Source organism: Armatimonadota bacterium, assembly GCA_025059775.1.
Taxonomy (GTDB): domain Bacteria; phylum Sysuimicrobiota; class Sysuimicrobiia; order Sysuimicrobiales; family Sysuimicrobiaceae; genus Sysuimicrobium.
In genome coordinates this window covers 56,730-112,408 of sequence record JANXCW010000007.1, presented here as the reverse complement: position 1 = coordinate 112,408, position 55,679 = coordinate 56,730, and the positions used below count along the sequence as shown (strand labels likewise).

The following is a 55,679-nucleotide window of genomic DNA, read 5'->3' as shown; positions in this document are numbered from 1 at the left end:
GGTTGTTGCTGGCCTTCGAGTTCCCGGTGACGGTGAAAGCGGTGAACGAACTGGAGCTGCCCGCCTACCGGGGGAGCTTCCAGTTCCGGTTCGCGAAGCCGGAGAGGGAGGGGGGACGATGAGGGTGTGGTTTCCCTTGGCCGGCCTGCTGCTGGGGGTGCTCCTGGGGCTGGTGCTCCGGGTGGAGATCCCCCTGGGATTCGTGAAGTACACGGCCATCGCGGTCCTGGCGGCCCTGGACACCCTCCTGGGCGGGTTCCGGGCGCAGCTGGAGGGGCGGTTTGATCTGGTGGTGTTCACGAGCGGGTTCCTGGTCAACGCCCTTGTGGCTGCCCTCCTGGCGGCCATCGGAGACCTGCTGGGCGTGGATATCTACCTGGGAGCCGTGATCGTGTTCAGTATGCGGATCCTGCAGAATGTGAGCCTGATCCGGCGGGACCTGCTGCGGCCCTTCGTGCGGGAAGGATCGCCCTGGGTCTCCGAGGGCCCGCAGTGGGTTCCCCAGGATCCGACACAACGAGGTGAATCGGGATAGGGGGTGACCACCATGGTTCGTGTGGGGATCAATGGGTTCGGGCGGATCGGGCGCCAGGCCCTGAAAGCCATGCTCCAGCGGGCGGGTGATGTGCTGGAGGTGGTGGCCATCAACGACCTCGTGGACGCGGAGATGAATGCCTATCTCTTCAAATACGATTCCAACTACGGGGTCTACCCCGGTACCGTCGCCGTCCGCGACGGGAACCTGGTGATCGATGGCCGGGAGATCCGGGTGTTCCGGGAACGAGAACCTGGTGCTATCCCCTGGCGGGAGGTGGGGGTGGAGCTGGTACTGGAGAGCACCGGGCTGTTTACGGACGCGAAGAAGGCGGCCGCCCATCTGGAGGCGGGAGCCAAGCGGGTGATCATCTCCGCACCCGCCAAGAACGAGGACATCACCATCGTGCTCGGCGTGAACGAGGACCGATACGATCCTGCCCGGCATCGCATTGTCTCCAATGCCTCCTGTACCACGAACGGGCTCGCGCCCGTGGCCCGGGTGCTGCATGAGGAGTTCGGCATCGAGAAAGGGATTCTCACCACCGTGCACGCCTACACCAACACCCAGCGCCTTTTGGACGTGGCTGCCCGGGAGATGCGGGACGCCCGGGCCGCGGCCCTGAACATCGTGCCCAGCGAGACGGGCGCAGCCCGTGCCGTGGGGCTCGTGATTCCCGAACTGCAGGGGAAGTTTACGGGGATGGCCTTCCGCGTCCCCACGAGCACCGTCTCCGTCATCGACTTCACCGTCCTGCTGCGGCGGGATGTGAGCCGGGAGGAGATCAACGCGGTCATGAAGCGCTGGAGCGAGGAACGCATGCCGGAGATCCTCGGCTATACAGAAGAGCTGCTGGTCAGCAGCGACCTCAAGGGCGACTCCCGGTCCTCCATCTTCAGCGCCCCGGACACCCTGGTGGTGGGCGGAAACCTCGCGAAGGTGGTCTCCTGGTACGACAACGAGTGGGGGTATGCCTGCCGGTGCGCGGATCTGGCGAAGCTCATGGCCCAGCGGGGGATCTAGTGCGGAAGAAGACGGTTCGGGACATCGAGGTTCGGGGCAAACGGGTGCTGGTGCGGGTGGACTTCAATGTGCCCCTGGACGAGGGAGGACGGATCACGGACGACCGCCGCATCCGGGAGGTTCTCCCTACCCTCCACTACCTCCTAGACCAGGATGCCATCGTCGTCCTGGCCTCCCATCTGGGCCGCCCCGGTGGAAGGGTGGTCCCCTCCTTGCGCATGCGGCCCGTGGGGGAGCGCCTCAGGGAACTGCTGGGCCGGGAGGTGCGGGTGCTGGAGGATTGTGTGGGCCCCGAGGTGGAGGCGGCGGTTCAGAACGCGCCTCCAGGCAGTGTGCTTCTCCTGGAGAACCTTCGGTTCCACCCCGGAGAGGAAGCAAACGATCCGGAATTCGCCCGTTCCCTCGCGCGCCTTGCGGAGGTATTCGTACTCGACGCCTTCGGCACCGCACACCGTTCCCACGCCTCCACGGTGGGCGTGGCCCGCTACCTCCCGGCCGTAGCCGGGTTCCTGCTGGAGAAGGAACTCCGGTACCTCGGTCAGGTCCTGGAGCGTCCGGAGCATCCGTTCGTGGCCGTTCTGGGCGGGAAGAAGGTCTCGGACAAGATCGGGGTCGTCCGGAACCTGCTTGCCCGGGCGGACGCCCTCCTCATCGGGGGAGCCATGGCCTACACCTTCCTGCGGGCCCAGGGATACGCCACAGGGGCCTCCTTTGTGGAGGAGGAGAAGCTGGACCTCGCCCGGAAGGTGCTGGAGGAGGTGCGCCGTACCTCTGTGGAGTTCCTGCTTCCCACGGATGTGGTGGTGGCAGACCGGCTTTCGGAGGACGCGCGGACAGAGGTGGTCCCTGCGCGGGGAATTCCCGAAGGGTGGATCGGGGTGGACATCGGACCGAGCACAGCCGAAAGGTATGCGGAGGTGATCCGGCAGAGCCGTACCGTGGTGTGGAACGGACCCATGGGGGTGTTCGAGATTCCCCCCTTCGCCGCGGGCACCCGGGCGGTGGCGGAGGCGGTGGCCGCATGCCCGGGGACCACCGTCGTAGGCGGTGGCGATACCGCGGCTGCCCTGGAACGCTTCGGACTCGCGGACCGGGTGGACCACGTGAGCACGGGCGGCGGGGCCTCCCTGGAATTCCTGGAAGGGAGAGAGCTCCCGGGCGTCGCCGTCCTCCTAGATCCATGAGCCGCACACCATTGGTGGCCGCCAACTGGAAGATGTACAAGACACGGGGGGAGGCGGCCGAGTTCCTGCAGGCCGCGCTCCCGGCCCTGGCGGTGGTGGAAGGGGTGGAGGTAGTCCTCTGCCCGCCGTTCACCGCCCTGGAGACCGTGAGGCGCCTGCTCGCGGGGACCTCCGTGCGGCTGGGGGCCCAGAACATGCACTGGGAGCGGCAGGGTGCCTTCACGGGCGAGATCTCTCCCCTCATGCTCGTGGAGCTCGGGTGTACCTATGTGATCGTGGGGCACTCCGAGAGACGACGGTGGTTTGGGGAGACGGACGAACGGGTGCGGCGGAAGGTACGGGCGGCCTTCGATGTCGGCCTTATACCCATCGTGTGCGTGGGGGAGACCCTGGAGGAGCGGCAGGCAGGCCAGACGGAGTCCCGGGTGCTGGAGCAGGTCACGGAGGCCGTGGCGGACCTCTCCCCGGAGGAGGTGGGGAGGCTGGTGCTGGCCTACGAGCCCGTCTGGGCCATCGGCACCGGGCATGCGGCTACCGGAGAGGAGGCGAACCGGGTCATCGGGCTGATCCGTGGATATCTTGAGCGCCGTTTCGGGGAAGCCGCCTGGCGGACCCGGATCCAGTACGGGGGCAGCGTGCGGGCGAGCAACGCCGCGGAATTCCTGGATCAGCCGGAGATCGACGGAGCCCTCGTGGGCGGTGCGAGCCTGGATCCCACGGAGTTCGTGGGGATCGTGCGGATGGCCTCCTCCGCCCGCTCCGGGCAGGGGATTCTCTAGGGCGGGCAAACCTGTTAGGATGGCGGACGGAGGTCCAAGGGCATGCACACCGTGATCCTGATCCTGCACTTCCTCCTGGCGGCCCTAGCCGTGGGGCTCGTGCTCCTGCAGGGACCGAAGGGCGAGGGCCTGGGGGCCATCGGGGGATCCGCCCGCCTGTTCCACGGCCCCAGGCCGCGGGAGACCTTCTTCACCCGCACCACGGCCATCGTCTCCGTCCTGTTCGCCCTGAGCTCCGTCTACCTTGCCTTCGTCCGGTAGGCTATAATGGGAAACGGTGCGGTTCTCCTTCATCGGGTCCGCGTGCCCGGATGGCGGAACTGGCAGACGCGCACGTTTGAGGGGCGTGTGGGGAAACCCGTGGGGGTTCGAATCCCCCTCCGGGCACCATGGTTTCCCTAAAGTACAATGGAGGCGTGAGCCGATCTCGCGAGGGGGGATGGGAATGAGTGCACTCGCGGAGCTGAAGTGCACTGCCTGCCGGGGAGATGAGCCTCCCCTCACGGACGAGGAGATCGCACAGCTCCAGCCCCAGGTCCCCGACTGGCAGGTGGTGGAGCAGGGAGGAGTGAAGCGGCTGGAGCGAACCTTCCGGTTCCGGAACTTCCAGGAGGCCTTGGCGTTCGCGAACCGCGTGGGGGAGCTCGCGGAGGAGCAAGGTCATCACCCTGCCCTCCTGGTGGAGTGGGGGAAGGTCACCGTCAGCTGGTGGACCCATAAGATCCGGGGGCTGCACCGCAACGACTTCATCATGGCCGCGAAGACGGACGCCGCGTACCGGGAGGTGAGGGCCTGAGGCCCAGGGCCCACCGTCCTCCTGGCGCCCACCCAGCCATCTGGAGGCCATTGCCCCGGTCATCCAGGGAACGATCCGGGCTGTGGGAACCCACGCGGATTCCTGGGTGGAACGCCCTCCGGATAGACCCATTCGATCTGTAGGATAGCGGTGTTTGATTTTTCGAGACCGCGGCCCCCGTGCTACGCTGAGTCTGGCGCGGGGTGCAGGAAACGTGCGGTACTCGCCGCGGAAGCAGAGGAAGGGTGTGGAGGGATCATGAGCGGGCAGATGAACCGGGTGAAGATCCTGGTGGGTGGGGTTCAGCTGCGGGACGGCGTGTCCACGGTTACGGAGATCCTCGGCCGTATCTTCACCCGCGCGGGGCTGTTTGCGGTGGCCATGGAGCGGGGGTACGCCTCCACCATCTACGGGGCCCACCAGTACGACCCCATGCTGGTTGCGGAGGAGCCTCCTCTCTCGTACGGAGATCCGGTCTACGACATCTTGGTAGCCCTGGACTACGACAGCAACCCGGACGCGCCTGAGCAGCCGAACCGGGACACGGTATTGCGGCACGGCGCGCACCTGCGGGACGGAGGGATCCTCCTGTACGATTCCTCCACGGGAGAGATCCCCACGGAATCCCTTCAGGCGCGCGGGGTGAGGATCTTTCCTGTCCCTGCCCGCAAGATCGCCCTGACGGAGCTGAAGCGGGAGATCGTAAAGAACATCGTCATGACGGGTGCCCTGTTCCGCCTGCTGGGCTTCGATGGGGATTTTGCCTATCTGCGGCAGCTCATCGAGGAGCGGTTCGGACGAAAGGGACGGGAGGTGGTAGAGCTCAACCTGCGGGCCGCCCAACGTGGTGGGGAGGCGGTGGAGCGGGTGCTGGCGGATCGGAACTACACCCTGGATGTCCGGCTGGAGCCAAGACCCCGCAGACACCGGGCGGTGTACATCTCCGGCAACGACTGCCTGGGGATCGGCGCCATCCAGGGAGGCGTGCGGTTCTACGCGGGGTACCCCATCACACCCGCGAGCGGCATCCTGGAGTTCATGGAGCGGTGGCTGCCCCGCTATGGGGGCCGTACCTTGCAGGGCCAGAACGAGCGAGAATCCATCCGCGCGGCCATTGGCGCCTCCCTGGCGGGGGTACGTGCCATGGTGGGGAGCTCCGGGCCCGGCATCTCCCTGAAGGTGGAGGAATTCGGGGTGATCGGTGCCACGGAGACGCCCGTGATCATCGTGGACGCACAGCGGGCAGGACCATCCACGGGCATGCCCACCCGGCCCGAGCAGGGAGATCTCAACCTGGTGATCGGGGGTACCCATGGGGACATCCCGCGCATCGTGCTCGCCCCCTCCACGGTGGAGGAGTGCTATACCCTCATGCTGGAGGCTACGGAACTCGCGGACAAATACCAATGCCCGGTCTTTTTCCTTACGGATCTAAACCTTTCGGAGGGCCGGAAGACGGTTCCGGAAGATCTGTTCGCCCGGCGCCCCTCCATCCGGCGGCACGGGGTGCTGCGGGAGCAGGAGGCGCGCGAGAGGCCCTACCGGCGATATGCGGTGACGCCCTCCGGGATCTCACCCCGGGTCCTTCCTGGCACTCCGGGGGCCGTCTTCAAGTCCTCGGGGGTGGAGCACGATGAGTTCGGGTTCGTCACCATTGACCCGCGCAAGCGCGCGGCGCAGATGGACAAGCGCATGCGGAAACTGGAGACCTACCTGCGGGAGGAAGCAAAGCCTCCCTACGTCTTCGGAGAGATCCGTGGAAATCCCGTGATGGTAGGGTGGGGCCACACGCGGCCCGTGCTCCAAGAGGCCCGGGAGATCCTGCTCCGGCGTGGGATCACCGTCGCCCTGGTACACTTCACCTACGTCTATCCCCTGCCGAAGCACCTGGTGGAACCCCTGTTCGCGGACGCGGGGCCCGTGGTGGTGGTGGAGCAGAACTACAGCGGGCAGTTCGCGGATCTGTTGCAGCGGGAGCTCCTGATCCGGACGCGGCGGGTGCTGAAGTACAACGGACTCCCCCTCTATCCCACGGAGGTGGCGGACGGGGTGCAGAGGGCGCTCCAGCAGGAGGGTGCGGTGGTGCGGATTGGGAGCGAGGTGCCCGTGAAGGTGGAGGTGGGCTGGGATGAAGCCGAAGGGAATTAAGCTCTGGGAGGAGAACGCGGTTCCCAAGCACCGCATTCAGTGGTGCCCGGGATGTGGGGACTTCGGGGTGCTGGCGGCCCTCAAGCAGGCCCTGGTGGAGCTGGAGATCATGCCGCACGAATTGGTGCTCGTGGGCGGGATCGGCTGCAGCGGAAACATCCGCAACTACCTCAACGGCAATGCCTTCCACGGAACCCACGGAGGGCCCCTCGCCTACGCGCTCGGCATGAAGATGGCGAACCCGGACCTCAAGGTGATCTGCCTTGCGGGGGACGGGGATACCTTCGCCATCGGCGTGGAGAACTTCGTGCACACCTGTCGCCGGGATCCGGACATGGTGCTTCTGGTGATGAACAACGGGGTGTACGGTCTCACCAAAGGCCAGGACTCCCCTACCGCGGGGCTGGGCCAGACCGTGGAGGTGTGGAGCGAGGAGCACCCGCCCATGGTAGATCCCGTGCTCCTGGCCCTGGCCAGCGAGGCCACCTTCGTGGCGCAGTCCTTCAGCGGGGACGTGAAACACACGGCTCGGATGATCGTGGAGGCCTTTCAGCATCCAGGGTTCGCCTTCATCAACGACTTCTCCCCCTGCGTTACGTACAACAAGTTCAACACCTACGAGTGGTTCCGGGAGCACGTGGAGTACGTTCCCGAAGACCACGACCCTTCCGATAAGGACGCAGCCTGGCGGCTCGTGCGGGACTTCGCCCGCCGTGGCAAGCTCCCGCTGGGCGTCATCTACCGGAACCCGCGGCCGCGCACGGAGGCCCGCCGCCTCCCCGTCTGGGAGGAGGAACTCCGGGACGTGGATGTGGAGCCGATCCTGGCGACCTTCCGGTAGCTAAGCTCCTAGCGCCCGCGCCGCCCGGTCGTAGTCCTCTGGCTTCACCCAGAGGATCATACCGTAGCGGCCCTGGCCTCCGGAGACCGCGGCCGTGGCGGTCACGTTCACTCCGGCCTCCGCCAGCTTCCGCAGGTGTTCCGCGGCAGCCCCTACCCGGTCGTCCCCCTGGATGAGGAAAGCCTGTTTCGGGGCGCTCAGCTGCAGCCCCGCGGCCGCCGCGGCCCGGCGGAGGGCCTCGGGATCCTCCGCCACCAGGTCGAGCTGGGAATTCCCGTTCCCCAGGGGGAAGCCGAGAACCGCCCGCAGGTTGACCCCTGCCTGCTGCAGAGCTCCCAGTATCCTCACCCCCTCCCCGGGCCGGTCGGGGATCACCACGTACTGGTACTCCACCCGCTGGACGATATCGGCCATGATCCACCTCCCCATGCGTCTTCCGTGCCCTCTACTAGCGTTCCGCAGAATTTCCCCGAACACAACCCCCAGGGCCCGGGGAACGGTGCGGCTTGACAGGGAAGCCGCGGGTGCCTATGCTGGGCGCCACGAGGGGGCGAGGAGGGAGCGGGAGTAGGCGCGGCCGGAGGGTCTGAGCGAGCCGGAGGTGGTGCGAGCCGGTGCCCGGGCCGCGTGGAACATGGCTCCGGAGCCGCGGGGCGAACGCGGCGGTTGTCGCCAGTAGTCCACGCCGGGCCGGCCCGTGAGCGCCGGGAAAGCGCCGCCGGTAGTGTGCTTCGACCGGCGGAAGTGGGGTGGTACCGCGGAAGGGCCCTTCCGTCCGCACGGGCGGAGGGGCTTGCTTTTTGAGGAGGTGACGGGAGCATGCCGGAACGGTTCTACATCACCACCGCCATTGACTATGTCAACGCGAGCCCGCACATCGGACACGCGTACGAGAAGATCCTGGCGGATGTGCTCGCCCGCTACCATCGGCTCATGGGCGAGGAGGTCTACTTCCTGACGGGAACGGACGAGCACGGCCAGAAGATCGCCACCGCGGCCGCGGAGGCGGGGAGGGCCGTGCAGGAGTTCGTGGATGAGAACGCGGCCCAGTTCCGGGCCCTCTGTGCGGCCCTCAACCTCTCCAACGACGACTTCATCCGCACCACGGACCGCGCGCGCCACTGGCCCGCGGTCCACGAGCTCTGGCGCCGGGTGGCCGCCCGGGGAGATCTCTACAGGAAGCACTACCGGGCCCTGTACTGTGTGCAGTGCGAGGCCTTCGTGACCCTGAGCGAGCTGGAAGATGGCCGTTGTCCCCGGCACCTCATCGAGCCACAGGTGATCGAGGAGGAGAACTACTTCTTCCGGCTCTCCCGTTACCGGGCGGAGCTGCGCCGCCTGTTTGTGGAGCGGCCGGACTTCGTCCTCCCTCCTTCCCGGGCCGCGGAGGTGCAGAACCTCATCGAAAGCTTGGAGGACATCTCCGTCTCCCGGCCCGTGGAGAAGCTGCGGTGGGGGATTCCCGTGCCGGATGATCCCGGTCATGTGATCTACGTGTGGTTCGATGCCCTCACGAACTACCTGAGCGCCATCGGGTTCGCCCGGGACGAAGAGCACTTTCGGATGTGGTGGCCCGCCCACCACCTCATCGGCAAGGACATCAACCGGTTCCACTCCCTCCTGTGGCCCGCCATGCTGCTCAGTGCAGGCGTGGAACCGCCGCGGCAGGTTCTGGTGCATGGGTTCCTCACCGTGGAGGGGCAAAAGATCAGCAAGACCTTAGGCAACGTCATCGACCCCCTGGCGGTGGCCCGCGATCTGGCGGCCCAGAGCGGGGCAGAGGTGGACGTGTGCGTGGATGCGCTGCGCTACTTCCTCCTCCGGGAGATCCCCTTCGGGGAGGACGGGGACTTCAGCCGCGCGCAGCTGGTGCACCGGTTCAACGCGGATCTCGCGAACGACTACGGGAACCTCCTCAACCGTACCCTGCCTCTCGTGGAACGCTACTGCGAGGGGGCGGTGCCGGAAGCCGGGCCGGAGGAGGGAACGGACGCGGTCCTGCGGCAGACCGCGCAGGGCCTGGTGGATACCGTCCTCGCGCACGTACGTCGATACGATTTCCCGCGGGTCCTGGGTGCGATCTGGCAGCTGTTGGGCGCCGCCAACCGGTACCTGGACCAGGAGGCACCCTGGACCTTGTACCGGGCAGGCCGGAGAGAGCGGGTGGCCGCGGTTCTGCGGAACGCCCTGGAGGCCCTGCGGGTGGCCACCGTACTCCTGGAGCCCGTCATGCCCTCCGCCACCCTGAAGGTGTGGTCGCAGCTGGGGTATCCCGAGTTCGAGCAGCGGGCCCGGGAGATCCGGGCGCGGGGAGAGCCGTATCGGGGAACCGGGTTGCGCCTGGAGGATGCCCGGAATTGGTGGTGGCTGCGGCCCGGCACCCGGGTACGGCTAGGCCCTCCCGTCTTTCCCCGCATCGAGGTCCGTCTCCAGACTCCTGCCCCCTCGGAGGAACCGAGGATGGCGGAGGTGGTTTCCATCGAGGAGTTCCGGAAGCTGGACCTGCGGGTGGCCAAAGTGTTGGAGGCTGAGCGGGTACCCGGCACGGACAAGCTGATCCGGGCCAAGGTGGACCTGGGGGGGGAAGTCCGCACCATCGTTACGGGGCTGCTGCCGCACTACACGCCCGAGGACCTGGTGGGGAAGACCATCGTGGTGGTGGCGAACCTGGAGCCGCGCCGGGTGCGGGGCGTGGACTCGCAGGGAATGTTGCTCGCCGCGGAGTGGAAAGGGCAGCTTGCGTTGGTGACCCTTGACCGGGACGTTCCACCAGGAGCCCGGGTGACGTGATCGACGCCCACCTCCACCTGGACGATCCCCGGTTCGATCCGGATCGGGATGCGGTGGTGGAGCGGGCGATCGAGGCCGGGGTGCGGGCTCTGATCACCATGGGAGTGGATCTGGAGAGCAGCCGCCGGGCCGTGGCCCTCTCGGAGCGTTACCCCGTGGTATACGCGGCGGTGGGAATCCACCCCAACCACGCGCATCGTGCCATGCCCGAGGATTTCGATGCCATCAGGGAGCTGGCGCACCATCCCCGGGTGGTGGCCATCGGCGAGTGCGGCCTCGACTACTACCGGGATTGGTGTCCCCGGGAGGTTCAGCAGGAGAACTTGCGCCGCCACGTGCGTTTGGCAAACGCACTCGCAAAACCCCTGGTGATCCACAACCGCGAGGCCCACGCGGACGTGCTGCGCATCCTGGAGGAGGAAGGCGCGGTGCGGGTGGTGATGCACATGTTCACGGGGCCCGTAGGGCACGCTCAGGAGTGCGCCCGGAGAGGATACTGGATGGGGGTGGGTGGGGTGGCCACGTATCCGAACGCCCACGGAGTCCGGGAGTCGGTGCGCCACATTCCCGACGAGCGGCTTCTGGTGGAGACGGATGCTCCTTACCTCACCCCGCACCCGGATCGCGGCAGGCGCAACGAGCCCGCCTACCTCCCCCGCATCGTGGAAGCCCTCGCGGCGATCCGAGGACAGAGAACGGGAGTGCTGGCATCCCTCGTAGACCACAACGCACGGGTATGCTTCGACCTGTAGCCGCCATCCTGGGCCTCCTGCTCCTCGCGGCTCCCGCGGCCCCACGGTCCACGGAGGATCGGTCGGAAGTGGAGCAGGGGCGCCAGGCCGCCCAGCAGGTGGAACGCGCCCTGCGGGTGGTCACGGATCCTGCGGTGGCGGACCGGGTGGAGCGGATCGGAAAGGCCGTGGCGGCTCAGACGGAACGGCCGCAGCTACCTTGGACCTTCCGGGTGGTGGAGCACCGGTTCCCCAACGCGGTGGCCCTGCCGGGCGGCTTCGTGTACGTTACGAGCGCCATGCTGCAACGGGTGCGCACGGATCACGAACTGGCGGGGTTGCTGGCCCATGAAGCCGCCCACGTGGCCCGGCGCCACCACCGCCGCATGGCCCAGGAGGCGTTGCGCACCAATCTTCTCGTGATGCTGGTGGCGGTGCTGGTGCGGGATCCCAGGATCGCCACGGGCGCGCAGCTGGTGGGCGGCGGGATCCTCAGCGCCTTCTCCCGGGAGCTGGAGCGGGAGGCGGACCTGTCCGCGGTGGGTTATGTGCAGCGCACCTCGTGGCATCCCGTGGGCGTGCTCACCCTGCTGGAGCGGCTCGCCTGGGAGGAGCAGCTCTCCGTGACCCCGGATCCCGGGGCCTTCCGCACGCACCCCGTCTGGGCAGAACGCATCCGGGCGGTGGAGGAGGAGCTCGTGCGTCGGGGGATTCCCCTCCACCGCCGGATCTCCATGGGGTTTCTACGGGTGGAGGCGGGGGAGGGGGGGTCTGTGGGGGAGGTGCGGGTGAACGGAGAAGTGGTGATGCGGCTTGCGGGCGGGAGGGAGCGGGCCGAGGCGGTGGCCGCCCAGCTGGACCGCATCTTCAACGAGGACCCCTCGCCCCTGGAGGTGGAGGCAGTAGGCGTCCTGAACGAGTGGACGGTTCGCATCGCGGGCCAGCTCGTGGTGGTCATCACGGATCAGGATGAGCGCCTTTTGGGCCGGACCCGGCGGGATCTCGCGCAGGAGTATGCCGCGGCTCTACGACGGGTGATCACGGAGGACCGGCGGCGCCGGGCTCTAGGAGGTTGAGGACTTCCTCAGGCCCCGTTGCAACCGGAGCCTTCCCTAACGTATGATAAGATTTAGACGCGCCCGTAGCTCAGAGGACAGAGCGTTGGCCTCCGGAGCCAAAGGTCGCAGGTTCGAATCCTGCCGGGCGCGCCAGGGCCTGTCCCAGTGTTCCTGAACCTGGGAGATCCATGCGGGGATTGTGGGCTTTGCTGCTTGCCTTACTCCTTGGAATTCCCTCGTTCTTTGCCGTGAAGGCCCGGGCCCAGGGCAGCGTGGAGTCCTGCGCGGCGCTAGCGGGAAGCCGATCCGGAGAGCGTCTGCTGGCGGCGCACGTGGTGGAGCGGGGCCGGTTCCGGATTCCTGAGCACATGCGGCCGTACCTGCCGGGCCAAGTGGATCCCGCGGTGTTCCAGGGGGCTCCTGCGTTCTGCCGGGTGGTGGGCATCTTCCCCCCGCGGGTGTACTTCGAGGTCTGGCTCCCGCTCGCCGGATGGAACGGCCGGGTGCTGGTGGTGGGGAATGGGGGGTTGGCAGGGCAGATCAGCGGGTATCCCCAGATGGCCCTGGCCCTCCGTCAGGGCTACGCGGTGGCGGCCACGGATACCGGCCACCGGGGGCTTTCGGTAGATGGATCGTGGGCCCTGGGGCGGCGGGACCTGGTCGCGGACTATGCCCACCGGGCCGTTCACCTGACCGCCCAGGCGGCGAAACGCTTGACCCGGGCCTTTTACGGACGGGGACCCAGGCACAGCTACTTCCTGGGGTGCTCCACCGGGGGGCGCCAAGGGCTCATGGAGGCGCAGCGGTACCCCTGGGACTTCGACGGGATCGTGGCGGGAGCCCCTGCCATCTCCTTCACGGCCTTTCACGTGGCGCAGTTGTGGGCCATCCGCTCCGCCCTGGCCACCCCGGAGAGCTACCTCTCCCCTCGGGAGCTCGCCGCCGTGACCCGCTGGATCCTGGAAAGGTGGGATGCTGCGGACGGTGTCCGGGACGGCCTTCTCGGGAACCCTCTGGACGTCGAGGTGGACTACCAGGCCTTAGCCCGGGATCTGTCCCTCCGGCCCCAACAGGTGGAGGTCCTCCGCCGGATCCACACCGGCCCCGTGGATCGCCGCGGTCAGCCGCTTCACCCCGGCTTCGCCCCGGGGAGCGAGTACGCGTGGGGGCTTCTGTTCGGGGATCCGAATCGCCCGTTCCCCATCGGTCAGGAAGTCTTCCGGTACATGGTCTACGGGAACCCGGATTGGAGCTGGCGGGACCTGGATCCGGAGCGGGATCTGCTTGCCGCGCAGCTCCGGATTGGGACCCTTCTCGACACCCGGGATCCGGACCTCCGTCCGTACGCGGAGCGAGGCGGCAAGATCATCCTGTGGCACGGATGGAACGATCCAGGAATTCCCCCCGGCGGTACTCTGCGCTACTACGAGGAGGTCCTCCAGGTGATGGGGCCGGAACAGGGGAACGGGTTCCTGCGCCTCTTTTTGCTTCCGGGTGTGGAGCACTGCAGGGGAGGACCCGGGGCGGATGAGGTGGACTGGCTGGGGGCCATCGTGGACTGGGTCGAGCGGGGAGTTCCGCCGGAGCGGGCGGCCGTGGCCGTCCAGCGGGAAGGTGGGAGGGTGGCCTTTCAAAGGCCCCTCTGTCCCTATCCCACCGTTGCCCGGTACGAGGGTGGAGCACCCCAGGAGGCGTCCAGTTTCCGGTGCATCCGGTAATGCCCGCCGCCTCGTGGTGGATCGGGTAGCTGACATCTGTCAGGCCCCTCTGGTACCTTGGTTGATCGGAACCAAACCCCGTGGAGGTCGGAAAATGGCGGAGGTAACCATCACCCCTCGGGACAACGGCCCGTACCTGGTGCGGGGGCCGGTCCGGTTGGTGGACGCGGAGGGGCGTGAATGGAACCTCGACCGCGAGGTCATCGCCCTGTGCCGGTGTGGTGGCAGCAGTAACAAGCCCTTCTGCGACGGCACCCACGCCCGGGTCGGGTTTCAGTCCCAGGTCCGGGCGCCCGCTCCCTGAGGGTGCACACGTACCTTATCGGGGACGCAGCCGCAGCCAGGCCACCGCGCCGGCCGCCGCCATCCAGGTGGCGGCCACAAGAAACACCGGCCGCGGGCCGAGACGTTCCAGGAGTGCCCCGGCAAGCAGGGGAGCGAGGATACCGCGTACGCCGATGAGAGAGGTGTAGGCTCCCGCATAGTGCACCACCCGGTGTGGGGGAGCTAGATCCATCACCGCAGTCATCCAGGCGAGCTCCACTGCTGCGATGAGGAGCCCGTCTACGGCCGCAGGCACGAGCGCCACCCACGCGGAGGGCGCGAGGGCGTAGAGCAGCGGGGTGAGGGGGGAGAGCATCAGCGCCCGGCGCAGGGTTATAAGCCCGCCGGACCGATCGATGATCCTCTCCCACAGAAAGAAGCCCACCATAGAGGCCGCGTTGGAGGCGGCCGCCAGCACTCCCACCTGGGTGTGGCTGGCCCGGAGGACATCCACGAGCAACAGGGGAAGCGCGGGCGCCGCGGTCCACCCGCCGACCCCGAAGGCGAAGGTGGCCACGAGCACCCACCGAAACCGCCCGTCCTCCCACGCGGCACGCCACACCTCCCGCAGGGAGGGGCGTGCGGGGCGAGCAACAAGACGGGGAGGCCGGATGCGACTGTGGGCCAGGGCTCCTGCCATGCCGAACAGGGCCGCCATCGGGAAGACCCAGCCGGGTCCGAGCCCTTCGAGGAAATGCCCCGCGAGGAGGGAGCCCAGGATGGAGGCGCAGCTGAGCCCGGTGCGGACCAGGCCCAGCAGGGTGCCCCGGTGCTCCGGTGGGAAGAGGAGCTGCACCGCGGCCATGTAGGCGGGGGTGGTGATGCCGTTCACCGCGTGGTAGACGAGCACAAGGATCACGAAGGCGACGGGATGTACGAGGGCGGGGGTGAGCAGGAAGAGGCCCCGGGCCAGCAGGCCCGGCCACACGAGATACGGAACGGGATTGCGGCCCGTGACCACCACGCTCCAGTAGGCGGTGAGCAGCAACCCTACCGCGGGACCAGCTACCACCAGGGAAACCAGGAGCGGGGAAGCGCCCATCCGCCGGGCGGTGACCCCGAGGAAGGGTACCACCATCCCGCTGAAGAAGCCGAACAGCAAAGCCCCAGTGAGGTCCCACAGGAACGCCAGACGGGCCCGTGGCCGCAGTGAAGGGACCCCGCGCACAGACCGTAGTATAGCGCAGGACAAGGTAGGAGAAGTGCGGCCACGGGGCGAATGCCTTTTCCAGAACGCCGCACGGAGGTGGCGCGGTGGATGTCCTGCTGTGGGTGCTCATCGCCCTGCTCCTCTACCTGGTGTTCTTCCAGGGCTCGGGCTAGTGTCAGGAACCACCGGGAGGGTGGACGTCGCTTTCCTCGGGTACATCCGGATGGGGGTGGCAGAAATGGGACGAGGCGAAAGGTGGACTGGAAAGGTGTTGCGGGTTGCGGTGGGATTGCTCCTGATCGGTTGGTTGCTGACTCCCGCGGGGGGAACCGCACCGGCCCGGGAATGGAACCAGATCCTCCAGGCCGCGAGGCGGGAGGGCCGTCTGGTGGTGTACGATGCCTTCGGAGGCGCGGTTCCCACCGTACAGTACGCCGCGGAGCGGTTCGAGGCCACGCACGGGGTGAAGGTCGAGGTGGCCGTCATGCGGGCCAGCGAGTCCATCGAGCGCATCCGGGTGGAGCAGCGGGCCGGCCGCGCCATCGCGGATCTCGTGACCGCGGGGTCCGGGACCACCCGCCCCATGCTGGACGAGGGAGTCCTGCGCCCCTTCGAGGAACTTCCCAGCGCTCCCCGGATCGCGCCGCAGGTCCGGTTGAAGGTTCAGGAGTGGGATCTGCAGCGCTACCTCCTACCGTTCCTGATCCAGCTGTACGGGATCCTGATCAACACGAACCTGGTGCGGCCTGAAGAGGAACCGAAGAGCTGGAGCGATCTTGCGGATCCCCGATGGCGGGGCAGGCTCATCATGGACGACCCCAGGGCTCCAGGGGGCGGCCAGGTCCTGTTCCAGGTGACCTACCGGGCGCTGGGACGGAGATTCCAGGAGGATCTCGCGGCCCAGCGACCCTTCCTCACACGGGGAATCGCGGATGCGGCCAGCCGGGTGGCCCGGGGGGAATTCGCGGCGATGGCTCCCTTCGCCCTGGGGCTGTATCCGCGGGTTCGCGGGGGCCCCGTGAAGCTCATTATCCCCCGGGAAGGAGCTCCCTACGTCCCCCTGGGCGTCTCCCTGCCCCGGCGCAGCGACCATCCGAATGCGGCGGTGGCCTTCAGCGAGTTCCTGCTCTCCCGGGAGGTACAGGTCCGGCTGATGCAGGATTTCATCCTGCCGGTGCTGCGTGGGTATGACCAGCAGGCGCCGGAGGACGTCCGGCCCTTCCTGCGCGTCCGACTCTGGGACACCGTGGTGGATCCCCGGGTGGAGCCCGAGTATCTCCGGAGGGCGAGCGAAATCTATCGGTAGTGGAGGGATCTGGGCATGCAGCGGATACTTCTCGCCGCGATTCTGATCCTCGCGGTGGTCTGGTCTAGCCAGGGGGTGGCAGGGGGGCCGGGAGCTCGTGGGCCCAGGTGGTGGCCGCGGCCCGGAGGGAGAGGACCCTGGTCCTGTACGACGGCCACGGGGGCGCTCTTCCCACCATCCCGTTCGCCGCGGAGCTGTTTCAGCGAATGTACGGCATCCGCGTGGAGCTGAGCGTGATGCGAGCCAGCGAGGCCCAGGAACGGGTGCGGATCGAGCAACGGGCGGGCCGCCCGCTCGCGGATCTCGTCACCGTAGGCCCGAGCCAGGCCTGGCAGATGAAGAAGCTCCAGCAGACCGTGCAACCCCTTGGGGAGCTCCCCAGCGGGAGACGGGTGGCCGCGCAGATCCGGTTGAAGCTACAGGAGTGGGAGATCGACGACGTCATGCTGGTGGAAGCCGTGCAGCTCTACGGCATCCTGATCAACACCCGGCTGGTCCCGTCCGGAGAGGAGCCCCGGAGCTGGATGGATCTCCTGGATTCCAGGTGGAGGGGCAGGATGATTGCGGACGACCCCAGGGCCTTCGGGGGAGGGTCCGTGTTCTTCGCGGCCACCTACAAGCGCCTCGGGCGGGGATACCACGAGCAACTGGCGGCACAGCGCCCCTTCCTCACCAGGGCCATCGCGGAAGCCGCGAACCGGGTAGCCCGGGGCGAGTTCGCCCTGATGTACCCCTTTGCCCTGGGATTGCATCCCAGGGTCCGGGATCTCCCCAACGTGAAGGTGGTGATCCCCCGGGAAGGCGCGCCCTACGTGCTGCAGGGGGTCTCGATACCCAAGGAGGTCCGGCACCCCAACGCTGCCCGGTTGTTTGCGGAGCTGCTTCTCTCGGATGCCGTCCAGCGGAACCTCTACGAGAATTTCGTCCTCCCCGCCGTGGCTGGCTTCATCCGCCAGGCGCCGTCTGAACAGCGAACCCTCCTGGGGGTCCCCTTGTGGGAGACATCGGATCCCCCGAGGGGGGAGGAACTCCTTCGGCTTGCCTCGGAGATCTACCGGTAAGGCCCGATCCGCAGAGGAGGCGATCCAGGCCATGACCCCTTCCGTACAGACCCGCGTGAGGCGCCGGGAGCCCGGAACCAACTGGCGGCTGGAGGGGGAGGTCTGCGTGGTGGGGTCCGGGATCGCGGGGATCTCCGCGGCCCTGGAGGCCGCCCGACTGGGCCGGGAGGTGGTCCTCGTGGAGGGGGCTCCCTTCATCGGGGGCCAGGCAGTAGGAGCACCCATCGGCACCATCGCGGGGCTGTTTTCCTGCGGTCAGCATCCGCACCAGCTGACCCATCTCGTGGCAGACGAGCTCCTGGCTGCCCTGGAACGGGAGAACGCCGTGTACCGTCGCTACTCGAAGCTGGCCCGCACCGTCGTCCTCGTATACGACGAGGTGGTGCTAGGGCGCTGGATCGAGCGGGAGGTGCAGCGGCGCGGAATTCGGGCGGTGACGGGAGCGCTTCTACGGGAGGTGCGGCGGGAGGGGACGAGGATCCGATCCCTCTTTTTCCTCACCCGGTTCGGAGAGCTCGAGGTGACGGCTCCCATGTACATCGACGCCTCGGGGGACGCCGCGGTGGCTTGGTTCGCGGGGCTTCCCTGCCGGGAACCAGACCGTCCCATTTACGGGTCGCAGATGGCGATCCTGGAAGGCGTGCAGGATGAGGTGCTCCTGCCCGAAGCCGCTTTCTTCGCCCGGCTTCAGTCCGTCCTGCAGGAGAAGGGCGATCGGTACGGGTTGGAGCGCAGGGACGGGCTCGTCTTCCTGTTCCCCGGGCGGGGCATGGCCATCGTGAACATGACCCACGTGCAGACTCCCCTGGATCCGGAGGCCTTCACCCGCGGGAGCCTGGAAGGGAAAGATCAGGTGGATCGGGCAATCCGGTTGCTCCGGGAGGAGTTCCCGGAGGCGTTCGGGAAGGCACGGGTGCGGGTGTACGGGCAGCTGGGAATTCGACAGACCCGGTGGATCGTGGGGCGATACCAGCTGTCCGCGGAGGATGTCCGGACGGGCAGAAGGTTCGAGGATGCGATTGCCCGCACCGCATGGCCCATCGAGCTCCACGATCGCGTGGAGGGATATTCCTGGGAGCCTTTCGAGGAGGGCCACGTCCACTACGTGCCTCTGCGGAGCCTGATCCCGGAGGGGGTGGAGAACCTCCTGGCGGTGGGACGGTGCATCGACGCGGACCCTCTCGCCCTGTCCAGCGTGCGCGTGATGGGTCCCTGCATCGCCATGGGGGCTGCGGCTGCCCACGTCACGGACCTCTGCCTGAGAAGCGCCGTCCCCGTCCCCGGGGTGAGCCTGGCCGCTCTCCGCGAGCGGCTCCGGGCAAACCTGGAAGATCCCCCCCCTCCTAACTCCAGATGCCTTGACAGTTGCTTCAGAGTTCCCCTGAAATAAAGCAAACTGAAAAAAGTAAACGGGCCTCCCGAAAGGGCAAACCCGCAGCAATGCGGGGGCGCAAAGCTGACGGGGCCGTGGATTCGGTTGGCCGGGCTGCCGAAGGAGGCACGGAGGAGGCCGGGGTTTTTGAGATAGACCCCGGCATCTGTTTTTGCTTTGCCTTCTCCGCCCCACCGGCTTCCCTAGGTCCCCAGCGGGCTTCCGAGAAAGGAGGAGTAGTATGCGTCCTCTGCAGGTCCTGTGCGTTGTCCTCGTGGTGGGGCTTCTGGGGGCTCAGGGTTTTACTCCTGTGTACTCCCAGAGCACCATTCAGTTCCAGGATGTCACGGACCAGGTTTTCCCCTATCCGATCCGTCCCCTCTACGGGCAGAGTCATGGACAGTCCTGGGGATTCATCGCGGTCGGTGACTACGACGGGGATGGGTGGGACGACCTCTACATCAACGAGATGAGCATGGTGCACACCGCAGAGCATCAGAATGTCCACGGACGTCCCCAGTCCGGGTATCTGCTCCGGAACGCCCAGGGGCGGTTCGTGGATGAGACTACGAAGCTCCCGATCGTCGACGAGGACACGGAGCACCGGCACGTGGCGGTCTGGTGCGATTTTGATCGGGACGGAGATGAGGACCTGCTTCTGGGAACCGGGATGGACGACGAATATCCCCTCGGCCACCCGGAACGGATGGTGGGGAATCTGGACGTGTGGCTCCGGAACGACGGGGCATATTTCACCGACGTGAGCCGACAGGTCACGGTTGAGGGATATGACACCCGGCACAGCAAGGTGTTTCACGGGTACACCTGCGCGGACGTGGACGGAAACGGGTGGCCGGATATTCTGGTGCTGAACAAGTACGCTCCTGAAGTGTACGGGGAGAGCGGTGGTACTCCGATATTCCGCCTGTATTTGAATCAGGGTGGTCTCCGTTATCGTGAAGCTGCAGCCGAGCGTGGATTCAAGGACGTGGAGTACAGGACCAGCAATATTGATCCCTGGGGGATCGGTTGCGTGGATTTCGATGGCGTTCGTGGGGTAGACTGTGCTTCGGCTGGAGGGAATTTGGGTCGTTGGATTCTCAATAAAGGGGGCGGGTTCTTCGAGGTGAACACGGGCGTATATCGGCCCATGATGGATCGCAACGCCTACAGCAACGACGCGGTGTGGGGAGACTTCAACGGGGACGGCAGGGTGGATTTTGCGGACGCGGGCCTGACCCGAGTGATCCGGGGCGGCGCGAACAACGGATCCACCACCCTCAACGATGGAATTCGGGACCTCGCCAGGATAGACGTCGGCCAGAGGCTGCGGTGGCGGTCGGTGGCGGTGGCGGATTTTGACAACGACGGGGATTCGGACCTGTTCGTGACCGTGGAGGGGAGCGGTCCGAAGACTCCGGATGGATTCCCCACGAAGGCCCCGGACCAGCTCTTCCGTACCGACCGTTCTGAGACCGGGGTCACGTTCACCGAGATCGCCAGGAGTGCCGGGGTAGATGGCGGCGTGTGCGTGGGAAAGCGGGCCGATCGGAGGCCTGCGGACCATTGTGCGGGAGGAGGTGGGGCGGCCGTCGTGGACTTCGACCGGGACGGCAGGATGGACCTCGTGGTGAGTTATACGCCGTGGTTCAAGCCTGCTGGAGGGGTGGAACAGGTCCGGCTGTACCGTAACGTAACTCCGAACCCCGGGAACTGGATCGGTATCCTGGTGCAGGGGCAGCTTGCCCTGGGTGCCAGGGTTACCGTACAGGCCTGCGGAATCACTCACTACCGCGAGGTACGGGCTGACACCCACCACCTGGCCCAGAACACCCGGGCGATCCACGTGGGGCTAGGAAGCTGCCAGGACCGGCCTTACGTGACCATCCAGTGGAGTGACGGGATGGCGCATCGGGGTTGGTTGAACGGGAACCGGTACCACCTGGTGCGGCAGTAGCGTGGGTGTCTGCATCGCAGGGGAGGAGCAGGAAATCCAGCTCAGAGCGTCAAAACCATCCGAACCACGGCATCCTGCTTGCGGGAGGGAGGGGATGGATACGTCGGTGCCCACCGGGAGCCTGCAGGCGCTCCTGGATCGTGTGCCGAACGTGGTGGAGCATCTCTATCGGAATCCCAAGGGGGCGCTGCGGGCCATCTTCCAGTTGTTCCCGCCCACGGTCCTCCCCCCGGAGTTCACCAACTGGCGGGACGAACAGCGGGCCCGGCGGGAGTCCGCAGCGTTGCTGGATCAGTCGTTCCACATGAGCAACCTGTATCTGAGGGGACCGGACGCCCTGCGGCTGCTGGAGAGCCTGGCCATCAACAGCTTCCGGAACTTCGGCCCGGGGCGTGCGAAGCAGTTCGTGGTGTGCTCCCCAGAAGGGTACGTAATCGGGGACAACATCCTCTACGGACTGGAGGAGGACGCCTTCGTCCTGGTCGGTTCCGAGGTGGTCCAGAACTGGGTGACGTACCACGCGGAGACCGGCAGATACAAGGTTCACACGGAGCGGGACCCCGCATGGTTTGCGAACCCCACCGGACGGCGGACCGCATCCCGATTCCAGGTGGAGGGCCCGAAGGCCTTTGCCCTGCTGGAGAAAGCCACGGGAGGGCCCCTGCCGGACGTGCGGTTCTTCCACTGGACGTGGCTTCGCATCGGAGGGCGAAAAGTCCGGGCGTTGCGGCACAGCATGGCCGGAGTCCCGGGGATGGAGCTCTCGGGCCCCTGGGAGGACCGGGAGGTGGTGCGGGCGGCCCTCGTGGAGGCCGGCAGGGAGTTCGGCCTCCGAGGGGTGGGTTCCCTCGCGTACCTCTCCAGCGGCGGATTGGAGTCGGGATGGGTCCCGAACCCGCTCCCCGCCATCTACACCAGCCCTGACCTGCGCGCCTACCGGGAATGGCTTCCCGCCTCGGGGCAGGAGGCCATGGGATCCCTCGGAGGGAGCTTCTATTCCTCCCGCATCGAGGATTACTACCTCACCCCCTGGGAACTGGGATTCGAGCACATCCTCAAGTTCGATCACGACTTCGTGGGACGGCGGGCCCTGGCGGAGCGGGTGCAGGACCGGCACCGGAGGAAAGTGACCCTCGTCTGGCACCCGGAGGACACCGCCCGGGCCTTTGGCTCTCTCCTGCAGCCGGGGCCGATGGCGAAGTACATGGAGATCCCCTGGTTGCACTACGCCACCTGGCAATACGACAGGGTCCTGGGCCCGAGAGGGGAGCTGGTGGGGATCGCCCTGTATGCTGGCTACACGTCCAACGAGCGCGCCGTGGTGGCCCTGGCGGTGGTGGAGGAAGGTCATAGCCAGCCCGGAACGGAGGTGGTGGTGGTGTGGGGGGAGGACGGGGGAGGCAGCCGCAGCGGCCCATGGGTGGAGCCGCACGTGCCCGTGGAGATCCGGGCCACGGTGGCACCGGTCCCCATCAGCCAGGCCGCCCGGGAGTACCGAGCCGCCATGCGCTCCGGACGCGGACGGGACGGATAGGACCCCTTTACGGCCCCTCCCGCCCGATGCTAAAATGGGCCGTCGGCGAGAGCGCCCCAGGAGTTCGGTTCCCGGAAGGAGGTGTGAGGTTGGCCACGGTTCGCGTGGGGAAGGATGAGTCCCTGGACAGCGCCCTCAAGCGGTTCCGCCGGGAGGTGCAGCGGTCGGGCATTCTGGTGGAGGCCAAGCGGCATGAGCACTACGAGAAGCCCAGTGACCGGCGTCGCCGCAAGCTTGCCAAGCGGGCCCGCAAACAGAAGGCGAAGTCCCGGTAGCTCCCTTTCCCGATCGGACAGCTTCCGGGCTCCGAACTTGTTCGGGGCCCGGTTTTTTTGGCCATGACGCTTCTGGAGCGGCTGGGAGAGGATCTCAAACAGGCCCTGAAGGCCAGGGACGCCGTCCGGGTCTCCACCCTGAGACTTGCCCGGGCCGCGCTCCACAACGCGGAGATCCAGCAGGGCCGCTCCCTCACGGAGGAGGAGGCCCAGGAGATCCTGCGGCTCGAGGCCCGGCGCCGGAGAGAGGCCATCGAAGCCTTCCGCCGGGCCGGACGGGAGGAGCTGGCCCATCGGGAGGAGCTGGAGCTCGCGGTGCTCCTGGAGTACCTCCCAACGCTCCTTTCCGAAGAGGAGCTCCGGAAGATCGTGCACGAGACGATCCGGAAGCTCGGAGCCACCACGGAGCGGGACGCGGGCCGGGTGGTGGGGGCGGTGATGCGGGAGATCCGGGGCAGGGCCGAGGGGCGGGACGTGGAGCGGCTGGTGCGGGAGGCCCTGGCTTCCGGGCCGTAGCCGAGGATGGCCAGGAAGCGCTCCCGGCGATCGACCCCTCAAGCGCGGACCTGGAAGCGGGCGATGAGTGCGGGCGGTGTGGTGTTCCGTTCGAGCCCCTCCGGGCCTGAAGTTCTGTTGCTGCTCCACCGCAACGGCAGGTGGATGCTCCCCAAGGGGACCGTGGAGGCAGGGGAGACGGAGGAGGAGGTTGCCCGCCGGGAGGTGGGGGAGGAGGCGGGAGTGCACAACCTCCGGCTGGTGGCGGACCTCGGCGAGGAGCGCTACCGGTTCTACTGGCCTCCGGAGAAGACCTTCTACGACAAGACCGTGCGCTACTATCTCCTGGAGTGGCTGGGAGGGGAGGAGCCTCGTCCGCAGGCGGAGGAGGGGTTTGTGGAGGCCCGGTGGGTACCGTTGGACGAGGCGGTGCGATGGGTGCGGTACCGGGAGACGCGCGAGATCCTGCTTCGAGCCCGGGAGATCCTGAGAGCACGGGAGGAGGCGGGGACGTGAGGGAACCTGCCACCGGAATCATGCACTTCGTGGAGGATACCTTCCGGAAGTACGCGGAGCACGTGAACCCGGGGCTCGTGAAGCTCTGGCGGTTTGCGGGGATCGAGACCGTGGAGTGGGAGGCCGAGGGCGCGGTGGTGCGGGACGTTCACGGTCGGGAATACCTGGACTTCTCCGGCGGTCCCGCGGTCTTCGTCCTGGGCCACCGACATCCGCGGGTAATCCAGGCGGTCATCGAGCAGATCCAGCGTATGCCCATGTCCGTACGGGCCCTGCCCCGGCGGCCGGAGGCGGAACTGGCGGCGCTGCTGGCCGAGATCACGCCCGGTGATCTCCGCTACGCCTTCTTCTGCAACAGCGGGGCCGAGGCGGTAGAAGGAGCCATCAAGCTCGCCCGCGTTGCCACCGGCAAACCGGGGATCCTGGCCACGGAGGGAGCATTCCACGGAAAGACCCTGGGAGCCCTCTCGGCCACGGGCCGGGAGAAGTACCGCAAGCCCTTTGAGCCCCTCGTGCCGGGATTCCGGCACATCCCCTTCGGGGATCCCGGAGCCCTGGAGGAGGCCATCGACGCAGACACCGCGGCCTTCCTGGTGGAGCCCATCCAGGCGGAGGGTGGGGTACGGATCCCCCCGGAGGATTACCTGGCCCGGGTCCGGGAGATCTGCGATCGCAAGGGCATCCTTCTCATCGTGGACGAGGTGCAGACGGGCATGGGGCGGACGGGCCGGATGTTCGCGTGCGAGCACGCGAGGATCACCCCGGACATCCTCACCCTAGCCAAGGGGCTCGGCGGCGGCGTGATGCCCATCGGGGCCTTCGTGGCCCGCCCGCACCTGTGGACAGCCTTCGTCTCCGACCCCTATCTGCATTCCTCCACCTTCGGCGGGAACCCCGCAGCGTGCGCGGCCGCCATCGCCACCATCCGGGTCCTCCTGGAGGAGCGGCTGTGGGAGCGGGCCGTGACCCTCGGCGCGTTCCTGCTCGACGGCCTGCGTTCCTTGGCTGCCCGTTATCCGGACCTCGTGCGGGAGGTGCGTGGGAAGGGCCTGTTGATCGGCCTGGAGTTCACGGATCCGGAAGTGGCGCTGCTGTGCGCCGCGGAGGCCCTGCAGCGCGGGGTGATCTTCTACTTCGCCCTGAACCGGCCCGAGGTGATCCGCATCGCCCCGCCTCTTGTGATCACCCGGGAGCAGATCGCACTCGCTCTAAAGCGTCTGGACATGGCCCTTGGGGCTGTGCGGGAGATGCTGGAGAGCCTCCACGCTGGAGGGACGCAACCCTGAGCTCAACAGCCGGTGAAGGGAGTTCTTTCCCGTGGAGACCATGATCTGGAGGGGGGTACGCAGGCCCTGCCGGTAGCGTCGCCAGTGTACCAGGAGGAAGTCCCAAGCAGGGAGCGCGAGGATCACCCCCAAGGCCACAAGCTCCCAGGTGGACTCCAGGCTAAGGGCGAGGGCCGCGCTCAGGGCTGCCAGCAGGAATCCCAGCATGAGACTCCCGGAGTCGCCCAGGAAGATGCGGGCGGGCGGGAAGTTGTAGCGCAGAGAAATCCCAAGGAGGCTCCAGCCAAGGCCGCGGCCGTAGTAGCCACCACCGCGGGCCGCACCCGGTCCATGCTGGAGCGGACCTCCCGCTCGAGGATTGCCGGCGTTCTCCCCTAACAGATCCCCACAAATCATCCGTTCGGAGGATGGCAGAGGCCCCCGCTAGCGGGCAAGCTCCAAGAGGTGTCGAGGTGTGTAGGCGCACTCGCTATGTCTCCGCAACTCTAGCCCTGGCTGGGGTACTGGTGCTATCCGCGGCGGCCTACGGGTTCGTGATCCAACTCGGAGGATCCACCGGTTACAGGGCGAGGATCGAAGTGATGCAAACGGCGCCGAACCAACTGAAGATCCTCGTCACCAACCTGACGACGTTCGGGTCGTCGGTCCCGCTCCCGACCGGAGTGAGCGCAACGTGTCCGTACCTGGTCGGAAGCGGGCTCGATGCGGCCTGCCGCCTGCTCACTAGCTTCGGCTGGACCCACAATGCGATCCCGCAGAGCATCACGGGAGGGTCTGCGAAGATCGCGGCCGGATCCACTGGGTTAGGGGATAAGCCAGCGCCAAATACTACGTACCCGGCGGGTACGGACTGGAGCGCGGAGTGGGGCTACGGGAACAACGAGCCCATGGACGGCACCGGGAAGCTTGACTTCATCTCGACCAATGTATCCCCACATGACGCAGTTCGCTTCAGACCCCAACCGCGACGGGCCTCAGGGGCTTAACGGCCCGCAGGGTGGCCTGTTGAGCAAGGCCTTCACCGGTGCCGGAGGGCTGGGTTTCGTCCAGGACACCCTGGAGTTTTTCGTGAACTTCAGCGCCGACCTCAGTTCTGCGGATCTCACAGCCCTGCAGAACGCCACCTGGTGGGTGGAGTTCGGGAGCAGCGGCTACTTCCTGTGCGCAGGTCCTGACCCTCGCTGCGGGCCATCAGTTCGGGCTTCCGAGCCAGCGGCTGTGGCGCTCATGGGCATGGCCCTCGCGGGGGCACTGACCGCGAGCGGCCTGAAGCGCCGCAAGCGCGTCGCGTAGCGCGGGCCCTCCCCAGGCCGGGTGCAGACGTTTCAAGTCTCCGGAAGTCCTCCGCCGACCGATGCCGGCCAATCCTCCGGTCGGAGGGAGGAAAGAGGAAAGCAGTTGGGCACGCGGGTAGATGATGCCCTGGGAGGGTGCCCGTGGCAGGAGGCCCGTGCAGTCAACTTGTTGCCTCCCACTGGTCGCAGATAGACTCGGGGGCGTCGCCCGGCTGGCCCGCCTGTCCCTCGTCCCAGTCCTGTTCGGGCTCGTCCTGCTCCTGGGCGGCCGCCGGCAGGCGCGGCTCCTGGCGTTTCCCCCGCTGGTCCCCACTCCTGCAAGCCCGCGTACTCACAAGTGGTATCCCACGTTGTCTGGGGGGATTACCGGTGAGGGGGTATCCAGAGATCACCCTGGGAGCTCTCCCGGAGGGAGAGCTGCACTTCCTGATCCGTTTTCAGCAGGAACGCCCGCTCCAGCTCGTCAATCCCCTGGAGGTCCTGGTAGAGCTCGAAGGCCTCTTCCGAGATCATGCTCCGCAGCTGCGCCTCCAGGCGCAGCTTGCTCAGGAAAAACTGCTCCAGGTGGATGCGCCGGTAGAGCCACACGTGGTGCTGGAGGATCTGTCGCAGCTTCTGCTCGTGGCTGAACAGGAGGTCCCGGCGGTCCAGGAGCTCTTCGGCCCGCCGGTAGGAACGTTGGAGGTCTACCAGGAGGTCCCGCAGATCCTGGATGAGGGCCTCCGGGGTCGTGTCGCCCCGCGCGGCCTGCCGGATGGCGCGCAGAAGGCGCCCCTCTATGAGCCGCAGACCGTGCACCAGCTCCGTGAGGGTGCGGGCGAGGCCGGGATTCGGAGGATGCTGGAGCTTGGTCACGCGTCTCGGCGCATTCATGGACTCCCCTCCCGCGCTCCGCTCGGGCCCTCTCCGCTCCCCTGTTGTCCGGAAAAGCCTGACCTAGATCCCCCGTGCTCCGCGCAGGGAGGCGTCCGGTCGTTCCTCCCGGGCCTGCCGGGATCCGTTCCTCCCTACGCGTTCCGTCCGAACGAGGTTCAGGAATACCACACCCCCGCTCAGGATCCCCGCGGAGATCGCGGTGCCCACCACCCCCCAAAGCGCCATTCCGATCCCGCTCGCCCCCAGCACCGCGCTGAGCCCGCAGATCCGCATCACCACCTCACCCGGCCGCAGCCCCGATTCCAGCAGCCGATGGGGCAGGTGATCCTTTCCCGTGGAGACCATGATCTGGATGGGGTTGCGCAGCCCGTTCCGGTAGCGCCGCCAGTGCACCAGCAGGAAGTCCCAGGCCGGAAGCCCGAGGATCACGCCGAGAGCGGCGATCTCCCAGGCGGAGTCCAGGCTGAGGGCCAAAGCGGCGCTCAACGCCGCCAGCAGGAACCCCAGCATGAGGCTTCCAGAATCCCCCAGGAAGATGCGGGCGGGCGGGAAGTTATAGCGCAAAAACCCTAAGGACGCCCCTGCCAGGGCCGCGGCCGTTGTGGCCACCGCCCATCGCTGGGCCAGGATGGCGAGGAGGGCCAGCGCCCCCGCGCTCACCGCCGCGGCGCCCGAAGCCGTCCCGTCCGCGCAGTCCAGACAGTTGAGGGCGTTCGCGAGCCCCACGATCCACCCCGCGGCCACGAGATAGCCCGCGTAAGGCCAGGGAAGCCCCAGCCGGAAATCCCCCAGCCACACGATGAGCACCACCACGCCCGCCTCTACCGCCAGCTTCGCAGCCCCTACTCCCCGCACGTCGTCCACGATCCCGATCAGGGCGAAGGCCGCAGCGCCCGCAAGCAGCAGGATCACGTGCAGATCGTTCACCGGCCGGGCCCACAGCAGGGTCGCGGAGCTGAAGGCCAGGTAGACCGCCGCCCCGCCCAGAAGCGGAGTGGGCACCCGGTGGAGCTTGCGGGGAGCGGGCAGGTCCAAAATCCCGAGCCTCCGGGCCGCCCACGCGGCCGCGGGGGTGGTCAGGAGGGCCAGCGCTAGCGCGCAGAGGAAGGCGAGGAGGACACCCGCCACCTTGTTCTCTCCTGTGCCACTAGCGCGGCTTCCAGGGCCAGAAAGATCCGGTCCACCTCCTCCTCTTGGAGCGATGGATACAGGGGGAGCGAGAGCGCGGTGCGGTACGCCCGCTCCGTACGGGGAAATCCCGATAGGCTTAGGTACCGGTGGAGGGGCCAGAATACGGGCGGAGGGCTCTCCACGCCGTACGCCTGCAGGGCCTCTCGGACCTTTGCCGCATCGGGCACGGAAACCACGTACCGGTAGTAGATGGGGGCCGAACCGGGCCGCACGGCCGGGGGCCGCAATCCCAGGACCTGAACCCGCTCCGCGTACCGGGCCGCGAGGCTCCGCCGACGGTCCAACATCTCCGGCAGCCTGCGGAGCTGCGAGAACCCCAGGGCGGCCTGGAAATCCGTGAGCTTGTAGTTAAACCGGGTTCGCAGGCGGCGACGACCGTCGTAGTCCCGGAGATCCCGAACCCGGCGCAGCAGGAGCTCCGAGTCCGAGAGCACCATCCCGCCTTCCCCCGTGGTCAGCACCTTTGTGGCGTAGAAGGAGCAGACGGCCACATCCCCGAAGGAGCCCACGGGTCTTCCGTCCACCGCGGCCCCCAGGGCCTGGGCGATGTCCTCGATCACGGGAATCCCCAACCCACACAGGGCTTCGATTGCCGCGGGAGTCCCGAACATATGGGGGACCAGCACGGCCCGGGTGCGCCGGGTGATCGTCTGCCGGACTTCTTCCACCGAGAGGTTGTAGCCTTCGGGTTCCAGGTCCACCAGTTTCGGGACCGCGCCCACGTAGCGCACCGCCTGGAGCAATGCCACGCAGGTGTAGCTCGGTAGGATCACCTCGTCCCCGCTTCCGACTCCCAGGGCCACAAGCGCCAGGTGCAGCGCCGCGGTCCCGGAGCTGGTGGCTACCCCGTCCCGAAGGCCCAGGAACCGGGCCACCGCCTGCTCGAACCGGCGGGTGACCTGGCCTTGGCTGATCCGTCCCGAGCGCAGGACCTCAGCCACCGCCTGGATGTCCACCTCATCCAGGGTGGGGCGGGAGTGGGGGACTACAGCACCATGCGGTGGCACGTGAACGCCTCCGCGGCCTGTACGGAGATCTCAGAACCCCGCAGCCGCGCAAGCCGCTCCACGTTCGCCACGCTCCCGTGGTGGGGGTCGGGACGCAGCTGGGAGGCGTGACAGCGAAGGGCCCGCAGCTTCACCTCGAGGAACTCCGAGATGTCCACGTAGAAGTTGGGGTGGAAGGGAGCAGGGCTCCAGCACAGCTGCGGGGCGTCACACGACAGCACCAGCCGCACGAAGGGCTTGTCCTCCGGGAGGTGCGGCCGGCAGGCGGCAAACCCGGCCCAGAAGAGGGCCTCGTGGTCCTGGTTGTAGCTGGGGTGGGGCAGGATCACCGCCGTGGGCCGGATCCGGTCGATGCTGTAGCGGGCCTCCCGCTCCAGCAGCGTCACCAGGTCCCGACGGGGGACTGCGTCCAGACGCATGTGCCGGTGGGTGTCCTCGAAGAGGACCTCGTACCCGTCCACCCCCAGGACCTCCATGGCCGCCCGCAGCTCCTCCAGACGCTGGGCGCCCCGCACCAGCGGGTGCTCGGCGGAGTAGTGTCGGAGGTCGCCCACCGACCCCACGATCACGAACACCTCCCCACCTGAAGCCTTCACCTTGGCCACGGTTCCCCCGCACCCGTAGACTTCGTCATCAGGGTGCGGGGCGACCACCAAAACCCGCTGGCCCACCCAGAACCCGTCCATCGGTCTCGATCCATCCTAGACGGATCCCCGCTCAGTGGCTTCTATCCGAATGAACGGTTTGACCTAATCAAGCGAAGGATTGTGGGAGGGAGGGAACCCTTTGATCCCGAGCTTTCCTCCGAATGGAGGACGGACAAGGGGTCGGGGGAGGCGCCAGTTTTTAGGCAAGCAGTTCTCAGGCTAATGAGGGGAAGATGCGGAAGGTAGGAAGGGGGCTGGTGTTTGGGGTTGCGTTGCTCTTGCTCGCCGGAGCCTTGCCCGCCTGGGCACAGGAGCGGCCCGGGGAGGTGCCTGAACCCGGCGGGATTGTGCTGATGGGGACCGCTCTGTTCGGAGCCCTGACGGCCCTGGGGCTTGCGAGTTGGTGACGAACCTGACCACCTTCGAACTGTCGGTCCCCCTGCCGACGGGAGTGAGTGGGTCGTGCCCTCAGCTGGTGACGGCTGGTTTGGACGCCGCCTGCCGGCTGCTCACGAGTTTCGGGTGGACCCCCAATGCCATCGCGCAGAGCATCACGGGCGGGTCGGCAAAGATCGCAAGCGGATCCACGGGTTCTGGTGATCCTGCGGGGCCACCTCCGGCCACCACCTACCCGGCAGTTCGCTTCAGGCCCCAACCGCGACGGGCCTCGGGGGCTTGACGGCCCGCAGGGTGGCCTGTTGAGCACGGCCTTCACCGGTGCCGGAGGGCTGGGTTTCGTCCAGGACACCCTGGAGTTTTTCGTGAACTTCAGCGCCGACCTCAGTTCTGCGGATCTCACAGCCCTGCAGAACGCCACCTGGTGGGTGGAGTTCGGGAGCAGCGGCTACTTCCTGTGCGCGGGGCCGGACCCTCGGTGCCCTCGCGTTGCGGCCTCGGAGCCCGCCTCCCTGGCCCTGATGGGGACGGCCCTGGTGGGGGTGGTGGCCGCGGCAGGGCTCGCGCGCCGCAGGCGGCCCGCGTAGGCATCGGCTCGAGGTCCCTCCTCCGAACGATCCCTCCCGATCCTCCCCCCGGATGAAGGCGCCTCAGCGCCCAAAGCGCAATCCTCCGAAGTGAGGAGCGACTCGTGGAGGGCAACCTGCGCCGTTACGCCACCGCGGCAGGACTCGGAGGGATCGCGGCCCTCCTGGGGTGGCTGTACGCCCCCGTGGTCCGGGACATGGCCGCCCAGTGGGCGGTGGACACCACCTACGGCTACGGCTACTACATCCCGCCCGTGGCCGCCTACCTGGTCTGGGAGCGGCGCCGGACCCTGCGGGCCTGCCGTCCGGGGGGGACGTGGCTTGGGCTTCCCGTGCTTTTTTGGGGACTTGCCGCCCTGGTCCTGGGCCGGACCGGCGGGATCGCGATCCTGGCCCGCGCCTCCCTGATCCCGGTGCTCTTGGGCCTTGTGCTGCTCCTGGGTGGCTGGAGCGTGGTGCGGCTGGTGGCGTTTCCGGTGCTGTTTTTGGGGCTGATGATCCCCCTCCCCCAGGGCCTGCTCCAGCGGCTCACCTGGCCCCTGCAGATCTTCACGGCCCAGTTCAGCGCGGAGGTGCTGCAGCTGCTGGGCTACCCCGTGTACGTGGAGGGCATCTACATCGACCTCCCCAACGTGCAGCTGGAGGTGGCGGAGGCCTGCAGCGGGTTCCGGTCGCTGGTGGCCCTCACGGCCACGGGGGTCCTCCTCGCGCACCTGACCCAGGAGCGGTGGCGGGAGCGGGTGGTGCTCGTGGCCTCCGTGGTCCCCATCGCCGTCCTCGCCAACGCCGTGCGGGTGACCAGCAACATCGCCCTGGGCATCTACGAGGGCACCTACCACACGGTCTCCGGCTGGATGGTGTTCGTGGTGGCCACCGCCATGCTGGTCGGGGTCTCCTCGGCCCTGGGCCGCGGCTCGAGGACGGCATGAGCGGGCCGAAGGTCCTGGCCGCGCTTGGTAGCCTTCTCTTGAGCGCTGCGGTGCTGCAGGCCGGCCTCGGGCAGGCCACCCCGCTCCCGGAGGGGTTGGAGACGCTGCCCCGCCGGATGGAGGGGTGGACCGGTAGCCAGGAGGCGCCCGACCCCGATGCCCTCGCCCGCACCCGGCCGGGGGCCTGGCTCAGCCGGCGCTATACGGATTCGCAGGGCAGGCCCGTGCTCCTCTACATCGCATACTTCGCCCGGGATTTCTCTCGGGCCCAGGTCCAGGCCGCCTGCTGGGGGGATTGCCAGGTGCGGGAGGTGGGTCCCCATCGGGTGCGCCGTCTGGGCGTGGAGGTGAACCGGGCGCTGGTGGTGCAGCACGGCGAGCCCGCGGTGGTCCTGTACTGGTACCAGCTGGGGCGCCGCGCGGTGCGGGATCCGTACCGGGCAAAACTGGATCAGGTCCGGCGGGCGCTCGTGGAACGCAGGTCGGACGGGGCCCTGGTGCGGGTCTCGGCTCCTGTGCAGTCGGACCAGGAAGAAGCCCTGCGTCGAGCGGAGGCCTTCCTGCGGGCGGCCCTGCCCGAAATCCTGCGGCGCCTGCCGGAGTGAGGAGGCGGGGATGACGGTGGACGCCTTGCACGCGCCGAAGATCCGATCGGGGCGGCCTCGGCGGCTGTGGATCCTGGGGCTGTCGCTGCTCGGCGTGGTGCTGCTGGCCACCGCGGGCCTTGCCGTGTGGCGCAGCCCGCAGGTGCGCCTTGCCCGCAACTGGAGGCAGGCCGAGGCCTTCTTCGCCGCGGAGCGCTACCGGGAGGCGGTCATCGCCTACCGCAACATCCTGCGAATCCGGCCGGAGGACGCCCGGGCTCACTACCGGCTGGGCTTCTCTTACCTGCGGCTCGGGGACCTTCCCCGCGCACACGGTTCCCTCCGGAAGAGCCTGGAGCTCGATCCCGGGTACCTGGATCCTCGCCTCGCCCTCGCGGAGCTGTACCTGGCGGCCCGCGAGCCTGCCCGAGCCGAGGAGGAGGCCCGGGCGGTACTCTTCCGAAGACCCCAGGACGCGAGGGCGCACCTTCTGCTGAGTCAGGCCGTGGGCTCCCGGGGAAACGCCGGGCAGGCCCTGGAGCTGGTGGATGCGGCGCTGCGCCTGGATCCGAAGCTAGGCCGGGCGTACGTGTGGAAGGCCACCCTGCTCCTGGCCGGAAAGCGGGTGGAAGATGCCGAGCGGGTGCTGCGGGAAGGGGTACGGCGGGCGCCGCAGGATCCGGATCCCCGGGTCTCCCTCGCGGCACTGTTGGCCCGCACGGATCGTGGGCAGGAGGCGGAACGGGTCCTCAAGCAGGCCGCGGAGGACCTGCGCCTCCGGCCCGAGCCGCTCGTGGCCCTGGGGGACTTCTATGCGTCCCGGCGCAAGCTGACGGAAGCCATGGACCACTACCGCCGGGCGTGGGATCTGGCGCCGCACGCCAACGCGGCCCCTCTCAAACTCGGGGAACTGTTGCTCGTGCAGGAACGGTGGGAGGAGGCCGCGGAGGTGGCCCGCAAGCTCCTCCTCGCCAACGCCAACGACCCCCTTGCTCACTACCTCCTGGGCCGGGCCCGGCTGGGGGAGGGGAAGCTCGACAAGGGGGTGGAGGCACTGCGGGCCACGGTGCTGCTGGCTCCGCACCTGGTGCAGGCCCGGTTTCTGCTGGCTCAGGCCTACCTCGTGCAGGGAAAGCCTGAGCGGGCCCGGGAGCAGCTGGAGGAAGCCACGAAGCGCGCGCCCCACTTCGTCCTGGCCCGGGTGACCCTCGCGAACGTGTATGCGGCCATGGGCCTGTTCGACCGCGGGGAACGGGAGCTCCAGAAGCTCGTAGCCCTCTTTCCGAAGAGGGCCGCGGCATACATCGCCTTAGGCGACTTCTACGCCCGCCGGCAGCGGCTCGATCGGGCTCTGGGGGCCTACCGGAAGGCCGCGGAGGTGGAGCCCAGGAACGTGGCCGCCCGCATCCGTGCGGGGATCACCCTCCGGCTCCTGGGAGTGCTCGATGCGGCGTTGCGGGAGTTCGAGGAGGCCCTGGGCATCCGGCCCGATGCCGCCGATGCCCTCGCGGAGATCGCCCGGGTGCACGTCCAGCGCAGGCGGTTCGACTTAGCCATCGCCCGCGTGCAGCAGGAGATCCGGAAGTACCCCGAGCACTCGAACGCCTACGTGGTGCTGGGGATGGTCTACGAGGAGATGGGAGACCTGGTGCGGGCGGAGCAGGCGTACATCCGGGGGACTGTGGCCAACCCTCGACTCCCCCGGGCCTACCTCATGCTGGGCCGGCTGTACGCACGGCAGGGGAAGTTCGAACTGGCGACCCGGAAGTACGAGGAGGCGCTGCGGCTCGATCCCCGCAACCCAAACCTCTACACCCTCATCGGCAACCTGCACGAGCAGCAGGGCAACGTGGACCTGGCCATGAGCTACTACGAGCGGGCCTTGCGGGTGGATCCCAACTACGCGCTCGCCGCCAACAACCTCGCTTACCTCCTGGCGGACCGGGGAACGAACCTGGACCGCGCCCTGGAGCTCGCGAAGATGGCCAGAGAGCGCCTGCCGCAGGACCCCAACGTGGCCGACACGCTGGGGTGGGTCTACTACAGACGAGGGCAATTCCAAGAGGCTTTGCCGCTGCTGCAGGAAGCGGCGCGGGGGCTACCCGACAACCCCACCGTGCGCTACCACCTGGGCATGGCCCACTACCGGCTCGGCAACCGCCAGGAGGCCGTACGGGAACTACGGGCCGCCCTGGCCGGGAAAGGGGAGTTCCGGGAGTCCGGGGAGGCCCAGCGGGTTCTGGGGGAGCTGGGGGCCTCGGCGCGGTAGACTCGGGTCGGTGGCCGTCCGAGGGCCGCGGCTATTTCCCCACCGCGGCGATCAGGAGGACTCCGGTGCGGTCGGCGGCTTGCTGGGCCGAGGGGTGGATCACGAATCCGAACAGGGCTGGTACGGGAGTCCCTGTAAGCTGAGGCGCGAGGCTGCGGACTCGGCGCGCCAGGACTTCCACATCCCGGCCGTAGATCCGGCTCCGGACTTCGCCCACCACCACGATCCGCTCGCCGTCCCGGGTCCCCTCTCCGAAGAAGTCCACCTCCACTTCCTCACCGTCCACGGTGAAGAAGCGGCGCTCCAGGCTCTCCACCCGGATGCCGAAGCGCTGGGCGAGGTAGGAAGGGCCCAATTCCCGGGCCAGCTCCTCCAGGGTGAACCCCACGGCGTCCGAGAGCCGGCCTACTTGTTGGGCGAGCTGCTGCAAGGCTAACTCGGTACGGGCCTGGGCATCTTCCAGGCGTGCGACGGCCTCCTCGAGGCGGCTCACCCGTTCCTCGGTTCTGAGTTGGGCTTCCGCGAGGCGTGCGACGGCCTCCTCCCCGAGCTCCCGCACCACCCTCGGTAGCTCCAGGAGCTCATCGGTGAGCAGCACCCGGCGGAGCTCCTCCCGCCACTCGGGGCGCTCCCTGAGCAGCTTCAGCAGGTCCTGGAAGTCCTTCACCGTGAAGGGCATCTCAAGCATATTGTACCTCAGGCCAAGGCCGAGGCCTTGGCCGGCAGCGCTGCTGGATCTCGATGTCGCACGGCGGGGCGGTGCCGTGACGCAGAAGAACGCCTCACCTGGTCGGGCTTGCGCCAGGAGAGGTAGAGTCGACCTAACTGGTGCGGAACAGGTTCGCGGCCGGCCACCCCTGGATGGTCACGTACTCATCCAACCGGAGGATTTGCGTGGATCAGATGGTTGAATTGGCCTGGGCTCCGGATCGCTCTGCGGCCAAACCTGAGGGCCCCGCCCGGGCGGGGCCCTCGCGCTTTCGGGAGGGGTTAGCCGGCGCTACCCGACCCGGCTGGCCCTGCGCCGGCCGCCCACCAGCACCGAACCGAGTCCGATGCCGAACAGCGACAGCATCCCCGGCTCTGCCACCCGGGGCCGGACCTCGAAGTCAAAGCTGGAGTTCCCAGCCCTCGAGTGGGCGATCTTCGCCTCCAGGGTGAGGGCGAACGGCGCGGTGGCAGAAGCCGCTCCTGTTGCGTTTCCGCTGTACCCACCAGGCCCGAAAGGCCCGAAGGACGCGAGGAGGCTACCTTTGCCGAACAACGTGTTAGCGTCATCCAGGTAGGCCCAGAACTGGGCGGTGCCGCCCGGAGGGGCAGTGCCGCCCACCGCCAGGGCCGCAGGATAGATCCCGCCCGGAAGCGGCCCCGTGTACCCAGTGTGGCTGGCCTGGATCAGGAGCGTGCCGGGTCCGCCCGAGACGTTCACAGAGTTCAAGTCCAGGATGGCGAAGCTCAAACTTCCCAGGACCGGCTCCGTGATCGCGGTCGTCACGTTCACGGTGAAGGGGCCGACCGCGCCGATGAAGGTCACAACCCCGGGGGCGGGGTTTGCATCACAACTCAGATTTCCGTCGTCGCACTGGACCCACGTTGCCCCGCCGTCGGTCGACAGCCGGACAGACACCGCCGCCGCCACGAGGGGGACGGCGAGGACAAACAGTCCGGCCAGCAGGATCGCCAGCCGCCTTCGACCCGATACCCAACACGCGCCAAGCCCCTTCCTACCCATGACGCCTCCCCTTAGTAGACCTGCCTTCCTTATAGGCCGGACACAGGAGCCTGTCCCTCCTCCATCGGAAGGATTTTGGACGGATCGGATGGGGGGAAGGTTCTAGTTCTTTTTCCGGCTCAACTCCAGCAGGGTCTCCAGCTCCTCCCGGAAGGCCTCCCGACCTTTAGGGGTGGCCCGGATCCAGGTGCGGGGCCTTCGACCCACGTATCCCTTGTCCACCGCGATGTAGCCCGCTTCCTCCAGCACCCGGAGGTGGGCCGAGAGGTTTCCCGGAGTCAAGTCCAGCAGCTCCCGGAGCGCCTCGAACTCCAGGGCGCTTCCCTCCGGCAGGGAGGAGAGGGCCGCCATGATGCGCAGACGGGTCCCCTGGGCGAGCGCATCCCGGCCCATCTACCGCCACCCCCACCGAACCCCCGTGAGAAGCCCGCTCGCCAGCAGGGCAGCTGCCCATGCGAGGGCACCGATGGCTCCCAGGGAGGTGGGGGCCAGGAGGTAGCCCAATAGCACGGCAACCCCTGCTCCGGCCCCGACTGCGGCCGCCACCGGGAACCACCACATCCCGTACAGCACATAGCCCAGCGCGAACACCAGGTGAACCGCAAGCCCTCCTGCCGCCGACCAGCCCAGGCCGGTAAGGTACGGAAGACCCAGGGCCACGGCCGTTACCAGGCCCCAGTGAAGGGGGTGCCGCCACCAGAGGGGATCCTGTACCCGGGCCCGGGGCCCCAATACCGCTCCCAGGATCCCGCTCCCCACGGCCCCGAGGCCCACCAGGACCGGCCAGGCTACCCTCCTGACCTCCCATGCGCCCACGAGCTCGCTCAGTCCTCCTCCGAGGAGCACGAGTCCCCACAGGAGGAAGTAGGGGCCCCACAGACCAGCCACGGCCCACCGCCGGGCCCGGTCCACCACGTCCCGCACCTTCTGGACTTCCCGCTCCAGCCCTTCCTCGGCCACCATCTTGATCACCTCCCAAATAAATTTGTACTACAGAGTACTTTGCATGGTATTCGCCTGTTGTCAAGACCCTCCGGGGGTCAAAGAGCCGAACGGTTTAACGCCAGGTTCCCGATAACCCGCTCAGGGACTCCTCGAGCCTGCGCCAGCCCTCCGTGCGCAGGAGCTCCTCCAGTCGCCCGCCGGGCTCCACCCCGCCCAGGATCCCGCCGAACACGGGATCCCGCCAGAACGTACCCGTGTCGAACGACTGCTTGTACGCGCGGAACACCTCACCGGTGGCGGGGTCCCGTACGTAGGTCTGGTCGCTGAGAAGGTTGGTCCACGATCGGCTCATCCACGTGTTGAACTCCTGGCTTTGGCGGATCATCTCGAGCACCATGCGGGTCTGCTCGCGGCTGGCGGCCCGCGACCGCTCCGCCTCCCGCAGCGGCCACTCGGGGTTGGTCTGCACCCCCAGCAGCACCCCCAGGAACGTGCCCATGGCCTGCTCGAAGCCGCCCGTCTCCGCCTGGGCCACCGTGGCCCGCAGGTAAACCTCGCAGTTGAAGGACCTCGCGGCGAAGCTCTGCATCCGGTAGCCCAAACTCCGGGCGTCCGCCCAGGCCTTGCGTACCAACCCTCCGGAGGTCGCGGATACGACGAACCGGGTGGAGAGGTCGAAGAGCTGGGTGCCCCGCATCTGCGGCAGGGCTGTGGACTTGGGCCTCATGGCTTCTTCCACCTGCTCCAGGAGGCGGCCGACCCTGCTCCGTTCCACCAAGGCGGTGACCTCTTTCGGCGCCCACGCGGCGCCGGTCTCCATCCGCCACAGCTTGAGGAGGAACCGCGGAACCTGGTCCTCCCGGGTCAGGCAGAAGGCCCCGGGCTGCGCGGCGGTGTTGCCGTTTCAGGTGAGGCGGGTCTGGGCGTTGGCCCCGAACTGGGACTGAACGCCTCCGGAGTTCACGTACACCACGTCCTGACGCAGGACGCGGCGGCCGCGCGAGAGGAAGAGCGCGGGCCAGCGCAGGTTGGCCTGCGGCACAACCCCGCCTTGGAACGCATACCCCTCGGGGACCGGGACCTGCATCGCCACCATGCCCAGGAGCGGGTCATAGACCGGTTGTATGCGGTAAGCTACCCGCTCGTGTGGGGGCAGGAAGGTGAGGGAGCGCAGGGCCAGGAGCGCTGCCCGACGGGTAGCCCGGGACGCGTCCCGGGGGAGGTAGGCGCTGACCGCCAGCACCGCATTCTGGCCGGGCACCAGCAGGTGCGCCGCGTCGTAGGAGAAGGCCGCGAGGCGTTCCCGGGCCCGTGCAGAGAACAGGGCCGAGGTGTGCTCTCCTATGCCCTGGGCGAGCAGCAGGGGGTAGCTCAGCCCCTGGGCCACCAGCAGCAGGCCGCCCGGGACCTCCTTGAAGTACAGGCGGGCTGCGCCCCCGGACAGCCACGGGCCTCCGCCACGAAGGGAGCTACCACCTGCGCCGGCGCTGCCTTCGGGGCCCCGCGCACCAGCAGGAAGCCCTCGAAGTCGCTCAGCAGCAGCCCGTAAGGCTTGATCCGGACCCGCCACTCGTCCGGCATGGTAGCCGCGAACCCGTGCAGCCGGTCCGTGGCCCGCTCCGCGGCTGTCAGGGGAAGACCCCCAGGAGGAGCAGGCCCAGGAGCACGCCGACCATCCACCTGCCGCGTCCACGGATCCGGTCTCTCATCCCGCAGACCTCCGTTCGGATGTCAACGGTGGAAGGGTACGAGCTTTCTGTTCCGCTTTCCTGCGGATCCGCCTAGCGGACCGGGCTTTTGGAGGTCACGAGGGGGAGGGGCCGGTGGGGTCGCCCGAGCAGTACGTCCAGGGCGCGCTCCCCCTCGGTGAAGAGCAGATCCACGATGGAGAGGTCCGGCAGAAATCCCGCCTGCGGGAAGAGCTGGCGGTAAACGGGACAGCTCCAGTTCTGCCGCCACACCTGGATCCCCGCCTCCTCGAACAGTTCCGCCTCCAGGTGGTTCCCGGCCGCGTAGTCACCCGTGAGGTACACATCCGCCTTTAAGGCCCGGCAGATGGCCACGAGCCGCTCCGTGGCCCGGCCCGGAATTCCTAGCCGGGAGCTCTGCACGATCCGCGTCCGCACCCCCATCGCCTCGAAGAGGGCTGTCAGCAGGTGCAGGTTCAGGTCGCACAGACGCTCCCACTCCCGGACGTATACGGCCTCGAAGAGATCCGCGTACCGGCGGAAGGAAGGGGCCCGTCCGTAATGGGTACGGAGGGCGTTCCAGTGTTTTTTCCGCCAGTTCTCCCGGTTGCAGATGCGGACTTCCAGGATGGTCTTGCCGAAGGGGTCCTCCACGGGCACGGTGAGGTAGGTCCAGCCCTGCGCGGTCTTGATGCGGTTGCGGTTCTGCCAGCCGTTCTTGGTGTACTGGGCGTCGTCCAGCAGGACGAACACATCAGCTCGGGCTGCCTTATCCACGTAGCGCAGCCAGGGGAGGTAATGGGGCTGGTGGATGGCGACGATCATTCCCGCAATCCCACGGGCTGGGGCGGCGCGTGCTGGAGGAACCCGTTTTCCCGACACCACCCGATGGTCCGGCGCAGCCCTTCCTCCAGGTCCACCGTAGGCCGGTAGCCCAGCACCCTCCGGGCCCGGGTGAGGTCAGGTACGCGCCGGGGCGTGTCCTCGAACCGCTGGCCGTAGTAATCCTCGTAGGGCACGAACACGATGCGGGAAGAACTCCCGCTCAATGCCCGGACGCGCTCCGCGAGATCCAGGATCCGGATCTCCTCATCGTTCCCGAGGTTAAAGACCTGCCCCTCGGCCTCCGGGACCTCGGAGGCCAGGAGGATGCCGGTGACGAGATCGTCCACGTAGCAGAAGCACCGGGTCTGGGTTCCGTCCCCGTGCACGGTGAGGTCCTCGCCCCGGAGGGCCTGCCGGAGGAATCGGGCCACCACGGTACCGTAGCCGTTTTCGTGGATGCGGGGGCCGTACACGTTGAAGAACCGCAGGATGACCACAGGCAGGCCCTGCGCCGCATAGGCCCAGGCGAAGTGCTCGTCGATGGCCTTGGAACTGCTGTAGGACCACCGGCTCACGGTGGTGGGCCCCAGCACCCGGTCGTCCTCCTCCCGCAGCGGCACCTTGGTGGACTTCCCGTAGACCTCGCTGGAGCTCGCCAGCACCACCTTCTTCCAGTGCCGGAAGGCGGCCCGCAGCACGACCTCTGTTCCCTCCACGTTCACCCGGATGGCCCAGAGAGGGTTCTGGACGATGTGCCACACGCCTACCGCGGCCGCCAGGTGGAACACCACGTCGCAATCCTCCACGAGCCCGTCCACCACCTCCCCGTTCAGGATGGAGTCGTTCACGAACCGGAAACGGGGGTGGCCCAGGCGGTGGCGGATGTTCGCAATGCGGCCCGTGGAGAGGTTGTCGAGGACCACCACCTCGTCCCCCCGATCGAGCAGCCGATCCACCAGGTGTGATCCAATGAACCCAGCTCCTCCCGTGACGAGAACACGCATCCGCCCTCCTCGGCTGCGGCGTCTCAAAGGCCAGGATACAGGGCCCTCCAGGGAGTGCTTCATCCCCCGGATGCAGGAAGAAGCCGGATCGGATGGAGGATGCGCGGCTCCGTCGGGTGCGGTATCCTGGTCGGGCCATGGACGCCATCCCACACCTTGCGTTCGGCGCGGCCCTGGGCATGCGGATGCGCAACCCCCTCCTGGCCTTCGCGGTGGGCGTGGCGAGCCACGCGCTTCTCGACTTCCTCCCGCACGCCAATTACACAGGGTGGCGGCCCGTCTCCCCCGCCATGGTGGTGGACGTGGTGGTGGCCGTGGGGCTGAGCCTCCTCATCGCTCGCCTGAGTCCCTCCCCTCTCGGGGCCCTAATGGGTGCTGGGGGCGCTGGGTTCCCGGACGTGGAGCGAGTCCTGAGAGGACACGCGAAAGACCTCTTCCAACGGCCGCCCTTCTCCCTGCAGCAGAATGAAATCCCGCCGCCGTGGGGGCTCCTGACCCAAGTTGCGGTGGTGGGACTGGCGCTATGGCTCGCGTGGAGGGGGTGGCGGAAGGCAAGACACGTCCTTCCGACTTGACAGCCGCGTTCATGGCTATGAGATTAATAGACTGAGTTTAGCCTCGGTCCGGACCGAGGGAGGGGGATCTATGTTGGCCGCGGAAGGACTGCACAAACGGTTCGGAGGGGTGGCGGCCATCCGGGGGGTGAACTTGGAGGTCCGCGAGGGGGAGATCGTGGGGCTCGTGGGCCCGAACGGCGCGGGAAAAACCACCCTCTTCAACCTCCTCACGGGCATGCTTCCTCCGGACCGCGGGCGGGTCCGTTTCCGGGGAAGGGACCTGGTGGGTCCCCCATGGCAGCGGGCCCAGCTGGGCCTGGGGCGTACCTTTCAGGTTCCCCGCGTCTTTGCGCCCCTCACCTGCCTCGACCACATCCTCCTGGCCGTGGATGCCCGCAACGGGCCGGGATCCGCGGCGCGGGCCGGAAACCCGGATCCCCGGGAGCTTCTCTCCTTCGTGGGTTTGCGTGGTGCGGAGCACCTCCCCGCGGCGCATCTCAATCCCACGCACCGCAAGCTCCTGGAGCTCGCCACCGTACTCGCCACAGGGCCTTCCCTGCTCCTGCTGGACGAGCCCATGGCGGGGATGACGCCCGTGGAGGTCCAGCAGACCATGGAGCTCATCCGCCGGCTGCGGGAGGAACGCGGGATCACCGTGGTGTGGGTGGAGCACCTCATGCACGCGGTCACCCGGGTTGCGGACCGCGTGATCGTCCTGCACCAGGGCGAGGTCATCGCGGAGGGGCCTCCCGACCAGGTCATGCGGGATCCTAGAGTGGTGGACGTCTACCTGGGGGAGGGGGCGAGCGCATGACCGAGCCTCCCCTCCTCCGCGTGGAGCACCTGCGCGCGGGCTACGGGTTCCTGTGCGTGGTCTGGGACGTGAGCCTGGTGGTGCACCCCGGGGAGTGGGTGGTGGTGCTGGGCCCCAACGGGGCGGGCAAGACTACCCTTTTCCGGGCCCTCGCCGGGGTGCGGACGAACGGCCTCCGGGTCAGCGCCGGAAAGGTGCTGGTTCGGGATCGGCCCCTGGTGCCCCTGGACGCGTACTATCGGGTGCGGGCGGGCATCGCGTACGTCCCGGAGGGAAGGCACGTATTTCCCGGATTGACGGTGCAGGAGAACCTGGAGCTGGCGGGCGCGGTCTGCTTGGACCGCCGGGAGCGTCAGCGGGCCATGGAGGAGGTCTTCCATCTCCTGCCGGTGCTCGCGGAGCGGCGGCGACAGCTCGCGGGTACCCTCTCAGGCGGGGAGCAGCAGATGCTGGCCATCGGACGGGCTCTCATGCAGCGGCCTGCTCTGCTGATCCTGGACGAGCCCTCCCAGGGGCTTGCCCCCAAGGTGGTGCTGGCCCTGTACGAGTTCCTCGCCCGCCTCCAAGAGGGAGGGGTGACCCTGCTCATGGCGGAGCAGAACGTCCGAGAAACCCTTCGCCTAGCGAGCCGCGCCTACGTGCTGGACCACGGGCGTGTGGTGCGCGAGGGGTCACGCGAAGCGTTGATGGAGGACGAAGCTGTGCGCAGGGCATTTTTGGGCGTGTGAATGGATCTCGTGCTCCAAAAAACCAAAAAGGGGGGAGACGCATGGCGCACCGCATAGATCGAAGGCAGTTCCTCAAGGTGGCGGCAGGAGCCACGGCCACGGCCCTGCTGCCTCAGTCCTGGGCGAGGGCTCAGGCGAGACCCGTGCGGATCGGGTTCGCCATCTCGGAGACGGGGCCGTTGGGGGTCGGCGCGCGGCTCACCACGATTCCCAACTACTATCTGTGGCGAGACGAGGTGAACGCGCGCGGCGGACTATTGGTCCGGGGAGAGGGACGTCGCCCGGTCGAGTTCGTGAACTACGATGACCGCAGCGACGTCGGAACCTGTGTGCGGCTGTACGAGAGGCTCATCCGGGAGGACCGGGTGGACCTAGTGTTACCCCCGTACGGGACGGCCATCCACTTCGCAGTGGCCCCCGTGGTGAGCCGGCTCGGATACGTCCTCCTGGGTGTCACGGTGGGCTCCCTGAGGATCCGGGAACTAGGGGCGGAGAACTTCTTCGCCCTGCTGCCCCAGCCGGATTCCGTCACCATCAGCATCGTGCAGTTCCTGCGGGAAGTACGGGAGCGCCACGGCTGGAACCGGGTGGCCCTGCTGCACATCGCGGACCTGCATGGGGTAGAGCACCACAACGCCATCCTTCCTCTGCTGCGCCGCGAACGGTTCGAGATCGTGGAGGACCGCAGCTACCCGCTCGTGGTCACGGACCTCTCGGATGTGATCCGCGCGCTCCAGGCGCGTCGTCCGGAGATCGTGGTGGCCTTCAGCTATCCGGCGGACTCCCCTCTCCTCGTCCGGCAGTCCATTGCGCTTGGGTTCAGCCCGCCCGTTTTCATCCTGGGGGTAGGCGCCTTCTTCCGGGAGTTCGCCGAGCAGCTCGGGGGGAACGTGGAAGGGATTATCTGCCACCAGGCGGCATGGAGTCCGAAGCTGCGGTTCCCGGGCACCCGCGAGTACTACGAGGCCTTCCGGAGGAAGTTCGGACGGGATCCTGACTATGCGGGCAGTTCTCTTGTGTACCAGAGCCTGAAGATGCTAGAGCAGGCCGTGGCGGAGGTAGGGCTAGACCAGCGTCGCATCAAGGAGTACTTCGAGGGCCGGGAGTTCAACGGCCCGTGGGGACCGGTGAAGTTTGAGAGAGGAGTCAACCGGGCGGGGAGCTACGTGGGGAGGCCGAACCGGCTGGGCCAGTGGCAGAGAGGAGGGTACGAAGTGATCTGGCCCACGGAGTACGCCACCGCGCGACCCATTATCCCTAAGCCTGCCTGGAAGTGACCGGCATGGACATGCGCCTGTTTTTTCGCATGGACATGCGCCTGTTTTTGGAGATCGGAGCAGGGGGAATCCTGCTGGGAGGGCTGTACGCGCTCATCGCGGTAGGGCTCAACCTACAGTACGGGCTCATGCGGGTGCTGAACGTGGCCCATGGGGAGTTCGTGATGCTGGGTGCGTACGTGACGTATACCCTGTATACCTCCCTGGGGGTAGACCCTCTCCTCGGGTTGATCGTGCAGGTCCCTCTCTTCTTTCTCCTGGGCTGGGGCATCTACAGCGTGGTGTACCGGGGGATGCTGGAGCAGGGAGGGGGCCCCGTGCAGCTGGAGGCCAACTCCCTGCTCCTCTCCTTCGGTCTCCTCTTCCTCCTGGAGAACCTGGCGCTCCTCGTCTGGGGGCCGACCATCCGGGGCTACCAGTACCTGTACCACTCTGTCTCCGTGCTCGGAACGCTGTTCCCGGCCAACCGCTTGGTGGCTCTGGGGGTCGCGCTGCTGCTGACGGGTCTCCTCCTCGGCTTCCTCCACCGGACCGCCTTAGGGACCGCTCTGAGGGCCTTGATGCAGGATCCAGAGGGCGCGGAGGCGGTGGGGCTGCCGCTCGTTCGCCTCCACGGGCTCAGCTTCGGCCTAGGGTGTGCCCTGGCTGGGGTCACGGGATCCCTGGTGAGTATGCTGTTCTCCCTCTCCCCCATCATCGGGATGCCATATACCATTACAGCCCTGGTGGTCATCATCCTGGGTGGCCTGGGCAGCGTGGCGGGGAGCCTAGTGGGGGGACTGCTGCTGGGCGTTCTGGAATCCTTGGGAGCCTACGTGGTCGGTGCAGACCTGCGCACGGCCCTCACCTATGCTCTCCTGGTGGCTGTACTCCTCTTCCGGCCCTACGGGTTGTTCCAGACCAAGCCCCATTCCCCAGGGCAGAGCGCAGGAGGGTAACGTTGGCGGCGCGCGAAGGGGTCCGTCCCGCTTGGCTGGTCGCTCTCGGAAGTCTGGGGGTGCTGTTCTCGCTTCCCCTGTGGGCATCGAGTTACGTGGTGGGGCTGTTCCAGGTCATCTTTGGCCACGTAGCCCTCGCGAGCGCCTGGGCGCTCTTCAGTGGGCTCAGCGGGTACTTCTCCCTGGGGAGCGCGGCCTTCTTCGGCGTAGGGACGTATGCCGCCTTTCTGCTGACGCCCGTGGTGGGGTGGATCCCCTCCATCTTCCTGGGAACGGTGATGGGAGGGCTCGTGGCCCTGGCGGTGGGCGGGGTTTCCCTCCGGCTCAAGGGTCCCTATTTCGCCATCCTCACCTTCGGCCTCAGCGAGCTCATCCGGTACCTCGTCCTGGGCTACGAGATGCGGTTTTCCCGCACGGTGGGGCGGGTTCTCATCCTTCCCGTGGACGTGGGAGGTGTGTACCTCGCGGTTTTGACCGTGGCCGTCGCGGCGGTGGGGCTGAGCAAATGGCTGTACGGCAGCCGGTACGGTCGTCTGCTGGCTGCCATCGGGGCAGACGAGGGCCGCTTGGAGTCCCTGGGCTTTCGCACCACGGGACTCAAGGTGGCCATGTTCGCGGTGAGCGGGGGGATTTCCGCGGCGGTGGGGGCCGCCCTGGCACCCCGCTGGACCTACATTGATCCGCACATCGCCTTCAGTCCCCTCATCTCCTTCCAGACGGTCCTCATGGCCATGCTGGGCGGAACGACCCGGTGGTGGGGACCGCTGGTGGGTGCTCTGAGTCTCGGGTTGGTCAGCGAGTTCCTCTCCCTCCGGTTCCGGTATCTGTACCTCATCCTGCTGGGCCTACTGCTCATCGCCCTGGTCCGGTTCTGGCCTCGGGGCCTCGTGGAGGTGGAGGAGCGGATACGACAGTGGCGGACCCGCAGGCTCCCCGTGGAAGAGGAGCGGCGGGCCGAGCTGCGGCCCGGGTGGGGCGCAGAGCCGGATCCCTAGACCAGACCCTTTGCCCGGAGCAGGCGCTCGTACAGCATCTCCAGGCGGGCTATCATGGCTTTCACGCCATAGGCCTCCGCATCCTGCCGGGCGGCCTCGCCCATCCGGCGGGCTGTATCCGGATGGTGCAAGAGGTCACAGACGGCCCGGGCCAGGGCTTCGGGATCGCCGGGAGGGACCAGCACGCCGTTCCGGCCATCCCGCACCACGTCCACCAATCCGCTCGTGGCGCTCGCGACCACGGGCTTGCCCGCGGCCATGGCCTCCACCGCGGCCTTGCCCATCCCTTCGTTGAGGGAGGGCTGCACCGCCACCGCGAACAGCGGCACGATCTCCGCCACGTCCCGGCGCAGGCCCAAGAACCGCACGGCCCCTTCCACCCCCAGCTCCCGGGCCCGCCGCTCGAGCTGCGGCCGCAGCTCCCCATCCCCCACGAACACCACCACGGCGTCCGGGACCCGATTCCGGAGGTGGGGCACCGCCTCCAGGAGTACCTGCACCCCCTTTACGGGCACGAGCCGCGCCACACACCCCACGATCGGGGCCCAGTCCGGAAGTCCCAGCTCCCGCCGTTTGACCGTGGGATTTGGGAGAGGAGTCCGGAACCGCGCCAGATCCACCCCGCTGTGGATCACCTCGAACTGCTCCGGACGTCCCACCTTGAGCCTCAGGTGGTCTAAGCGCTCCGCTTCTGTCAGGCAGACGATGGCGTCCGTCCATCGGGCGAGGGCTGCTTCCACCTTTCGGAGGGCCCAGGAGCCGAGCGATCCGAGGTAGCCGTGGAAGGCGTGGCCATGAGGGGTATGCACCACCACGGGCATCCCCGCCCACCGGGCCGCGACCCGGCCGAGGAGGCCGGCCTTGGTGGTGTGGGTGTGCACGAGGTGATACCCTCCTCGCCGCATCAACCGGTACAGTTTCCGAAGGGCCACGGAATCCTTCAGGGCATGGGGCGGCCGCACCAGCTCGGGGATGCGCACGAACGTCACGTCCTCGGGCACTTCGGCCTCCAGGTCGCCCTCCGGGCCGAGGCTCGGGCCGCTTGCGAGGGTCACCTCGTAGCGGGTGCGGTCCAGATGGCGGACGGTGAGGAGGGTGTTCTCCTGGGCGCCGCCCACCACGAGGCGTGTGATCACGTGCAGTACCCGGATCCTCCGGCTCACGGCTTCGCCTCCAGAGCCCCGTACCACATCCGGCGCACCGCTTCCCCCCACGCGGCCTCCATCCGCTCCGCCCGGGCCCTTCCGGCTTCACCCATCCTGCGGCGGAGCTCCGGATCGCGCAAAAGCCGGCGGAGGGCTTCGGCCAGGGCCTCCGCATCCTGCGGATCCACGAGCAACCCCGTGACCCCCTCCTCCACGGCCTCGGCTACTCCACCGCTCCGACCTCCGATCACCGGCTTTCCACACGCCCCCGCCTCGAGGAACGTCGTGCCAAAGCCCTCGACCCCGTCCCGCACCTCTAGGGCACGGCTGGGCATGACGAACACGTCGCACGCGGCGTACAGCCCCGGCAGCTCCTCGTCCGGGACGTAGCCCGTGAAGACCACGCGGTCGCCCACGTGCAAGGCCTGCGCGAGTTCCCGAAGCCGGCGTTCCTCGGGTCCTGCCCCCGCGATGACGTACCGGACGGGCTCCTCCCGCAGTGCCGCGATGGCCCGGATCACGAGGTCGTGCCCCTTGCGCTCCACGAGCCGACCCACGGTAAGCACCACCCGGCAATCCCCGAGGCCGTACCGCTCCCGCACGGGACGCGGATCCAGGTCGGGCCGGAACCGGCGGGTGTCGGGAACAGGCGGGAGGATCTCCGCCCTCCGCGGTCGCATGCCCAGAGCGGCGTAGTGGTTCAGCGTGAAGCGGCTATTGGCGACCACGAGGCTGGCACCCGCCACCACCCGCTGCACCAGGCCCCGCACCGCCTGGCTGCGCATATAGGGCGCCATCTCCCCGCCGTGCAGGTACAGGACGTACGGGATGCGATACCACCGCCGGAGGATGAGGCCCACGATTCCCAGGTACAGGTGTCCGATGTGGAGGACGCGGATGTCGTCAGCGTGCACCAGGTGGCGGGTCGCCAGGAGCATGCGGGCGATCTGCAGGATCCTGGCCACGGGATGCGGGGAGATGGGTACCCGCACCCGTACGATGGGGTAGTGCTCGTGGAGGTCGAAGAGCACGTCGTCCGGGAGGCGAGGGGCCAGCACCATCACGCGGTCGGGTGGTACGCTTCGGCAGATGCGGGCATACATCCGGGCCTCGCCACCCACCATGGGCGGGAAGTCATTGGTGAGAAAGAGCCCCCGCGCCATCCCGCAGGAAGTACGCAACCTTTCCAGAGGGTAGCCGGCTGATCGTCGCCCTCTCGGCCTCCACCTGCCACCCGGGCCCCACCAGGTCTTTCAGGAATTCCCGTGCCCGGAGGAGATCCGCATCAGAACCTTCCGCCGCCTCCACGGCCAGCCGGGCCGGTGCCCGTTGTCGGATCCGAACCCGGCCTCGGAGATGCGACGGGAGAATCTCAAAGAGGCGGTCCAGTACGGGGTGCGCGAACCGGACTTCGCCGTCTGCCGCAAGGAGCTCCTGCGCGCGGCCCAGCACCCGCACGGCCGGGAGAGCCCGGCCGCAGGAACAGGGAGCATCCTCGATCTGCCCCACGTCGCCGATCTCATACCGGAGGAGGGGGAACCGGCGGTTGTGGAGGACGGTGACGAGCATCCGGCCGCCTTCGGGAAGCGCGGGATCCCGGAGCGCCTCGAGGTACGCGCTTTCCGCGGTGAGGTGCAGGGTCCCCTGAGGGCACTGGAAGGCCATACAGCCCACCTCCCCGCTTCCGTACTCCTGCGCCACAGGACACTGGAAGGCCTGCTCGATCTCCCGGCGCTGGAAGGCGTAGAGGGGTTCCCCGGTGAGGACCACCACTTTGAGGCCGGACGGAGCCTTCCCCTTTCCCTCCAGGATGGCCCGGGCGAGGGCGTGGGCCGCGGAGGGGAAGGCGTAGAGAAAGGCAGGCTCGTGGGCGCGGATGCGGTGCAGAAACGTTGGGATGTGTGTCTCAAACCGACCGTCCACCGGAAGCCGCAGCCAGTTCATCACCCAGTCCTTGGCCTGGATGACGAGGCCCCTCAGGCCGCGGGAGCCTGGTCCCAGCAGGATCACGCCCCGCTCCGTGAAGTCCGTTCCCCACCACTGCAGGCCCCGCCAGGTGCCTGCCATGTACCACGCATAGGCGGACCGATCCACAGGGATGGCGATGCCGCGTCCGCCCGATCCCCCCGAGCCACGCCCCAACCATGCCCGGCCCGTGCGGATCCGGGACGCGTGGGTGGCGAGCTCCGCCCGGGTGAGGGGAGGGATCCGGGCGTACTCCTCCCGGGAGAAGGAGGCGGGCAGGGAGGAGAGCCGCTCCCGGTAGAAGGGGCTTGCTTCGCGGGCATAGGCCACCAGCTCCCAAAGCCGCGCCTCCTGCTTTTCCCGCACCAGCCATCCCGGATACCACTGCTCCACCCACACCGTAAACCGCGCTCGATCCAGCTCTCGGCCGAGCGCGCCCTGGCCTGCGCGGCGGAGGATGTCGGCGAGGGAGGAGAGCCAGATCACAGGGAGTCTTCCCCCAGGGTGAGGGTTCCCCAGACGTATCCTGCGGCGTAGGTGAGGAGGGTTCCGAGATGGATCCAGCGGAGGGTCAGGAAGGAGAGGACCAGGTTCAGGGCGTACCGGAGGGCCCGGCGGGCAAGGGAGGTGCGTTCGGCCACAGGGGTGCCATGGGCGGTGGCCTGTTCGATCACGAACTCGGGGTAGAACTTCCGCACGTAGGCGGCGCCCAAGCCGTTGCGGAAGTACTGGCGGAGGATCCCGGAAAGGGTGGGAGGCAGCAGGTGGTGGATCCAGGCATTCGGGATGACCACCACCCTGTATCCCAGCCGACGGACCTCCCGCCGGAGGTACGGGTCAAGGCCCCGGGGGATCCACTCGTGCTCGCCTCCGACCCGGTAGAAGAGATCCCGGGGGATGGCAAGGCAGGGGTGCTCGGCCATGTCACTGTCCGTCACGCGGTCTACCAGCGGCGAGGACCGACGCGGCAGCTCCTGCATGGCCCGGCGCACCACCCACGGCGCGTCGGGGGGCGGCAGGTTGGAAACGCCCGCGATCCCCACGGTGGGGTCGGTCCGAAACACGTCCAAAAGACGCTCGAGGAGATCTGGGTTGCCCACGCGGGTGTCGTCGTCCATGGTCACCAAGATCTCGCCCCGGGCCAGGGCGGCTCCGGTGTTGATGGCCCTTCCCTGCCTCCGGTCGCCCTCCACCAGGATTACCTCGAACCGTTGCTCTGTCTGGTCTGCCAGCTGCCGCAGGAGCTGGTCGAGGAGACGGCTGCGGGTCCCATCCGCCACGGGGATGATGATGGAAAGGCGAGGATGCTTCCCCTCCCGGCCAAGCAGCACCCGCACCCGCGGAGGAGAACCCTCCTGGAGGTATCGCACGAAGGCCTTACGGCGCTGGAAAGCCTGCACGGCGAGATCGGGGGCGAGCTGGAGATCGGTCATGTGGGCCGGTAGACCACCCGGGTGATGGCGGGTTCGGTGGGCTTCCAGGTCCAGCTCCCGTGCATCCGGTAGTTCCACCCCACCGCCACTCCGATGCCCACGAGGTTGCTGAGTAGGTATGGCAACCCCACGGCGGTGAGCACCAGGTACAGGGCGTACTGGAGGGCGCTTCCCACCCCCGTCACGGCCCAGTACTGGAGGTAGCGGCGCAGCTTGGTCGCGAGATCCCGGGAGCGGCGGTCCCGCCAGGTGAAGGCATCGTTCCACAGGAAGTTCCAGGTGATGGCGGCGGCGATGGCCAGGGCTCCTGCAGGCCGATAGTGCACGCCGAGCCGCACCAGCCCCCACAGGGCTGCGGTGTTCACCCCGATACCGCTTGCCCCCACCAGCCCGAACCGCACGAACCGCAGGTCTTCCGGATTTGCAGGAAGAAGCCGTACCAGATGCCGCAGGTACTCAAGGTTCTGGCGCCAGCTGAGCTTGCTCTGGCCTGCGGCCCGGACTTCGAACCCGTAGGGAACCTCCGCCACCCGGCGGAAGCGCCCCCGCACCAGGATCTCCAACAGGATCTTGTAGCCCACGGGCTGTAGCTCGGCGCCCTCCACCACGGACCGGCGGAAGGCGAAAAAGCCCGACATGGGGTCAGACACGAGCCGGGCCCGCCGCAGCAACAGCCGCGCCAGCCCAGTGGCCGCGCGGCTTGCGAGCCGCCGGAGGGGGGAAAGGCCCCGGTACGAGCCACCGGGAAGGTAGCGGCTGGCGACCACCACCTCCGCCTCCGTCTCCTCTAAGGCCCGCAAGAGGTCCGGAATCCGTTCGGGCGGATGCTGCAGGTCCGCATCCAGCACGCACACCACGTCTCCCCGGGCTACCCTGATCCCTTCCACCACCGCCGTGGCCAGGCCCCGGCGCTCCGTCCGGTGCAGCAGCCGGATCCGCTCATCCGTGCGGGCCAGCTCCGCGATCACCGCGTCGGTGCCATCGGTGCTGTCGTCCACGAACACCAGCTCGTAGGGGATCCCGCGGAGAGCCCCGCGCACCCGCTCCACCAGAGCCCTCACCGCCTTCCGCTCGTTGTAGGTGGGGATGATGACCGAGAGCAACGCGCCTCACCTTCCTCCCACGGCCTGCAAGACCTTCCCGTACCAGGTCTCATAGTATGCCCGGTAGGCCCCGGATTTCACCGCCTCCCACCAGGCGCGGTTCTCCCGGTACCAGGCCACGGTGCGCTCCAGACCCTCCTCCAGCCCCACCCGGGGCTTCCAGTTGAGATAGGCCCGGGCGCGGTGCGTAGCCAGGGCGTAGCGGCGGTCGTGGGCGGGCCGGTCCCGGACATGCTGGAGCAGGCTTTCGGGCTTGCGGAGCAGCCGCAGGATGGTGCGGGCCACTTGGAGGTTCGGGACGGTGCAGCCGGAGGCGAAGTTCAGCACGGGCCGTGGGTCCGGATGGAGGAGTACTTGCAGCAGCCCCTCGCAGTGGTCCTCTACATACAGCCAGTCCCGCTCCTGCCGGCCATCCCCGTAGATGGGGATGGGACGGTCCTGGAGGGCATGGGTGATCACGAGAGGGATGAACTTCTCGGGGAACTGGTAGGGACCATAGTTGTTGGTGCACCGGGTGACGACCACCGGTACCCCATAGGTCTTCCGGTACGCGAGGCACAGGAGGTCCGCGGCCGCCTTGCTGGCCGCGTAGGGGCTGGTGGGGTTGGGAGGGCTGTCCTCGGAGAAGCGCACGCCGGGTGGGGCCGGTCCGTACACCTCGTCGGTGCTCACCTGGATGAAGCGTTGGATCCCGTGTCGGAGAGCCGCCTCCAGTAGGGTCTGCGTGCCCACCACGTTGGTGCGCACGAAGGGACGGCCGTCGAGGATGCTGCGGTCCACGTGGGTTTCCGCGGCGAAGTGCACCACCGCGTCTAGCCCTCTCCGGAAAAGCCCGTTCACCAGCCGCGCATCCGCCACGTCTCCCCGCACGAACCGGTGCCGGGGGTCTTGGGTCACGTCCTCCAGATTCGCGAGATTCCCCGCGTAGGTGAGCTTGTCGAGGTTGATCACCTCGACGTCGGGAAGGCGGTGCAGCAGCATCCGGACGAAGTGGCTCCCGATGAATCCCGCCCCGCCCGTCACCAGCACCCGCATGTTTCTCCTCCCTACAGCACGACCTCTGAGTCGTCGCTCACGAAAACCCGCAATCCCCTCGGCCCGTTCGGCGCCCGGCGGATCACCACGTGACGGCCCAGCACACTGTCCATCAGCCGCTCCACCCCCTCCAACCGGCAGCCCTCCAGCACCACGGAGTGCTCGATGCTCACCTCCCGCAGCACGCTCCGTGCCCCGATGGCCGTGTACGGCCCGATGTAGGAATCCGCAATACGGCAGTTCTCGCCGATCACCACCGGGCCCCGTACCACGCTGCGCTCGATCACCGTCCCTTCTTCCACCTCCACCCTGCCCGTGAGCACGGATGCCTCGTCCACCTTCCCCAGAATTCGCGTCCGCGCGTAGGCATCGAGCACCGTCCGGTTGGCCTCCAGTAGATCGTCCTTCTTCCCCGTATCCAGCCACCACCCATCCAGGATCACAGTCTCGACCCGACCCCCCGCATCGAGCAGGGCCTGGATGGCATCGGTGATCTCCAGCTCTCCCCTCCGGGAGGGCCGGATGCGGGCAATGGCCTCGTGGATGGTGGGCCGGAAGAGGTACACCCCCACCAGGGCCAGGTTGCTGGGAGGATCTTGAGGTTTCTCCACCAGGCGCTGCACGCTCCCGTCTCCATCGAGGACCGCTACCCCGAACCGTCGGGGATCCGGGACCTCCTTGAGAAGGATGAGGGCATCTGCGGCGCTCTGAGAGAACCGCGCCGCCAGCCGCGCGACCCCACCCTCGATGAGGTTGTCCCCGAGGAACATGAGGAAGGGAGCGTCTCGCAAGAACGGCCGGGCCGTCTGAACCGCGTGGGCGAGCCCCCCGGGGAACTCCTGCACGATGTAGGTGACCTCGATCCCCCACCGCTCGCCCGAGCCTACCGCGGCCCGTACCATCTCCCCGGTCTCCGGGGAGACGATGACGCCTACCTCCTCGACCCCCGCCTCCGCCACCTGCTCCAGGACGAAGTGCAGGACGGGCTTGTTGGCCACGGGCAGGAGCTGCTTGGCGCTGGTGTAGGTGAGGGGACGCAGCCGCGTGCCCCGGCCGCCGCTCAGCACAAGCCCCTTCATCCTCCCCCTCCTCCATCCCTCCATCTTGGGCCGCCGGACTGTTGCCTGTCCTGCTCCAAACGAACGAATCCATCCGATCGAATTACCGAGGTCCTCCCCCGCGCCGGCGAACAGGTCGGGGGATCCCGGCGTTGCGGGCTGCGGCCTCCGCGGTCGGGCTGGCGGGATGCGCGAGGTGATCCATCGCCGTACACCTCCACCCGGATTCCGGTCTCGAAGGTGGCCGAGGATACAGAGCGTCTCGCGGCTCGCACGTGCGCCTGGACCCGCCTGTAGGGATCCACAGCCTCGGGCTGTCGCTGGACGAGCCAGATGCGGCGACTCTGACGGAGCAGCCCTCGGACCAGTTCGAGGTCCTGCCGGCCGTAGTAGCGGACAACCCGCACGGGTTTTCGGTGTTGGGAGAAGTAGAAGTCAAAGGGCCGTGCCCAGTGCCCGCTCACCACCACGATGCCGTCTCCCGGAAGGACGCGCTGCGCCACGTAGGTCGCGACGGCGCGCCAGGGGCCCCACAGGGGTCTTGGGCCGAAGTAGACCCGGGGTAAGGAGGACAGGTTGAGGAGCAGGAGCGCCGCCAGCAAGCCAAGACCCAGGGGACGGGACCGTGCACGCGTGATGGCCACGGCGACGAGGGCGAGGTACCCGACGGACGCCAGAAGGAGCGTCCTGGGCAGGAGGACGTGGGTTCCGACGGAAATCTTGGGGAACCGGAGGCCTACCAGGGCCGCGACCGCGAGGACTCCGAGGCTTGAGGCGAAGAGCACGACCGCGGAAAGGGGGCGGTTGCGGAGGCTCCACGCCCCGTAAAGGGCCGCGGGGCAGAACACGAGCAGGACGGCTGCCTTCAGGACGGGCTGCCCTAGGGGCAGGAAGTCGCTGGTGAGGGCCACCAGCGCATAGGCGACCTGCTGGAGCGGGAGCAGGATTTCGCCATACGAATCCCCGGGCGCGGTCCGGCCTAGGGCCTGTAAAAGCACAGGAGCCCAGGGGGCGAAGCCCAAGAGGCCAGCGCCCGCCGATGCGGCCCAGGACCGGGCGGGCACAGGGCAGCGGGCGGCCCGGAGCGCTGCCACCGTCATGGCCTCCGCCGCCACCAGGAGGAAGGCGCCGTAGTGTGTATAGAAGGACAGGGCGAGGAACACCGCGTGCAGGGCCCAGTCCACCGCCCTTCCCGTGCGCAGACCCCGGGCGAAGGAGAGGAGCGCAAGGCTCCCCACCAGCAGCAGGAGGGCGTACATGCGCAGGTCCTGAGCGTGGTAGACGTGGAGGGGGGAGAGGGCCAGCAGGAGGGCTGTGACGAACGCCGCCCGCTCGTCCGCCAGCTCACGCCCCAGGGCGTAGACCACGGGAACCGCCAGGGAGCCGAACACCGCGTTGGGAAACCGCAGCCAGAACTCGTCCACTCCGGCTGCAGCTCGCCAGACATGCAGGAAGGCGTAGTACAGGGGCGGGTGGAAGTCGTCCCGGGCCACGAAGGCCACGAGGTCTGTAAGGGGCCGCGCGGCCACGAGGGCGCTGTAGGCCTCGTCCAGCCCGAGGTCCCAGGCTCCGAGCCGGAACAGGCGCAGTCCCGCCGCCAGCGCCACCAGCCCGAGGAGCCAGCGGGTGCTCCTCACGACGCCTCCTCCGGCTGCGGGGCCCTGGCGGAAGCGGCCACGCGCGCGGCAGCTTCCACGGCCCGCGCGATGCGTTCGTACACCGCCTGGTACTCGGGCTCGGCGGCACCGTAGGGGTCCCGGATCTCGGCTCCGTCTGC

59 protein-coding genes, 2 tRNA genes, 1 pseudogene and 1 riboswitch (2 of these 63 cut by a window edge) are annotated in these 55,679 nt (G+C 67.9%); of the genes and pseudogenes, 37 read left to right on the top strand and 25 right to left on the bottom strand.

Annotation, left to right across the window (positions count from 1 at the left end; genetic code table 11):
* The 10 genes from N0A24_07035 to N0A24_06990 form a co-directional block, all read left to right on the top strand.
* On the top strand, positions 1–122 hold the 3' portion of the coding sequence (locus N0A24_07035) for a DUF881 domain-containing protein (protein MCS7173134.1). 616 nt of this gene lie to the left of the window's left edge; 122 of the gene's 738 nt are visible here — the last part of the coding sequence; its start codon lies beyond the left edge, outside the window; its stop codon occupies positions 120–122.
* A 2-nt stretch (positions 123–124) separates the two neighbouring features.
* Positions 125–535, top strand: a complete 411-nt coding sequence (locus tag N0A24_07030; protein ID MCS7173133.1) for a small basic family protein — start codon at positions 125–127, stop codon at positions 533–535.
* 12 nt (positions 536–547) lie between these two features.
* Positions 548–1,558 carry a type I glyceraldehyde-3-phosphate dehydrogenase gene (gap, locus tag N0A24_07025; protein MCS7173132.1) on the top strand — a complete coding sequence of 337 codons (1,011 nt, stop codon included), beginning with the start codon at positions 548–550 and terminating at the stop codon, positions 1,556–1,558.
* Entirely contained in the window at positions 1,558–2,742 is a 1,185-nt protein-coding gene (locus tag N0A24_07020) for a phosphoglycerate kinase (GenBank protein MCS7173131.1), read from the top strand. The genes gap and N0A24_07020 overlap by 1 nt, the downstream gene beginning before the upstream one ends.
* 32 nt (positions 2,743–2,774) lie before the next feature.
* Complete coding sequence (gene tpiA, locus N0A24_07015) at positions 2,775–3,521, top strand: triose-phosphate isomerase (GenBank protein ID MCS7173130.1); 747 nt, start codon at positions 2,775–2,777, stop codon at positions 3,519–3,521.
* Positions 3,522–3,563: 42 nt separating this feature from the next.
* Positions 3,564–3,782, top strand: a complete 219-nt coding sequence (gene secG / locus N0A24_07010) for a preprotein translocase subunit SecG (protein ID MCS7173129.1) — start codon at positions 3,564–3,566, stop codon at positions 3,780–3,782.
* A gap of 44 nt (positions 3,783–3,826) precedes the next feature.
* Positions 3,827–3,911: transfer RNA gene (locus N0A24_07005), tRNA-Leu, on the top strand.
* A 55-nt stretch (positions 3,912–3,966) separates the two neighbouring features.
* Positions 3,967–4,317, top strand: coding sequence for a 4a-hydroxytetrahydrobiopterin dehydratase (locus N0A24_07000; GenBank protein ID MCS7173128.1), 351 nt, complete (start codon positions 3,967–3,969; stop codon positions 4,315–4,317).
* 258 nt (positions 4,318–4,575) lie between these two features.
* Positions 4,576–6,465, top strand: a complete 1,890-nt coding sequence (locus N0A24_06995; GenBank protein ID MCS7173127.1) for a 2-oxoacid:acceptor oxidoreductase subunit alpha — start codon at positions 4,576–4,578, stop codon at positions 6,463–6,465.
* Positions 6,446–7,306 (top strand): thiamine pyrophosphate-dependent enzyme, encoded by an 861-nt coding sequence (locus N0A24_06990; GenBank protein ID MCS7173126.1) that lies wholly within the window; start codon positions 6,446–6,448, stop codon positions 7,304–7,306. The genes N0A24_06995 and N0A24_06990 overlap by 20 nt, the downstream gene beginning before the upstream one ends.
* Here N0A24_06990 and N0A24_06985 read toward each other — a convergent pair whose 3' ends face one another.
* On the bottom strand, positions 7,307–7,720 hold the full coding sequence (locus tag N0A24_06985) for a hypothetical protein (protein MCS7173125.1): 414 nt from the start codon (positions 7,718–7,720) through the stop codon (positions 7,307–7,309). It abuts the gene before it with no gap.
* 405 nt (positions 7,721–8,125) lie between these two features.
* Here N0A24_06985 and metG point away from each other — a divergent pair, with 405 nt between their 5' ends.
* From metG to N0A24_06955, 6 genes are all read left to right on the top strand, one after another.
* On the top strand, positions 8,126–10,096 hold the full coding sequence (metG, locus tag N0A24_06980) for a methionine--tRNA ligase (protein MCS7173124.1): 1,971 nt from the start codon (positions 8,126–8,128) through the stop codon (positions 10,094–10,096).
* A complete protein-coding gene (locus N0A24_06975) occupies positions 10,093–10,848 on the top strand; it encodes a TatD family hydrolase (GenBank protein MCS7173123.1) in 756 nt (251 codons plus the stop codon). Before metG ends, N0A24_06975 begins: the two co-directional genes overlap by 4 nt.
* A complete protein-coding gene (locus tag N0A24_06970) occupies positions 10,833–11,903 on the top strand; it encodes a M48 family metalloprotease (protein MCS7173122.1) in 1,071 nt (356 codons plus the stop codon). The genes N0A24_06975 and N0A24_06970 overlap by 16 nt, the downstream gene beginning before the upstream one ends.
* Before the next feature lie 59 nt (positions 11,904–11,962).
* A tRNA-Arg gene (locus N0A24_06965) sits at positions 11,963–12,038 on the top strand.
* A gap of 35 nt (positions 12,039–12,073) precedes the next feature.
* Positions 12,074–13,603: a tannase/feruloyl esterase family alpha/beta hydrolase gene (locus N0A24_06960; GenBank protein MCS7173121.1), complete on the top strand. Its 1,530-nt coding sequence runs from the start codon at positions 12,074–12,076 to the stop codon at positions 13,601–13,603.
* A gap of 94 nt (positions 13,604–13,697) precedes the next feature.
* Positions 13,698–13,907 carry a CDGSH iron-sulfur domain-containing protein gene (locus N0A24_06955; GenBank protein ID MCS7173120.1) on the top strand — a complete coding sequence of 70 codons (210 nt, stop codon included), beginning with the start codon at positions 13,698–13,700 and terminating at the stop codon, positions 13,905–13,907.
* Positions 13,908–13,922: 15 nt separating this feature from the next.
* Here N0A24_06955 and N0A24_06950 read toward each other — a convergent pair whose 3' ends face one another.
* Entirely contained in the window at positions 13,923–15,029 is a 1,107-nt protein-coding gene (locus N0A24_06950) for an MFS transporter (protein ID MCS7173119.1), read from the bottom strand.
* A 316-nt stretch (positions 15,030–15,345) separates the two neighbouring features.
* Here N0A24_06950 and N0A24_06945 point away from each other — a divergent pair, with 316 nt between their 5' ends.
* From N0A24_06945 to N0A24_06905, 9 genes are all read left to right on the top strand, one after another.
* Entirely contained in the window at positions 15,346–16,383 is a 1,038-nt protein-coding gene (locus N0A24_06945) for an extracellular solute-binding protein (protein ID MCS7173118.1), read from the top strand.
* Between the two features lie 110 nt (positions 16,384–16,493).
* Complete coding sequence (locus N0A24_06940; GenBank protein MCS7173117.1) at positions 16,494–17,444, top strand: extracellular solute-binding protein; 951 nt, start codon at positions 16,494–16,496, stop codon at positions 17,442–17,444.
* A gap of 31 nt (positions 17,445–17,475) precedes the next feature.
* Entirely contained in the window at positions 17,476–18,834 is a 1,359-nt protein-coding gene (locus N0A24_06935) for an FAD-dependent oxidoreductase (protein MCS7173116.1), read from the top strand.
* Between the two features lie 25 nt (positions 18,835–18,859).
* A riboswitch (cyclic di-GMP riboswitch) is annotated at positions 18,860–18,938 on the top strand.
* A gap of 119 nt (positions 18,939–19,057) precedes the next feature.
* Positions 19,058–20,773 carry a CRTAC1 family protein gene (locus N0A24_06930; protein ID MCS7173115.1) on the top strand — a complete coding sequence of 572 codons (1,716 nt, stop codon included), beginning with the start codon at positions 19,058–19,060 and terminating at the stop codon, positions 20,771–20,773.
* Positions 20,774–20,867: 94 nt separating this feature from the next.
* Positions 20,868–22,307 carry an aminomethyl transferase family protein gene (locus N0A24_06925; GenBank protein ID MCS7173114.1) on the top strand — a complete coding sequence of 480 codons (1,440 nt, stop codon included), beginning with the start codon at positions 20,868–20,870 and terminating at the stop codon, positions 22,305–22,307.
* Between the two features lie 89 nt (positions 22,308–22,396).
* Positions 22,397–22,582, top strand: coding sequence for a 30S ribosomal protein S21 (rpsU, locus tag N0A24_06920; GenBank protein MCS7173113.1), 186 nt, complete (start codon positions 22,397–22,399; stop codon positions 22,580–22,582).
* Between the two features lie 63 nt (positions 22,583–22,645).
* A complete protein-coding gene (locus N0A24_06915; GenBank protein MCS7173112.1) occupies positions 22,646–23,098 on the top strand; it encodes a GatB/YqeY domain-containing protein in 453 nt (150 codons plus the stop codon).
* A 63-nt stretch (positions 23,099–23,161) separates the two neighbouring features.
* Entirely contained in the window at positions 23,162–23,593 is a 432-nt protein-coding gene (locus N0A24_06910) for an NUDIX domain-containing protein (GenBank protein ID MCS7173111.1), read from the top strand.
* Positions 23,590–24,879 carry an aminotransferase class III-fold pyridoxal phosphate-dependent enzyme gene (locus N0A24_06905; protein MCS7173110.1) on the top strand — a complete coding sequence of 430 codons (1,290 nt, stop codon included), beginning with the start codon at positions 23,590–23,592 and terminating at the stop codon, positions 24,877–24,879. The genes N0A24_06910 and N0A24_06905 overlap by 4 nt, the downstream gene beginning before the upstream one ends.
* 177 nt (positions 24,880–25,056) lie before the next feature.
* On the opposite strand, the pseudogene N0A24_06900 reads toward N0A24_06905, so the two are convergent.
* Positions 25,057–25,172: pseudogene (locus N0A24_06900) on the bottom strand (undecaprenyl/decaprenyl-phosphate alpha-N-acetylglucosaminyl 1-phosphate transferase).
* Between the two features lie 643 nt (positions 25,173–25,815).
* Between N0A24_06900 and N0A24_06895 the strand changes: the two are divergent.
* Positions 25,816–26,172 (top strand): hypothetical protein, encoded by a 357-nt coding sequence (locus N0A24_06895; GenBank protein MCS7173109.1) that lies wholly within the window; start codon positions 25,816–25,818, stop codon positions 26,170–26,172.
* 365 nt (positions 26,173–26,537) lie between these two features.
* Here N0A24_06895 and N0A24_06890 read toward each other — a convergent pair whose 3' ends face one another.
* From N0A24_06890 to N0A24_06875, 4 genes are all read right to left on the bottom strand, one after another.
* Complete coding sequence (locus tag N0A24_06890) at positions 26,538–27,047, bottom strand: hypothetical protein (GenBank protein MCS7173108.1); 510 nt, start codon at positions 27,045–27,047, stop codon at positions 26,538–26,540.
* A gap of 63 nt (positions 27,048–27,110) precedes the next feature.
* Positions 27,111–28,178 carry an undecaprenyl/decaprenyl-phosphate alpha-N-acetylglucosaminyl 1-phosphate transferase gene (locus N0A24_06885; protein ID MCS7173107.1) on the bottom strand — a complete coding sequence of 356 codons (1,068 nt, stop codon included), beginning with the start codon at positions 28,176–28,178 and terminating at the stop codon, positions 27,111–27,113.
* A complete protein-coding gene (locus N0A24_06880; protein MCS7173106.1) occupies positions 28,142–29,248 on the bottom strand; it encodes a DegT/DnrJ/EryC1/StrS family aminotransferase in 1,107 nt (368 codons plus the stop codon). Before N0A24_06880 ends, N0A24_06885 begins: the two co-directional genes overlap by 37 nt.
* Positions 29,227–29,934, bottom strand: a complete 708-nt coding sequence (locus N0A24_06875; protein MCS7173105.1) for a PIG-L family deacetylase — start codon at positions 29,932–29,934, stop codon at positions 29,227–29,229. The genes N0A24_06880 and N0A24_06875 overlap by 22 nt, the downstream gene beginning before the upstream one ends.
* Before the next feature lie 194 nt (positions 29,935–30,128).
* Here N0A24_06875 and N0A24_06870 point away from each other — a divergent pair, with 194 nt between their 5' ends.
* From N0A24_06870 to N0A24_06850, 5 genes are all read left to right on the top strand, one after another.
* Entirely contained in the window at positions 30,129–30,302 is a 174-nt protein-coding gene (locus N0A24_06870; protein ID MCS7173104.1) for a hypothetical protein, read from the top strand.
* A gap of 291 nt (positions 30,303–30,593) precedes the next feature.
* Positions 30,594–30,878 carry a PEP-CTERM sorting domain-containing protein gene (locus N0A24_06865; protein ID MCS7173103.1) on the top strand — a complete coding sequence of 95 codons (285 nt, stop codon included), beginning with the start codon at positions 30,594–30,596 and terminating at the stop codon, positions 30,876–30,878.
* 104 nt (positions 30,879–30,982) lie between these two features.
* Positions 30,983–31,807, top strand: a complete 825-nt coding sequence (locus N0A24_06860; GenBank protein MCS7173102.1) for an exosortase/archaeosortase family protein — start codon at positions 30,983–30,985, stop codon at positions 31,805–31,807.
* Complete coding sequence (locus N0A24_06855; protein MCS7173101.1) at positions 31,804–32,412, top strand: EpsI family protein; 609 nt, start codon at positions 31,804–31,806, stop codon at positions 32,410–32,412. The genes N0A24_06860 and N0A24_06855 overlap by 4 nt, the downstream gene beginning before the upstream one ends.
* A gap of 10 nt (positions 32,413–32,422) precedes the next feature.
* A complete protein-coding gene (locus N0A24_06850) occupies positions 32,423–34,660 on the top strand; it encodes a tetratricopeptide repeat protein (protein ID MCS7173100.1) in 2,238 nt (745 codons plus the stop codon).
* Positions 34,661–34,691: 31 nt separating this feature from the next.
* Here the strand turns inward: N0A24_06850 and N0A24_06845 are convergent, their stop codons facing one another.
* The 9 genes from N0A24_06845 to N0A24_06805 all read right to left on the bottom strand — a co-directional run bounded on the left by N0A24_06845 (position 34,692) and on the right by N0A24_06805 (position 40,854).
* Positions 34,692–35,348 carry a hypothetical protein gene (locus tag N0A24_06845; protein MCS7173099.1) on the bottom strand — a complete coding sequence of 219 codons (657 nt, stop codon included), beginning with the start codon at positions 35,346–35,348 and terminating at the stop codon, positions 34,692–34,694.
* 312 nt (positions 35,349–35,660) lie between these two features.
* A complete protein-coding gene (locus N0A24_06840) occupies positions 35,661–36,392 on the bottom strand; it encodes a hypothetical protein (GenBank protein ID MCS7173098.1) in 732 nt (243 codons plus the stop codon).
* A 102-nt stretch (positions 36,393–36,494) separates the two neighbouring features.
* Positions 36,495–36,785 (bottom strand): transcriptional regulator, encoded by a 291-nt coding sequence (locus N0A24_06835; GenBank protein MCS7173097.1) that lies wholly within the window; start codon positions 36,783–36,785, stop codon positions 36,495–36,497.
* The gene (locus N0A24_06830) at positions 36,786–37,355 is read right to left on the bottom strand and encodes a hypothetical protein (protein MCS7173096.1); all 570 of its coding nucleotides are present in this window, start codon (positions 37,353–37,355) and stop codon (positions 36,786–36,788) included.
* A gap of 94 nt (positions 37,356–37,449) precedes the next feature.
* The gene (locus N0A24_06825; GenBank protein MCS7173095.1) at positions 37,450–38,115 is read right to left on the bottom strand and encodes a hypothetical protein; all 666 of its coding nucleotides are present in this window, start codon (positions 38,113–38,115) and stop codon (positions 37,450–37,452) included.
* 126 nt (positions 38,116–38,241) lie between these two features.
* Positions 38,242–38,724: a hypothetical protein gene (locus tag N0A24_06820; protein ID MCS7173094.1), complete on the bottom strand. Its 483-nt coding sequence runs from the start codon at positions 38,722–38,724 to the stop codon at positions 38,242–38,244.
* Positions 38,709–39,017, bottom strand: a complete 309-nt coding sequence (locus tag N0A24_06815; protein ID MCS7173093.1) for a hypothetical protein — start codon at positions 39,015–39,017, stop codon at positions 38,709–38,711. The genes N0A24_06820 and N0A24_06815 overlap by 16 nt, the downstream gene beginning before the upstream one ends.
* Before the next feature lie 101 nt (positions 39,018–39,118).
* The gene (locus tag N0A24_06810) at positions 39,119–39,850 is read right to left on the bottom strand and encodes a WbqC family protein (protein MCS7173092.1); all 732 of its coding nucleotides are present in this window, start codon (positions 39,848–39,850) and stop codon (positions 39,119–39,121) included.
* Positions 39,847–40,854 (bottom strand): GDP-mannose 4,6-dehydratase, encoded by a 1,008-nt coding sequence (locus N0A24_06805; GenBank protein MCS7173091.1) that lies wholly within the window; start codon positions 40,852–40,854, stop codon positions 39,847–39,849. The genes N0A24_06810 and N0A24_06805 overlap by 4 nt, the downstream gene beginning before the upstream one ends.
* A 92-nt stretch (positions 40,855–40,946) precedes the next feature.
* On the opposite strand from N0A24_06805, the gene N0A24_06800 reads away from it, so the two are divergent.
* The 6 genes from N0A24_06800 (at position 40,947) to N0A24_06775 (ending at position 46,163) form a co-directional block, all read left to right on the top strand.
* Complete coding sequence (locus tag N0A24_06800; GenBank protein MCS7173090.1) at positions 40,947–41,429, top strand: hypothetical protein; 483 nt, start codon at positions 40,947–40,949, stop codon at positions 41,427–41,429.
* A gap of 70 nt (positions 41,430–41,499) precedes the next feature.
* The gene (locus N0A24_06795; protein ID MCS7173089.1) at positions 41,500–42,225 is read left to right on the top strand and encodes an ABC transporter ATP-binding protein; all 726 of its coding nucleotides are present in this window, start codon (positions 41,500–41,502) and stop codon (positions 42,223–42,225) included.
* Positions 42,222–42,953, top strand: a complete 732-nt coding sequence (locus N0A24_06790; GenBank protein ID MCS7173088.1) for an ABC transporter ATP-binding protein — start codon at positions 42,222–42,224, stop codon at positions 42,951–42,953. The genes N0A24_06795 and N0A24_06790 overlap by 4 nt, the downstream gene beginning before the upstream one ends.
* Positions 42,954–42,994: 41 nt before the next feature.
* On the top strand, positions 42,995–44,230 hold the full coding sequence (locus N0A24_06785; GenBank protein ID MCS7173087.1) for an amino acid ABC transporter substrate-binding protein: 1,236 nt from the start codon (positions 42,995–42,997) through the stop codon (positions 44,228–44,230).
* An 11-nt stretch (positions 44,231–44,241) separates the two neighbouring features.
* Entirely contained in the window at positions 44,242–45,168 is a 927-nt protein-coding gene (locus N0A24_06780; protein ID MCS7173086.1) for a branched-chain amino acid ABC transporter permease, read from the top strand.
* A 2-nt stretch (positions 45,169–45,170) separates the two neighbouring features.
* Positions 45,171–46,163: a branched-chain amino acid ABC transporter permease gene (locus tag N0A24_06775; GenBank protein MCS7173085.1), complete on the top strand. Its 993-nt coding sequence runs from the start codon at positions 45,171–45,173 to the stop codon at positions 46,161–46,163.
* Here N0A24_06775 and N0A24_06770 read toward each other — a convergent pair.
* The 9 genes in view from N0A24_06770 to N0A24_06730 are tightly spaced (at most 11 nt apart) and all read right to left on the bottom strand, a layout consistent with a single transcriptional unit that may run on beyond the window.
* Positions 46,160–47,326 carry a glycosyltransferase family 4 protein gene (locus N0A24_06770; GenBank protein ID MCS7173084.1) on the bottom strand — a complete coding sequence of 389 codons (1,167 nt, stop codon included), beginning with the start codon at positions 47,324–47,326 and terminating at the stop codon, positions 46,160–46,162. The genes N0A24_06775 and N0A24_06770 overlap by 4 nt on opposite strands.
* Positions 47,323–48,471: a glycosyltransferase family 4 protein gene (locus tag N0A24_06765; GenBank protein ID MCS7173083.1), complete on the bottom strand. Its 1,149-nt coding sequence runs from the start codon at positions 48,469–48,471 to the stop codon at positions 47,323–47,325. Before N0A24_06765 ends, N0A24_06770 begins: the two co-directional genes overlap by 4 nt.
* Positions 48,443–49,759, bottom strand: coding sequence for a hypothetical protein (locus tag N0A24_06760; GenBank protein MCS7173082.1), 1,317 nt, complete (start codon positions 49,757–49,759; stop codon positions 48,443–48,445). Before N0A24_06760 ends, N0A24_06765 begins: the two co-directional genes overlap by 29 nt.
* Positions 49,756–50,706, bottom strand: coding sequence for a glycosyltransferase (locus tag N0A24_06755; protein ID MCS7173081.1), 951 nt, complete (start codon positions 50,704–50,706; stop codon positions 49,756–49,758). Before N0A24_06755 ends, N0A24_06760 begins: the two co-directional genes overlap by 4 nt.
* A complete protein-coding gene (locus N0A24_06750; protein ID MCS7173080.1) occupies positions 50,703–51,809 on the bottom strand; it encodes a glycosyltransferase family 2 protein in 1,107 nt (368 codons plus the stop codon). The genes N0A24_06755 and N0A24_06750 overlap by 4 nt, the downstream gene beginning before the upstream one ends.
* Positions 51,810–51,815: 6 nt before the next feature.
* The gene (gene rfbB, locus N0A24_06745) at positions 51,816–52,844 is read right to left on the bottom strand and encodes a dTDP-glucose 4,6-dehydratase (GenBank protein ID MCS7173079.1); all 1,029 of its coding nucleotides are present in this window, start codon (positions 52,842–52,844) and stop codon (positions 51,816–51,818) included.
* 11 nt (positions 52,845–52,855) lie between these two features.
* On the bottom strand, positions 52,856–53,923 hold the full coding sequence (locus N0A24_06740; GenBank protein MCS7173078.1) for a glucose-1-phosphate thymidylyltransferase: 1,068 nt from the start codon (positions 53,921–53,923) through the stop codon (positions 52,856–52,858).
* On the bottom strand, positions 53,920–55,539 hold the full coding sequence (locus tag N0A24_06735) for a glycosyltransferase family 39 protein (protein ID MCS7173077.1): 1,620 nt from the start codon (positions 55,537–55,539) through the stop codon (positions 53,920–53,922). Before N0A24_06735 ends, N0A24_06740 begins: the two co-directional genes overlap by 4 nt.
* Positions 55,536–55,679: the 3' end of an ATP-grasp domain-containing protein gene (locus N0A24_06730; protein MCS7173076.1), read on the bottom strand. 1,581 nt of this gene lie beyond the right edge of the window; 144 of the gene's 1,725 nt are visible here — the last part of the coding sequence; the start codon falls outside the window, past its right edge; it ends in the stop codon at positions 55,536–55,538. The genes N0A24_06735 and N0A24_06730 overlap by 4 nt, the downstream gene beginning before the upstream one ends.

Bases quoted from the DNA above. Each gene is read 5' to 3' on its own strand.
- metG (MCS7173124.1), top strand. From the start codon at position 8,126: ATGCCGGAACGGTTCTACATCACCACCGCCATTGACTATGTCAACGCG.
- N0A24_06755 (MCS7173081.1), bottom strand. From the start codon at position 50,706: ATGACCGATCTCCAGCTCGCCCCCGATCTCGCCGTGCAGGCTTTCCAG.
- N0A24_06855 (MCS7173101.1), top strand. From the start codon at position 31,804: ATGAGCGGGCCGAAGGTCCTGGCCGCGCTTGGTAGCCTTCTCTTGAGC.
- N0A24_06790 (MCS7173088.1), top strand. From the start codon at position 42,222: ATGACCGAGCCTCCCCTCCTCCGCGTGGAGCACCTGCGCGCGGGCTAC.
- secG (MCS7173129.1), top strand. From the start codon at position 3,564: ATGCACACCGTGATCCTGATCCTGCACTTCCTCCTGGCGGCCCTAGCC.
- N0A24_06910 (MCS7173111.1), top strand. From the start codon at position 23,162: ATGAGTGCGGGCGGTGTGGTGTTCCGTTCGAGCCCCTCCGGGCCTGAA.
- N0A24_06870 (MCS7173104.1), top strand. From the start codon at position 30,129: ATGCGGAAGGTAGGAAGGGGGCTGGTGTTTGGGGTTGCGTTGCTCTTG.
- N0A24_06800 (MCS7173090.1), top strand. From the start codon at position 40,947: ATGGAGGATGCGCGGCTCCGTCGGGTGCGGTATCCTGGTCGGGCCATG.
- N0A24_06875 (MCS7173105.1), bottom strand. From the start codon at position 29,934: ATGGACGGGTTCTGGGTGGGCCAGCGGGTTTTGGTGGTCGCCCCGCAC.
- gap (MCS7173132.1), top strand. From the start codon at position 548: ATGGTTCGTGTGGGGATCAATGGGTTCGGGCGGATCGGGCGCCAGGCC.
- N0A24_06765 (MCS7173083.1), bottom strand. From the start codon at position 48,471: ATGGCGCGGGGGCTCTTTCTCACCAATGACTTCCCGCCCATGGTGGGT.
- N0A24_06915 (MCS7173112.1), top strand. From the start codon at position 22,646: ATGACGCTTCTGGAGCGGCTGGGAGAGGATCTCAAACAGGCCCTGAAG.
- N0A24_06935 (MCS7173116.1), top strand. From the start codon at position 17,476: ATGACCCCTTCCGTACAGACCCGCGTGAGGCGCCGGGAGCCCGGAACC.
- N0A24_06850 (MCS7173100.1), top strand. From the start codon at position 32,423: ATGACGGTGGACGCCTTGCACGCGCCGAAGATCCGATCGGGGCGGCCT.
- N0A24_06835 (MCS7173097.1), bottom strand. From the start codon at position 36,785: ATGGGCCGGGATGCGCTCGCCCAGGGGACCCGTCTGCGCATCATGGCG.
- N0A24_07000 (MCS7173128.1), top strand. From the start codon at position 3,967: ATGAGTGCACTCGCGGAGCTGAAGTGCACTGCCTGCCGGGGAGATGAG.
- N0A24_06785 (MCS7173087.1), top strand. From the start codon at position 42,995: ATGGCGCACCGCATAGATCGAAGGCAGTTCCTCAAGGTGGCGGCAGGA.
- N0A24_06740 (MCS7173078.1), bottom strand. From the start codon at position 53,923: ATGAAGGGGCTTGTGCTGAGCGGCGGCCGGGGCACGCGGCTGCGTCCC.
- tpiA (MCS7173130.1), top strand. From the start codon at position 2,775: ATGTACAAGACACGGGGGGAGGCGGCCGAGTTCCTGCAGGCCGCGCTC.
- N0A24_06840 (MCS7173098.1), bottom strand. From the start codon at position 36,392: ATGGGTAGGAAGGGGCTTGGCGCGTGTTGGGTATCGGGTCGAAGGCGG.
- N0A24_06995 (MCS7173127.1), top strand. From the start codon at position 4,576: ATGAGCGGGCAGATGAACCGGGTGAAGATCCTGGTGGGTGGGGTTCAG.
- N0A24_06845 (MCS7173099.1), bottom strand. From the start codon at position 35,348: ATGCTTGAGATGCCCTTCACGGTGAAGGACTTCCAGGACCTGCTGAAG.
- rfbB (MCS7173079.1), bottom strand. From the start codon at position 52,844: ATGCGGGTGCTGGTGACGGGCGGGGCGGGATTCATCGGGAGCCACTTC.
- N0A24_06810 (MCS7173092.1), bottom strand. From the start codon at position 39,850: ATGATCGTCGCCATCCACCAGCCCCATTACCTCCCCTGGCTGCGCTAC.
- N0A24_06895 (MCS7173109.1), top strand. From the start codon at position 25,816: ATGACGCAGTTCGCTTCAGACCCCAACCGCGACGGGCCTCAGGGGCTT.
- N0A24_06930 (MCS7173115.1), top strand. From the start codon at position 19,058: ATGCGTCCTCTGCAGGTCCTGTGCGTTGTCCTCGTGGTGGGGCTTCTG.
- N0A24_06970 (MCS7173122.1), top strand. From the start codon at position 10,833: ATGCTTCGACCTGTAGCCGCCATCCTGGGCCTCCTGCTCCTCGCGGCT.
- N0A24_06795 (MCS7173089.1), top strand. From the start codon at position 41,500: ATGTTGGCCGCGGAAGGACTGCACAAACGGTTCGGAGGGGTGGCGGCC.
- N0A24_06955 (MCS7173120.1), top strand. From the start codon at position 13,698: ATGGCGGAGGTAACCATCACCCCTCGGGACAACGGCCCGTACCTGGTG.
- N0A24_06990 (MCS7173126.1), top strand. From the start codon at position 6,446: ATGAAGCCGAAGGGAATTAAGCTCTGGGAGGAGAACGCGGTTCCCAAG.
- N0A24_06925 (MCS7173114.1), top strand. From the start codon at position 20,868: ATGGATACGTCGGTGCCCACCGGGAGCCTGCAGGCGCTCCTGGATCGT.
- N0A24_06780 (MCS7173086.1), top strand. From the start codon at position 44,242: ATGCGCCTGTTTTTTCGCATGGACATGCGCCTGTTTTTGGAGATCGGA.
- N0A24_06985 (MCS7173125.1), bottom strand. From the start codon at position 7,720: ATGGCCGATATCGTCCAGCGGGTGGAGTACCAGTACGTGGTGATCCCC.
- N0A24_06805 (MCS7173091.1), bottom strand. From the start codon at position 40,854: ATGCGTGTTCTCGTCACGGGAGGAGCTGGGTTCATTGGATCACACCTG.
- N0A24_06830 (MCS7173096.1), bottom strand. From the start codon at position 37,355: ATGGTGGCCGAGGAAGGGCTGGAGCGGGAAGTCCAGAAGGTGCGGGAC.
- N0A24_06890 (MCS7173108.1), bottom strand. From the start codon at position 27,047: ATGAATGCGCCGAGACGCGTGACCAAGCTCCAGCATCCTCCGAATCCC.
- N0A24_06960 (MCS7173121.1), top strand. From the start codon at position 12,074: ATGCGGGGATTGTGGGCTTTGCTGCTTGCCTTACTCCTTGGAATTCCC.